A 57,671-nucleotide genomic window follows, 5' to 3' on the forward strand; every position below is an offset into this window, starting at 1 on the left:
TGTGGGAGCGGGCTTGCTCGCGAAGGCGGTGGGTCAGTCGGAACATTCTTGACTGATCCACCGCCTTCGCGAGCAAGCCCGCTCCCACATTTGGTTCACGGTTTTGTCAGCTAGCCTTTCACTGTTTTAGGTGCCTTGCCTTCCTTCATCTGTTGCAGCAGCGGCGCACACTGGTTCGGCTCATCGCCGCTCGGTGCCACCAGCGCCAGCAAACCCGCCGCCGGGCCGGCAATCACACCCAAGGCAACCATGCCCGCACCACGCAGCATCAGCGGCACCGCCTTCACGCCAGCATTCGGTTTGATAAACGGCCCGTTGACGTACAACGGCGAGCGCAGGGAAAACAGGCGGAAGCCTTTGGACTCCGGAGTAATGGTCAGGTCAAGCTGCTCGCTGGCCATGTTCGCGGTGCCATCGATGTAGATGATCGCGTTCTCGGTATCGAACACAAACAGGCGAGTCGTCGCCAGGCCCGACTTGATGCCGAAGTCTGCGGCCGCACAGTTGATCTTCACTTCCTTGTCGCCAAACAGGCGGCCGACCACGTAGTTGCCAACGTTGAGCCCGGCGATTTCCATCAGTCCGCGGCTGATGGCGCCGTCGTTGATCAACATCTTCAGATCGCCATTCGACGTGCCAAGCAATGCCGCGACGGAGTTGCCGCGCCCGGAAATGTCCGCGTCGCCGTTGAGCTCACCGAAGCTGGTTTTCATCGGCTCGAAGGTCGGGAACAGCTGCTTGAGCTTGAAGTTGCGCGCGGTGAGTCTGGCCTGGCCTTCCATCGGCGTGGTGCGCCCGTTGAGACGAATCTGCGCGTCGAGCTTGCCACCGGCCACACCGAAACGCAGGGGCTCCAGGCTCAACTGCCCGTCGTTCAGCACCAAGTGAGTGTAGAGATCGGTGAACGGCAATTCGGCACTGTGGACGATGCGTTTGCCGGTGAATTCAACGTCGGCATCCATGTCGCGCCAGCGCTCGGTGCGGAACTCTTCCACCGGCAGCACCTTGGTCGCCGGCTGCTTGCTTTCGCCGCCACGGGCTTTTTGCTTGGCGTTGGAGTCGGCACCGATCAGCGGCGCCAGGTCGGTCATCAACAGCTGGTTGGAGACCAGCGCCCCGGTGAGCTTGGGCCGCGGCTGGCTGGCGACGTAGCCGAGGTTGCCGTGGATGTCGCTGTTGCCGATCTTGCCGTTGAAGTTTTCATACTGGAACGACGCGCCACTGGCCTCATGCAGCTTGGCGATCAGGTGGCCGTCGGTGGAATAGGCCGGCGAATCCGGCAAGGTCACGCCGGTCAGCGGGTACAGGTTGCCCAGGCTGCTGCCGGAGAGTTTGAGGCGCAGGTCAAGGGCGCCGAGGTTCATCGGGTCGGTCAGGGTGCCGGCCAGCGCGATGCTGGTGTCGCCGATCCTGGCCTGGGCTTGCAGCGGGAACGGCTTGGCCGCGTCCTGCAAGGCCAGCAGGCCACCGATCTTGCCGGTGCCATCGAGCTTCTGGCCGTGGTATTGGCCCTTGACCTTGAGGCCGAACGCGTAATCCTGCGGCGCCGAGCCTTTTTCCAGGGCTTTCCTGGCGTCGGCATCGCCGACGATCTCGCCGAAGGGGATCGGCTTGCCGAGCAGGTCGATCACGACGTCGAGCTGGGTCTTGAGAGTCTGGTCGTCGAGGGTCACATGGCCTTTGTCGAAGCCGATGGCGCCGATGTCCACCACCCAGTTGGACGGTTCGGCATTCGGGTCCTTGGGGTCGAACTTGAAGGTCCAGTTGGCGCGGCCATCGGCCAGGCGCTGCAACTGCGCACTCGGTTCGGTGAGGTCGATACGCGGGATCACCACGCGCTGGGCCAGCAACGCCAGGGGCGAGATACGCAACTCCACGCGCTTGAGGGTGACCATCTGCGGGGCTTTCGACCAGTCGGGATTGCCCAGGGTCAGGTCTTCGGCAATCACATGGGGCCACGGAATCCAGGCGCGCCAGCCACCCTCATCGGGCTCGCGCTGCCACACCACTGCCAGGTTGCCATTGATGGCAAACGGTCGATGCAGCTCTTCGGAGACCTTGGCGTTGAGGGGCGGCTTGATCCGGTTCCAGTCAAAGAACACCAGGACCAACACCACAATGGCGATTAACAAAACGAAGCTGGCGCAGCTCCAGGCGAGAATTTTACGAGTGCGCGTCATTGCACAGGACTCCAGGTTACGACTGAGCGGGCGCTTTGCGGCGCGCGTTTTGACTACAGCTTATATGGCTACGACTGACAAACGGCGCGGGGGTTTAACCCCATTGATGAAATCCTCATAAAAACCGCCTTTCCTGACCAACCAGACAGTTTCAATCATCAACGACGCACCGTTGTTACCCACGTTCGTGTCGAAAATACCCACCTCGGTGCAAAAGCGCGGGCTTGAGACCTGCGAGATAGAGCCTTCGCAGGGAACAATCAATTCTGTTGATTATTACCATTGTGTTTATGAACTTTTATATCGACTTATCAAGAGTAGCATTAGCCCTGTACCCAATTTATCGCCCTCCCAAGGAGCAACCCATCATGAAACGCCAAATACTCGCAAGCTTTGCACTTTCCCTCCTGGCCACCAGCGCATTTGCCCTGCCAGCTGCTGAACAGGCAACCCCACAAGTGAAAGCCGACGCTTCCCACTTCAGCCAAACCCTGGCTCGCAGCGGCGCTTCGGACAAGAACAACACCGACTACAACGGCAGCATCACTGAAAACGGTTCGGAACAAGCCAACAAACGTGCTTACACCGAAGGCGTTGCTGAAGGTGGCCGTGATCGTCTGGAACAGAAAGGCCTGGTTGAAGGTGGCGCTGATCGCCTGATGGAACGCAACGCTGTTGCCGAAGGTGGTCGTGATCGCCTGGAACAGAAAGGCCTGGTTGAAGATGGTTCGAGCCGCGCCAACAAACGCGCTTATGCTGACGGCGTAGTGGAAGGCGGTGCTGACCGTCTGGCAGAACTGCATCAAGCACAGAGCTAAGCCCGTGCTGGCCCTGGAAAAAAGCCCGATCAGCCGATCGGGCTTTGACTTTGTGTGAACCGCAACGCCCTTCTCCCTTTTGAAGTTCGACGCTGGCAAAGCTGATTTGCTAGAGTGCGTCGCTGTCCTTGTCCACAAAGCCCGCCTGCCAATGCTGCCCCGCGCCGAACAGAAGCAACAGACCCGACTCGCCCTGATGGACGCAGCCCGCCATCTGATGGAGTGTGGCCGTGGGTTCGGCAGCCTCAGCCTGCGTGAAGTGGCCAAGACCGCCGGCATCGTGCCCACCGGTTTCTACCGTCACTTTGCCGATATGGATCAGTTGGGCCTGGTATTGGTCAGTGAAGTCGGCCAGACCTTTCGCGCGACGATTCGCTTGGTGCGCCACAACGAATTCGTGATGGGCGGCATCATTGATGCCTCCGTGCGGATTTTCCTTGATGTGGTCGCCGCCAACCGTTCGCAATTCCTGTTCCTGGCCCGCGAGCAATACGGTGGCAGCCTCGCCGTTCGCCAAGCCATTGGTGCCCTGCGTGAGGACATCGCCAGCGACCTCGCCGCCGACCTGACCCTGATGCCCAAGCTCCAGCACCTGGATGCCGACGGCCTGCACGTGATGGCCGACCTGATCGTCAAGAGCGTGTTCGCCACCCTGCCCGACATTATCGACCCGCCCGCCGAAGCGCTGCCTGCGCACCTCACGCCACAAGCCAAGATCACCCAGCAGCTGCGTTTCATCTTTATCGGTCTCAAGCATTGGCAAGGCCTGGGCAGCACCGAATAACTCAGCGCACGGTGTGAAAACGCTTGGCGGTGGTGTAGTTCCGGTTCCAATAGCTGTTGGCCAGTGAGTCGATGCGCACGCTTTTGCCCGTGCGTGGCGAGTGGATGAACTTGCCCTCTCCTATATAGAGACCAACGTGGCTGACCTGGCCGCGCCCATTGCCCCTGAAAAACACCGCATCACCCGGTTGCAACGCATTGCGCTTGACCGTGGCCGCGGTTGAGCGGTGCATCGCCGAGGTGGTGCGAGGCAGATGAATGTTGGCTTCGGTCTTGAACAGGTACACCAGGAAGCTGCTGCAATCGAAGCCCTGCTTCACCGAAGCGCCGCCCAATTTATAGGGCGTGCCCAACAGCTCGTGGGCGCGGTCGATCACGTTGTCGATAGTAGGTGGCGGCGCGAATGCCGGGGCACGCTGAAGATTGGCCGAAGCAGATGAAATGGCGAGCGACAAACTGACAATGAGTAAACAGAAAAATGACTTGTACATGGTGGAAACCGCTGAAGATTAAATACGGAGCGGAATCCTAATGAAACAGCGCGTAACGCAACGCACGGCAAATCCTGCAAGTGCGTAGGAAAAGTCCCAAGCAATCAAAACTCATAAAAGATGAAAGAAATTTCATGCACCAAGCAATGGAATTCAACGCCGAGCGCCCGGATCCGGTGCTATAAATCCAACCACGCACCAAAATGAAACATTTTGGAATAATTTCCTGCGCCATCAGGTGGCACAAGTCGCCTGCCTACAGGGAATTCCTACTCCCCGCGTGGTTGGCAAGACCCTTGCTCTAGCTTGCTTATCGCTCATAGCTGGAAGCTTTCTGATGCTGGTGATCCACCGCCGAATCGCCCCCCAACCCGTCTGGGCCGCAGAGTTGCTGCTGAATTTCGAAGCCCGCAGCAAAAGCCGCCTGCGCTGTTTCAGTGCCGACGGAGAAGACGTCGGCCTGTTTCTGGAGCGCGGCCAACCGCCGCTGCACGATGGCGAATTCCTACAGGCTGAAGACGGACGTGTCGTACGCGTGTGCGCCCGGCCTGAACAACTGCTGCACGTCACCTGCGGCAATGCCTTTGAACTGACCCGCGCCGCCTATCACCTGGGCAACCGCCACGTGGCGCTGCAAGTGGGTGACGGTTGGCTGCGCCTGCTCGATGACTACGTGCTCAAGGCCATGCTCGATCAGTTGGGCGCGACGACCGAGACCATCGAGGCCCCCTTCCAGCCGGAACACGGCGCCTATGGCGGCGGCCACCACCACTCCCGCCATGGCGACGAAGACTTCAACTACCCGCCCAAGCTGCACCAGTTCGGCGTACGCCTATGAACCCAGCCTGGGCGCTGTTGCGTCTGGCCAGTCCGCAGCTGCCGATTGGTGGCTACAGCTATTCCCAGGGCCTGGAAATGGCCGTGGAGCAAGCCCGCGTGACCGACCCGGCAAGTGCCGGGCGCTGGATCAGCGATCAACTGTTGCTCAACCTGGCGCGCTTCGAAGCGCCGCTGCTGCTCGCCCACTGCCAGGCCGCCGCCGAACAGGACTGGTCGCGCCTCGCGCAGTTGTGTGAGGAACACCGCGCCAGCCGTGAAACCCGCGAGCTTTATCAGGAAAGCCGGCAGATGGGCTATTCCCTGCACCAGCTATTGAACGGTTTACCGGAGCTGGATGACGCCGCCCGAGAGTTCCTGGCACAGCGTTCCGAACCGCACCTGGCGCTGGGCTGGGCCCTGGCCGCCCGCGCCTGGCAGATCAGCCCGGATGACGCCCTGGCCGCCTGGCTGTGGAGTTGGCTGGAAAACCAATTGGCGGTGCTGATGAAGACGCTGCCTCTGGGCCAACAAGCCGCCCAGCGCCTGACCAGCGAACTGCTGCCGCTGCTGCAACAAGCCCAGCAGGACGCCAGCCAGCTTGACCCCAATCACTACGGCAGCGCCGCGTTTGGCCTGTCCCTGGCGTGCATGGCCCATGAGCGCCAGTACAGCCGCCTGTTCCGTTCCTAGGGCACTTTATCTTGGAGAATCACATGAACACCCAACCCCTGCGCGTCGGCATCGGCGGCCCGGTCGGCTCCGGCAAGACCGCCCTGACCCTGGCCCTGTGCCTGGCCCTGCGTGATCGCTACAACCTGGCGGTGGTCACCAACGATATCTACACCCGCGAAGACGCCGACTTCCTGGTGCGCAACCAGGCCCTGGCGCCCGAGCGCATCATCGGTGTGGAAACCGGCGGCTGCCCCCACACCGCGATTCGCGAAGACGCCTCCATCAACCTCGAAGCAGTAGACCAACTCAACCGTCGCTTTCCCGGCCTGGACCTGATCCTGGTGGAATCCGGCGGCGACAACCTGTCGGCCACCTTCAGCCCGGAACTGTCGGACCTGACCATCTACGTGATCGATGTGTCGGCCGGCGACAAGCTGCCGCGCAAAGGCGGGCCGGGAATCTGCAAATCCGACCTGCTGGTGATCAACAAGATCGATCTGGCGCCGCTGGTAGGCGCATCCCTGGAGCTGATGAACAGCGATACCCAGCGCATGCGCGGCGGTAAACCTTTCGTCTTCAGCAATCAGAAAACCGGCGTCGGCCTGGAAGAAATCGTCGCCTTCATCGAACGCCAGGGCTTGCTGACCGCAGCCTGATCAACCCCCACAAGGAGCCTGTCCATGCGCCTCAATACACTTCTCGCTGCCGCAGCCTTGCTGCTCACTCCCGCCCTCGCCTTCGCCCACCCCGGCCATGGCGACAACGGCCTGGTGGCCGGTATCAGCCACCCGCTGGGCGGCATCGACCACTTGTTGGCAATGGTCGCCGTGGGCCTGTGGGCCGCTCAACAAAAAGGCTCGGCGCGCTGGGCGCTGCCGTGCACGTTTGTCGGCACCATGCTGATCGGCGGGATGCTGGGCTTTGAAGGGCTGGAACTGCCGGCGCTGGAAAGCGGGATTGCCGCGTCGGTGCTGGCGCTGGGCCTGGCGGTAGCGCTGGCGGTGCGGCCGCCGTTGTTCGTGGCGGTGGCGGCGACGGCGCTGTTTGCACTGTTCCATGGCGTGGCCCATGGTTTGGAGCTGCCGGACATGTCCAGCCCTTGGGCGTATGCCATAGGGTTTGTGGGTGCGACGGCGGTTTTGCATGCTGCCGGTTATGCCGTGGTGCGTTTCCTGCCGGCGGCGGCTGCGCCGTTGGTGCGGGTGGCGGGTGCGGCTTCGGCGGCGACTGGGGTTTGGTTGCTCGCTGCCTGATTTTCGGTGCTCCTGAGGGCCTCTTCGCGAGCAAGCCCGCTCCCACAGTCGACTGCATTCCAACAATGGAACTCGATCGAATGTGGGAGCGGGCTTGCTCGCGAAGGCGGCAGTAAAGACAACACCGATCCCAAGCCTGATACCATGTCGCGCAAACACCCCTGCCGTGACGACGCCAGCCGATGCCCATCGCTCCAAGCTCCGCCCTCAAGCCTCAATTGACCGCCGTGTTGACGCACTTCCACGACCTGATCGTGCCGCTCTGGCAAGGCCCGGGCTGGAATGCCGACCTGGCGCTGCCCTATGAGGCCCTGGACGCCGATCATCGGCCTTTGCCCCCGCAACGCTATCGCGCCATGGCCTGCGCACGGCAGTTGTACCTGTTTGCCAGCCTGATCGGTGAACCCGGCGCAGCCTTTGCCGAGGAGCGCGCCGCCGCGTTGTTCCGTTCCCTGCAACGGCACTTCCACGACGCCGAGCACGGCGGCTGGTTCTACAGCATCGACGCCCACGGCAAGCCGCTGGATAAACGCAAAGACCTCTACACCCACGCCTTCATCATCTTCGCCTGCGCCCACTATTGGGCCAAGGTGCGTGAATCGCTGGTGGAATCGGTACTCGACGCCGCCCTGGAAGTGGTCGCCGAACGCTTCGCCACCGGCGACGGCCTGTACGAAGCGGTGCTGGAACGTAACTGGTCATCCCTCAAGTCTGGCCCTCTGCAAAACCCGCTGATGCACCTTGCCGAAGGTTTCCTCGCCACGCTGGCCGTGCGGGAGGACGCCGTCACCCAAGACGCGTTGCTGGACCTGGCCAACGCCATGCAGAAGCGCTTCATCGACCGCCAACACGGGGTGATGATGGAAAAACCGCTGGGCGCTGTGGATAACTGGTTTGAACCGGGGCATCAGTTCGAATGGTTCTTCCTGCTGGAATCTTCGGACCTGTTGCGCGGCACACCGCTGCACACATCGCTGAACAAAGCGTTCACCTATGCCGAGCAAAAGGGTGTGGATAACCTGACCGGTGCGGTCAGCGGCATGCTCGCCCTGGACGGCAGCGTGCGCGACGGCACTCAGCGCATCTGGGCCCAGGCCGAATACCTGCGGGCGCTGACCTTGCGGCCCGACAGTGAAGCCGTGCTGCAACGCCAATTGCTGGCGCTGCAACAACGCTTCCTGCACGACAAAGGCTGGAATGAGTGCCTGGATGCCAAGGGGCGCGTGAGCCGGCGGGACATGCCGTCGACCACGCCTTACCACTTGGCGACGTGCTACCTGGGCCTTACGCAATCCATTTGCGGTCCCCGGTAAAACTGATCGTCAGCCAGCGGGCCGCGTCGGGCTTGCCCAACCCTGTGGATATTTCTTCGCGCAGCCCGTCCAGGGTGGCGACGTTATCCACCGGGTAATCCGCCGGCAGCACCACATGAATCTCGATAAACCGCGCCCGCCCGTGCTTCTGCACGTAGGACACGTAATCATCGAAACCATGCCTGGCCTGGGCCGCCTCCATCACTTCGCGCACTTTGCCGTCCAGTTGGTCCGGCACAATCCCCAACACGTCGCGTAGCGCCGGGCGCAGGATCTTGAAGGCCGGCGCCAGCATGCTCAACGCCAGCAGGATCAGGATCAACGGGTCCACATACACCGCCCACTGCCCATAGCCCTGGGACTTGAGCAACAGCGCCGCCAGGAAGCTCACCAGCAGCCCCACCGACAGCATCGCGTCCACCAGCCAGCTGATGTTGTCGAACTGGATCAGCGACGACTTGAGCGTGCGATTGCGGTAACGCACGTAGAAGAAATAGGCGAACTCGACGACGGTAAACACCGCCGCATAGATGATCACCAGACCCAACTCGATATCGCGCCCGCCATTGATAATGCCGAACACGCCGTTGAGAAACGCGTAGATGGCGATCAACAGCAGGAAACTGCCCTCGATCAGCAGCACCATGGGCTCCAGGTGCCAGTAGCCGAACTGGAAACGTTCGTTGCTTTTCTTGGCGATCAGCTTGGCCGTGATCAGCATCAGCACCTTGATGGCGGTGGCGATCAGCGAGAAAAAGCCGTCGAATAAAATCGATTGGGCGCCCGACACCACCCCTGTGACAATCCCGGCGATCGCCACGGCAAACATCAGGATGGTCGATTGTTTGAGCAGCGACTGCTCACCTCGGTTACTCACATATCCTCCTGTCAAAACCTTTGAACCGCACAGCGCGGCGGGGTTTTCAGGGGTGGAGTGTACCTTATGTCCTGTTTTGGCCGATTTGCCGCATTTTCCAGGTTGACAAAAACCCTGTGGCGAGGGAGCTTGCTCCCGCTGGGCGGCGAAGCCGCCCCAAAAAAGCCAGGGCCGCTTCGCAGCCCAGCGGGAGCAAGCTCCCTCGCCACAACAGCTCGACGAACTTAGGCCTTGGCGCCACGCTCAATCGCAAACCCGGCCCAGGTCTGGCTCACTGGCATCAGCTCCAGGCGGTTGATGTTCACGTGTGCCGGGGTGTTAAGCACCCAGAAGATCGTATCCGCAATGTCCTGCGGCTGGATCGGCTCGGCACCGGCATAAGTCGCGTCATAACGCGCCTGGTCACCGGCAAAGCGCACCAGCGAGAACTCACTCTCACACAGGCCCGGCTCGATGTTGGTCACGCGCACGCCGGTGCCCTGCAGGTCGCAACGCAGGTTCAGCGAGAACTGTTTGACGAAGGCCTTGGTGCCGCCATACACGTGGCTGCCCGGGTACGGGTAGCTGCCGGCAATGGAACCGAGGTTGATGATGCCGGCGCCACGGCCGTGGGCGATCAAGCGCGGCAACAGCAGGCTGGTGGTGGTCAGCAGGCCCTTGATGTTGGTGTCGACCATGGTTTCCCAATCGTCAAGGCTGCACTTCGGCGCAGGGTCGGTGCCCACCGCCAGGCCGGCGTTGTTGATCAGCCCGCGCAGCGTGGCAAAGGACGGCGGCAGGTTGGCGATCGCCTCTTCCATGGCCTTGCGGTCACGCACGTCCACCACCAGGCCGAGCACTTCGGTCTGCTTGGAAAGCTCGGCGCACAGGGCGTTCAAGCGCTCTGCGCGGCGGCCGGTGAGCACCAGTTTCCAGCCGGCTTCGGCAAAACGGCGGGCACAGGCTTCGCCAAAACCGGAGGTCGCGCCAGTAATAAACAGCGTATCGGACATGGTGTTCTCCTTGCGGGGCTACGAGGTAAAAAATCAGCCAGCAGAATGCCCGGCTGCCGGGCTGGCGGCAACTGTTACACGCTGTGGACACAGGTGAATGCCGCTCATGCTGTACGAAATTCAACCAATCGCCTGAAAGCCATACAGGCCGTGGCGTGCAGCCATGTGCGCGCACCTTATCCACAGCCCCGTCCACAGTCTTTGGGGGCAAGTACAAAAGCTGAAAGCCGCGCTACACAAGGCTTTCAGCGCGATTCAAAAAGTTTTTTGCTTGACCTTGCGCAGCCCGTATGTAGCCCGGTTCAAAACGGTGCAACTAGGACGATGGCTCCAGGCCAGTCATTCCGGCCTCTGCGGCACTCTTTCCAGAGTTTAGTCACAGACTTATCCACAGGCCGTAGTGACATATTCCGGTCATATACCTGTGTCTTTAAACAGGTTGACAAAACCCTCGGGTGGTCACGAAAAACTCACTGATCAATAAACAACCACCACGCTGCAAGCCGCGAAAACAAAGGCCTCCAGCCAGCTACTCCCACGTTACCCACAGCCGGTTCCACAGTGCTTGGGGACAAGTCAAAACTGTGACAAAACAGGGATTTGCGGCGGCTATATGTCGCGCTTTGGCAGGTGCCTGGATTTGTTGTCCACAATTTCAGGAAAGCCTGCAGGCGACGCAAAAAAATGTGGGAGCGGGCTTGTGTGGGAGCGGGCTTGCTCGCGAAAGCGGCGTATCAGTCAATGCACATGTGACTGACCCACCGTCTTCGCGAGCAAGCCCGCTCCCACACAAGCCCGCTCCCACATTGGACCTGCGAACGACTTAATGCCCGCCGAGGTAGGCGTTACGCACCTCCTCATTCACCAGCAGCTCCTTGCCGGTGCCGGTAAGGCGAATCTCGCCGTTGACCATCACGTACGCCCGGTCCGACAAGCGCAACGCATGGTTGGCGTTCTGCTCCACCAGGAAGATGGTCATGCCGGTAGACGCCAGCTCCCGCAGCGTGGAAAAGATCTGCTTCACCACGATCGGCGCCAGCCCCAGGCTCGGCTCGTCCAGCAGCAACAGCTTGGGCCGGCTCATCAGTGCGCGGGCGATGGCAAGCATCTGCTGTTCACCACCGGACATGGTCATCGCCCGCTGGTTGCGCCGCTCCTTGAGACGCGGGAACAGCTCGAACATGCGCTGCATGTCCTCGGTGGCGAACTTGTCGCCAATCGGGATGGTGCCCATCAGCAGGTTTTCCTCGACGGTCATGTCGGGGAACACCCGCCGCCCTTCCGGCGACTGCGCAATGCCATTGGAGGCGATGTAGTGGGACGATTTGTGGGTAATGTCGACGCCGCGGTAGATGATCTGCCCGGACTCGGCCCGTGGCTGGCCAAAGATCGACATCAGCAGCGTGGATTTACCCGCGCCGTTGGAGCCGATCAGGCTCACGGTTTCGCCTTCGTTGATGTGCAGCGAAACTTTCTTCAGGGCCTGGATCGGGCCGTAGAACACGTCCAGGTCTTTCAGTTCGAGGATTGGCTCACTCATACCAGCTCCTCTTCGTCAGCGCCCAGATAAGCCGCGATCACCTTCGGATCATTGCGGATCGCTTCCGGCCCGCCCTCGGCAATCACGTTGCCGTGGTCCAGCACCACGATGTGGTCGGAAATACTCATCACCATGCCCATGTCGTGTTCGATCAGCACCACCGTCAGGTCGTGCTCGTCCCGCAGCAGGCGAATCATCGCGCTGAGGGCTTCGGTTTCCTGGGGGTTGAGGCCGGCAGCCGGTTCGTCGAGGCAGATGATCTGCGGCCGGGTGCACATGGCACGAGCGATTTCCAGGCGGCGTTGCTGGCCGTAGGACAGCTCGCCGGCCAGGCGGTTGGCGCAGTCCACCAGGTCCACCACTTCCAGCCAGTAGAACGCATGGTCGAGGGCATCGCTTTCAGCCTTGCGGTAGCCCTTGGTATTGAGGATGCCCGCGAGCATGTTGCGGTTGACCCACATGTGCTGGGCCACCAGCAGGTTCTCCACCACCGACATTTCCTTGAACAGGCGAATGTTCTGGAAGGTGCGCGCCAAACCCGCCCGGTTCACCAGGTGAGTGCCGCCGAACATCTTGTAGAACACCCGGCTGACGAAGCTTTTCGGCGAGACAAAGTCGGTGGCCTTGAAGCGCTCGCCCAGCAGTTGGATCACGTTGGTCTGCTTGCCGCGCACATTGAGTTCGATCTTGCCGCCGGAGGCTTTGTAGAAACCGGTCAGGCAGTTGAACACGGTGGTCTTGCCGGCACCGTTGGGACCGATCAGGGCGAAGATCGAGTTGCGCTTGACCTTGAGACTTACGTCGCTCAAGGCCTTGATGCCACCAAAGTGCATCATCAGGTGTTCCACGGAAAGAACGACTTCCTTGCTCATGGCGCCACTCCTTTACGCGGGACAACACCGGTACGGCTGATACGAATCAGGCCTCGTGGTCGCCAGATCATCATCACCACCATCAACACGCCGAAGAGCAGCACGCGGTACTCGGAGAAGCTGCGCAGCAGCTCCGGCGCCACCGTCAGCACGAACGCGGCAATCACCACGCCGACGGTCGAGCCCATGCCGCCCAATACCACGATGGCGAGGATCAGCGCCGACTCGAAGAAGGTGAACGACGACGGGTTGACGAAGCCCTGGTAGCTGGCGAAAAACACCCCGGCCAGACCGGCAGTGGACGCGCCGATGGTGAACGCCGAGAGCTTCACCAGCACGTGGTTGAGGCCCATGGAACGGCAGGCGATTTCGTCTTCGCGCAAGGCTTCCCACGCGCGGCCCACCGGCATGCGGGTCAGGCGGTGCTTGATGTACAGCACCAGCAGCACTACCAGGAACAGCACGATGTAGATGAACAGGAATTTGATGTTGGGGTTGTAGTCGATGCCGAAGAACTCGTGGAACGGCACCCCGCCATCCTTCGCCTTGCGCACGAACTCCAGGCCGAAAAACGTTGGCGACGGCACCGGCATGCCGTTCGGGCCACCGGTAAACGACAGCCAGTTATTCAGCACCAGGCGGATGATTTCACCGAAGCCCAGGGTCACGATCGCCAGGTAATCGCCGTGCATTCGCAGCACCGGAAACCCGAGTATGCACCCCGCCAGCGCCGCACAAATCGCCGCCAGCGGCAGCACCGACCAGAAGCCCAGGCCGAGGTACTGGTAACCCAGCGCCAGGCCATAGGCGCCGATGGCGTAGAACGCCACGTAACCCAGGTCGAGCAGCCCGGCCAGGCCGACCACGATGTTCAGGCCAAGGCCCAGCAACACGTAGATCAACCCGAGGATCACCACGGTCAGCAGGTATTTGTTGGCAAAGAACGGGAACACGATAGCAATCACGATCAACGCCGGGATGATCCAGCGCAGGCGCGACTTGTAGTCCGGCTTGAGTACATGCACACCGGAGCCGGTGCTTTCAAACCCTTGCAGAATCCGCAGGCCCCTTGGGGTTTGCAGGAACAGGCTCATGGCGAACCGGCCGACCATCACGATGGCCACCAGGATGCCGACACGCGCCGGTTGCAGGTTGAAGCTGTAGCCGTCGAGGACCACGCCGACGATCGGACCGAACACGATCAGCGAAATCAGCCCGGCGAGTACCGCATCGACGACACTTTTCTTGATATCGATAGAGTAGGCAGCAGACATAGTTATACCTTCGCCACGAGTGGGCGACCGAGCAGGCCCTGGGGACGGAAAATCAGGATCACCACCAGCAGGGAGAAACTGAACACGTCTTTGTAGTCAGAGTTGATCAACCCCGAGAACAGCGACTCGGAAATACCCAGGATGATCCCGCCCAGCATGGCCCCAGGCAGGGAGCCGATGCCGCCGAGTACCGCTGCGGTAAATGCCTTGATGCCGATGATGAAGCCGGCATAGAAGTCGAACGTGCCGTAGTTCAGGGTGATCAGCACACCGGCCAGCGCGGCCATGGCGGCACCAATCACGAATACGTAGGAGATGACCCGGTCGGTGTTGATACCGAGGATCGACGCCATCTTGCGGTCTTGCTGGGTAGCGCGGCACATGCGGCCGAGCTTGGTGTACTTGATGATGTAGGTCAGCAGGCCCATGCCGACGAACGCGGCCACCAGGATGAACACCTTGGTGTAGGTCAATTGCACGAAGCCGGTGCCGATATCGACTCTCCAGGCGCCGGCCAGCAGCGTCGGGATGCCTTGTTGCTTGGCGCCCTGGGCGATCTGCGCGTAGTTCTGCAGGATCAGCGAAATACCGATGGCGCTGATCAGCGGTGCCAGTCGGGTGGAGTTGCGCAGCGGTTTGTAGGCGACACGCTCGATGACCCAGCCGTAGACGCCGGTGACGACGACGGTGAAGATCAGGGTGCCAAGGATGAGCAGCGGGAAGGATTCGATGCCGAAGTAAGCCAGCAGTGCCAGACTGATCGCCGCGAGGTAAGCGGAAATCATATAAACCTCGCCATGGGCGAAGTTGATCATGCCAATGATGCCATAGACCATTGTGTAGCCGATGGCGATCAAGCCATAGACCGACCCGAGGGTCAGCCCATTGACCAGTTGCTGCAGGAAAATACCATCCATAACGCAATCTCACGCAGTGAGAGCCTGCACACCTGTGGGTGTGCGGATCTTCTAGGAGGAAAAGACAGACACAAAAGGGGCTGGCAACCAAGTCCCCGTGTAGGAGCTGGCGTGTGTGGGCGCCGGGCTTGCCCGCGATAGCGACACCTCGGAATGTCAGTCAACCCGAGGTGACGCTATCGCAGGCAAGCCAGCCCCCACAAAAGCCCGGTTCCCACAGGGTCAAGTGGCGTCTAACCCATCGCGCTAACTATTACTTCTGCTTTTCCAGCTGGTGATACTTGCCGTCCTTGTCCCACTGGTAAACCACATAGTCGGAGATTTTCAGGTCGCCCTTGGCGTCCCAGTTCTTCTCGCCCATGACGGTTTTGACCGGGTGGGATTTCAGCCATTTGGCTGCGTCTTCGCCCTTGTCGGACTTGGCGCCATTGAAACCGGCGGCCAGGGCCTGGATCGAGGCGTAGGCGTACAGGGTGTAGCCTTCAGGCTCGGTGCCATTTTTGCGGAACTCTTCCACCACGGTCTTGCTGTCTGGCAGCAGGCGTGGGTCGGCGCCGAAGGTCATGTACACGCCATCCACGTACTGTGCACCACCGGCGGTGGCCACCAGTTCGTCGGTCACCACGCCGTCATCGGACATGAACTTGACGTCTTTCAGGCCGGCTTCACGAATCTGCCGAACCAGTGGGCCGGCTTCCGGGTGCAGGCCGCCGAAGTACACGACGTCAGCACCGGTGGAGCGGATCTTGGTAACCAAGGCGCTGAAATCTTTCTCGCCACGGGTCAGGCCTTCTTCCAGCACCGGCTTCACACCGCGCTTGGTCAACTGCGCCGCAGTGGCGTCGGCCAGGCCTTTGCCGTAGGTGTCCTTGTCGTTGATAACGGCAACTTTCTTGCCCTTGAGCACGTCGACGATGTAGTCGCCGGCCACGATGCCTTGCTGATCGTCACGACCACACATGCGGAACACGGCCGACAGGCCACGCTCGGTAACCTGCGGGTTGGTGGAGCCCGGGGTGATCATGATCACGCCCGCATCGGCATACACCTCGGAGGCTGGGATAGTGTTCGACGAGCAGAAGTGCCCGACCACGCCAATCACTTTGTCCTGGTCAACCAGGCGGTTGGCCACGGCCACGGCCTGCTTGGGTTCGCAGGCGTCATCGCCGGCCACCAGCTTGATCTGCTCGCCGTTGATGCCGCCGGCCTTGTTGATGACATCGGCTGCCGCCTGGGCACCTTTCATGTACTGCTCACCAAATGCCGCGTTGGCGCCGGTCATCGGCCCCGCTACGCCAATCTTCACATCAGCTTGAGCAAACGCAGAAACACCCAGCGCCGCAGCAACGGCGAGGGCTAGAAAACCTTTCTTGTAAAACGTCTGGGACATGAGTGGTGCTCCGAGGTTTTTGTTGAATTGGCACTGCAGCTTCACTTCAAAAACTTTCGGAGAAAGCCCAGAGCAAGCGTCGTGCCATTACGTTTTTATTATTCAAAAAGACACGGTGTCATTGTTATTGCAGGTTTTTGGGCGCCTTTTGATTGGACGTGCAACCGTCTATCTCAACCAGGTGCAACCATTGGACCTATAAAGTGCAACCCGACCAATCAAGCACTGCAACCCGGCCACTAAACGGCCACCCTTAAACATGTAACAGCGTGCGTAACGGAAGTGCACATTTACAGTGCGTTACTGCTACGACTCGCACCAATACAGATTAGTAGCCGGCTAAGAAAATGCAGGCTTCTGAGGGGTATTTCGTTGATCAGATCACGATCCGCAGGCATTGGCCCGCGTGATACAGCGAGAATCCCGCCTCGTACAAACAGCTGCGCAGGCCCACACCGGCCAACGGCTGCATCGGCGCAAAGGGGATCGGCAGTGCCTGTGGATCCTGGTGACACAGATAATCCGCGAAGGCTTTGCCCACGACACTGCCGGTCGTCACCCCGCGCCCGTTGTAACCGGTGACCGCCACCAACCCGGGCGCCGGCTCGAACAGGCGCATCAAGTGGTCCGGGGTGAACGCGATGCAGCCGGTCCAGGTGCACTCCCACTGCACCGGTTTGAGGTACGGGAAGTAGTGCTGTTGCACCCGATCGGCCCAGGCCTTGAGGAACCACGCGGGTTTCTGGTTGCCGTTGCCCAGGCTGCCGAGCAGCAGGCGGCCTTCGGCGTCGCGGCGGATGCTGCTGAGTACCTGGCGAGTGTCCCAGGAGCCTTGGCCGCCGGGCAGGATTTGTTGGGCGGCGTCGTCGGTCAGAGGGGCCGACGCCACCTGATAGTAATAACCGGGGAAAAAGTTGCGGCGCAGCTCGGTCCACTCGCCTTCGGTGTAGGCGTTCGAAGCGATCACCACCTGTTCGGCCTGCACCGAGCCTTGGGCAGTCTGCACTGACCAGTGCTGGCCCTGGCGTTCCAGTTGGGTGACTGGGGAGTGATCGAACAACTGTCCGCCGAGCCCGACGGCGGCATTGGCCAAACCACTGGTGTAGGCCATCGGGTTCAAGGTGCCGGCCCGCCGGTCGAGCAAGGCGGCGGCAATCTTTTTGGTACCGGTGGCTTGTTCGCATGCAGCGCCGGTCAACAGCTCCACAGGTGCACCGCGACGCTTCCACTGTTCTTCACGACTGCGCAAATCCGCCTCGCCACGGGCGTTGTGCGCCATGTGCAAGGTGCCCTCGCGACGCAGTTGGCAGTCGATGTTGTATTTGTCGATCAGGCTGAACACCAGGGACGGTGCCGCGCCGAGCATGCGGTTGAGCTGGCTGCCCACCGCGGTACCAAAACCGGCTTCTATCTCGTCCGGGGGAATCCACATCCCTGCATTGACCAGCCCTACGTTGCGTCCCGAACCACCGTGGCCGGTGCGATGGGCCTCGAGTACGGCGACACTTTTTCCTTGTTCCAGCAAGTGTATGGCTGCCGACAAACCGGTGATGCCGGCGCCGATCACGCACACATCCACTTTTACCTCGCCCTTGAGCGCGGCACGATCCGGCCGGCCAGGAGTGAGTTGTTCCCACAAACATGCTTCGCGTAATGCCATTGCCAGACTCCGATGAGACCTAACAAACCACTTTTCCGAATTGTAAATACGGTCAAATGTGGGAGCGGGCTTGCTCGCGAAAGCGGTGGATCAGATAAGCATTCGTTGACTGACACACCGCTTTCGCGAGCAAGCCCGCTCCCACATTGACCTCACTCCGACTTGAGGTATCAGTCGAAGGTAATGCCCTGGGCCAGCGGCAGTTCCAGCGAGTAGTTCACGGTGTTGGTCTGGCGACGCATGTACCCGCGCCATGCATCCGAGCCCGACTCACGCCCGCCACCGGTCTCTTTCTCACCGCCAAACGCGCCACCAATCTCCGCGCCGCTCGGGCCGATGTTGACGTTCGCGATCCCGCAGTCACTGCCCACCGCCGACATGAACTGCTCGGCCTCGCGCACGTCAGTGGTAAAGATGCACGAAGACAGGCCTTGTGGCACTGCATTGTTCAGGCGCAGCGCTTCAGCGAAATCGGTATAGCCGACCACATACAGAATCGGCGCGAACGTCTCGGTGCACACCACATCACTCTGCTCCGGCATTTCCACGATGGCCGGCGACACGTAGTAAGCGTTGGGGAACGTGTCTTCCAACTGGCGCTTGCCGCCAAACACCCGGCCGCCTTCGCTCAAGGCCTGCTCCAGGGCGTCCTGCATGTTTTCGAAGCTGTGCTTGTCGATCAGCGGGCCGATCAGGTTGCCTTCCAGCGGATGGCCGATGCGCACTTTGGAATACGCAGCCTTGAGGCGGGTGACGATTTCCTCTTTTACCGACTCATGGGCGATCAGCCGACGCAGGCTGGTGCAGCGCTGGCCGGCGGTACCGACGGCGCTGAACAGAATCGCGCGCACGGCCATGTCCAGGTCGGCGCTTGGGCCGAGGATCATCGCGTTGTTGCCGCCCAGTTCGAGAATGCTGCGGGCAAAACGTGCAGCGACTTTCGGCGCTACTTCGCGGCCCATGCGGGTGCTGCCGGTGGCGCTGATCAGCGCAACACGCGGGTCATCCACGAGTGCGGAGCCGGCATCGCGGCCACCGATGATCACCTGGCTGAGGTACGGCGGCGCATCGCTGAAGTTCTTCAGTACGCGCTCGAACAGTGCCTGGCAGGCCAGGGCGGTAAGCGGGGTTTTTTCCGACGGTTTCCAGATCACTGCGTTGCCGCACACCAGCGCCAGCGCGGTGTTCCACGCCCATACGGCGACCGGGAAGTTGAAGGCGCTGATCACGCCAACCACGCCCAGCGGGTGCCAGGTTTCACGCATGTGGTGGCCCGGACGCTCGGAGGCGATGGTCAAGCCGTACAACTGGCGCGACAGGCCGACGGCGAAGTCGCAGATGTCGATCATTTCCTGCACTTCACCCAAACCTTCCTGGGTGATCTTGCCGGCTTCCCACGACACCAGCTCGCCGAGGTCGGCCTTGTACTCGCGCAACACGTCGCCGAACTGGCGCACCAGCTCACCACGACGCGGGGCCGGCACCTTGCGCCAGGCCTCGAATGCATGCTCGGCGCGACTGACCTGCTGCTCCACCTCGGCGGCGCCTTCCCAGTGCACACTGGCAATCCGGCTGCCATCAATGGGCGAATGCACGGGTTGTTTACCCGACTGGTACAGCGCCGGGTTTACCCCCAGACGATCAAGCAATGCGGCAACCATGGGTCACTCCTTCAATCTACAAACAGAAATTTGCGCCGCCAGCGGTCGCGGCGATCCAGACCTTATTTGTAGCTGGCCCAAGACTTGCCAACAAACGACGATTAGGCGAGATATCATTCCGTTTATTCATGCTAAGAACAAAAAGAGGCGTGCCGTGCTGAATAAAAGACATTTGCCCTCGATCACCGCCCTGCAGTGCTTCGAAGCGGTCACCCGCCACCTGAGTTTTACCCGCGCCGCCGAAGAGCTGAACCTCACCCAGAGCGCTGTCAGCAAACAGGTCGCGCAGCTGGAAGAACTGTTGCAGCACCTGCTGTTTCGCCGGGTGCGCCGCCGCTTGCAGATGACCCCGGCGGGCGATCTGTACCTGGTGGAAGTGCGCAAGATCCTCACTCAGGTGGAGATGTCCACCCATTACCTGCGCTCCTACGGCGGCGAGACTGAAGTGCTGCGGGTGTCCACGCCCTACACCTTCGGCGCCCGCTGGCTGGTGCCGCGCCTCAAGGGCTGGCGACTGCGCCATCCGCAGATTCACCTGGACCTGTGCAACGAACAGGAGCCCGACGAGCTGCTGCAAGGCAAGGCCGACCTGGCCTTCTACTTTGGCCAGGGCTCACGGCCCGGCACCGAGAGCCTCAAGCTATTCAGCGAAGAACTGGTGCCCGTGTGCTCACCCGACAGCCTGCCCGCCCAAGCATTTACCGACCCCACGCAACTGAGCGAACTGGTGTTGCTGCAAAACGCCTCGCGCCCGCAAGGCTGGCATGACTGGTTCGCCGCCCAGGGTCATCACACCGAGCACAGCTACCATGGGCCGCGCTTCGAGACCTTTTATATGTGCATTCGCGCCGCACAGGTTGGCTGCGGTGTGGCGCTGCTGCCCAGGTTTCTGGTGGAAGAAGAGCTCGCCGAAGGCAAGCTGGTGATCCCCTGGCAGCATGCGATGCCGAGCCAGGATGCGTATTACCTGGCCTACCCCGAGCACTCGGCGGAAGTGCCCAAGGTGCGGGATTTTGTGAAGTGGATGATGGAGCAGGTTGAGTCTGATTGAGGCGCGTTGCCTGCAATACCGCCTTCGCGAGCAAGCCCGCTCCCACATTTGGAACGCGTTCCAAATGTGGGAGCGGGCTTGCTCGCGAAGGCGTCAGGGGCCACACAACAATGCCCAGCTGAAAAAACACTGGCAAAACAGCACAGGTCTATGCGCCACTAGCGCCATTCCTTAATTGTGCGTAAAGGTCGGCGCCCATCGCCGACCCGTCTGGAGATTCCCGTTATGAGCGAGAGTGTGTTTGCCGATCGCATCGTGCAGAACCTGCTCGACACCGACTTCTACAAGCTGACCATGATGCAGGCGGTGCTGCACAACTACCCGAACGTGGAAGTTGAATGGGAGTTTCGTTGCCGCAACAGTGAAGACCTGCGCCCGTACCTGGCGGAGATCCGCTACCAGATCGAGCGCCTCGCCGAGCTGAGCCTGAGCCCCGACCAACTGGGCTTCCTGGAACGCATCAGCTTCATGAAGCCGGATTTCCTGCGTTTCCTCGGGCTGTTTCGCTTCAACCTGCGCTACGTGCACACCGGTATCGAAAACGGTGAGCTGTTTATCCGCCTGCGCGGGCCATGGCTGCACGTGATCCTGTTTGAAGTGCCGATGCTGGCCATCGTCAGCGAAGTGCGTAACCGCTATCGCTACCAGAGCGTGATCCTCGAACAGGCCCGCGAGCAGCTGTATCGCAAGTTCGACTGGCTGACGGCCAACGCCAGCGTCGAAGAACTGTCCGAACTGCAGGTCGCGGATTTCGGCACGCGTCGACGCTTCTCCTACCGCGTGCAGGAAGAAGTGGTGAACGTGCTCAAGCACGACTTCCCCGGGCGTTTTGTCGGCACCAGCAACGTGCACCTGGCCCGCGAGCTGAACATGAAGCCGCTGGGCACCATGGCCCACGAATGGATCATGGCCCACCAGCAACTCGGCCCGCGCCTGATCGACAGCCAGATCGCCGCCCTCGACTGCTGGGTGCGCGAGTACCGTGGCCTGCTGGGCATCGCCCTGACCGATTGCATCACCACCGATGCGTTTCTCAGCGATTTCGACCTGTACTTCGCCAAGCTCTTCGACGGCCTGCGCCACGACTCCGGTGACCCGGTGCAATGGGCCGAAAAGGCGATCGCCCACTACCACAAGCTGGGGATCGAGCCGATGAGCAAGACCCTGGTGTTCTCCGACAGCCTGTCGCTGCCCAAGGCGCTGGAGATTTTCCGCGCGCTGCGTGGTCGGATCAATGTGAGCTTCGGCATCGGCACCAACCTGACCTGTGATATTCCAGGTGTGGAACCGATGAGCATCGTGCTTAAAATGACTGCCTGTAATGGCCAGCCCGTCGCGAAGATTTCCGATGAAGCGGGCAAGACCCACTGCACCGATCCGAACTTTGTCGCCTATTTGCGCCACGTTTTCAAAGTACCTGCCCTACCCAGCAAGGAGTGAATCATGCAAGCCGTACAGCGCGAGATTGCTGAACAGCTCAAGGTCCAACCACCGTTCAAGGACCAGGCCGCCCTTGAGGCGGAGGTCGCCCGGCGCGTTACCTTTATCCAGGATTGCCTGCTCAATTCAGGCCTCAAGACGTTGGTGCTGGGCATCAGCGGCGGCGTCGACTCCCTGACCGCCGGCCTGCTGGCCCAGCGTGCAATGCAAGAGTTGCGGGCTGCCAAGGGTGACGATGCGTACCGCTTTATCGCGGTGCGCCTGCCCTACGAAACCCAGTTCGACGAACACGACGCCCAGGCGTCCGTAGACTTTATCGAGCCCGACGAGCGCCACACAGTGAACATCGGCCCGGCGGTGAAATCCCTGGCCAATGAAGTGGCGGCGTTTGAAGGCAAGGCCGCAGTCTCCCGGGACTTCGTGCTGGGCAACACCAAGGCGCGCATGCGCATGGTGGCGCAGTACACCATCGCCGGCGCGGCCGGTGGTTTGGTGATCGGTACCGACCATGCGGCGGAAGCCGTGATGGGCTTTTTCACCAAGTTCGGTGATGGCGCCTGCGACCTGGCGCCGCTGAGCGGGCTGGTGAAGAACCAGGTGCGCGCGATTGCCCGGCACTTTGGTGCTCCGGAATCGCTGGTAGAGAAGATCCCGACGGCCGACCTGGAAGACCTGTCGCCGGGCAAGCCGGACGAAGCGTCCCATGGCGTGACCTATGCCGAGATCGACGCGTTCCTGCACGGCGAGCCGGTGCGCGAGGAAGCCTTCAAGATCATCTGCGACACCTATCGCAAGACCGAGCACAAGCGGGTAATGCCGTTTGCACCTTAAGCACTGTAGGAGCGAGCTTGCTCGCGAAGATCGTCAACGAAAACGCGCCCATCCTGGATGAGCGCGGTGCCCTTGAGGTTTTCGCGAGCAAGCTCGCTCCTACAAAGGTGATTACTTCAGGGTCACAGTGCCTTTCATCATCGAGATGTGGCCTGGGAACGAGCAGAAGAACGCGTAGTCAGTGCCTGCCGCCAGCTTCGACACATCGAAGGTCACCGAGTCTTTCTCGCCGGCACCGATGATCTTGGTGTGGGCGATGATGCGGGTGTCACCGTCTTTCAGGTAGTTCTTGTCGATGCCGGCAGCCATGCCGTCGCTGGCGATGCCAGGCATGTCGGCAGCGGAACTCAGCACCCAGTTATGGCCCATGACGTTTTTCGGCAAGCTGCCGGAGTGGGTCAACTCAACGGTGAACGTCTTGCAGCTCTTGTCGATTTCGATGGCCTTGGTGTTGAAGGACATCTGGTCAGTGGAGTCGACAGTGACCTTGCACTCTGCAGCAAGCAACTGGCCGCTAGCCAGAGTCAGCAGGGAAACAGCAACGAGTTTGGCAAACATGTGAATCTCCAGGGCAGGGTTTAAAAAACGCATATTGCGACAAGGGTGCCTGAGTCAGGCAGGACTTCATATGATCTGTATCAACAGATTGTATACAACTTTAGGCTATCAGACTCATCGACACAATCTACCGGCCAAAGTGCGAGTGCCGGCCTATGATCGGTCCATCACCCATCCGGAGTCCCAGCCATGCACCTCAATAGTCTGTTCCGCAGCCTGCTTGCCGCCTATGCCTGTGGTGCCAGCGGCACCTGCGAAACACCTCAACGCGAGGTTTAATCCTTTGAGAGACGCAAGCCAGCCTTTACTCTTTAGCCACAACTGAGTGGAGTCAGGTATGTCCTTGAAGTCTGTCTGTGTGTTTTGCGGTGCCAGCAGCGGCACCAACCCGGCCTACCGTGAAGCAGCCGTGGCCCTCGGGCGCGCGCTGGCCGAGCGCAAGCTGACCCTGGTGTACGGCGGCGGCGCCGTGGGCCTGATGGGTATCGTCGCCGATGCGGCGCTGGAAGCCGGCGGCGAGGTGATCGGGATTATTCCCGAAAGCCTGAAAAACCTCGAAATCGGCCACAAAGGCCTGACCCGCCTGGAGGTGGTCGACGGCATGCACGCCCGCAAGGCGCGCATGGCCGAACTGAGCGACGCCTTTATTGCGCTGCCGGGCGGCCTGGGCACCCTGGAAGAACTGTTCGAAGTCTGGACCTGGGGCCAGCTCGGCTACCACGGCAAACCGCTGGGTTTGCTCGAAGTGAACGGTTTTTACCGCAAGTTGACCGATTTTCTTGATCATATCGTCGGCGAAGGCTTCGTCCGTGCACCGCATCGTGCCATGCTGCAAATGAGCGAATCGCCGGCTGAGCTGCTTGACGTACTGGATGCCTGGCAACCGCTGGTCCTGCCCAAATGGGTGGACCAAAAACCCGATTAACCCTTGGGACGCGATTAAAGGCAGAATACGCGCCGCTCAACCTCACCTTCGACCCCAGAGGATCGCCCATGGCAAAACCTAATTACTCCTTCGCCAAACGTCAGAGAGACTTGGCCAAAGAGCAGAAGAAAGAGGAAAAGCTGCAGCGCAAGAAAATTGCAGCCGACGAAGAAGCCGGTGCACTGAACCCGGATGCTGAAGGTACAGTGGCTACAGACGAAACCGAAGCACCGAAAGACGCTGAATAGGTGATCGTTCCCACGCTCCGCGTGGGAATGCATCCTGGGGCGCTCCGCGTCCCGATTTGAGATATGTGCATTACTCCAGCGGCATCACCGTCACCCGCACTTCCGGGTCATGGCTCCCTCCCCCCAGAATCACCCCCCGCAACGGCGAAACATCGGAAAAGTCCCGGCCCCAGGCCAGGGTGATGTGTTCCAGTGCCGGCTGCACATTGTTGGTCGGGTCAAAATCCACCCAACCCGACACCGGGCAAAACACCGACACCCACGCGTGGGACGCATCCGCGCCGATCAACCGTGGTTGGCCGGGCGGTGGCTGGGTCAGCAGGTAACCACTGATATACCGCGCCGCCAGGCCCCGGGAACGCAGGCACGCGAGCATCAGGTGGGCGAAGTCCTGGCACACGCCGCGCCGGCGCTCCAGCACTTCCACCAACGGCGTGGCGACCTGGGTGGCTTCGGCATCGAAAGTAAATTCGCTGAAGATCTTCTGCATCAGCGCCTGCACACCCAACAGCAACGGACGACCGGCCGGGAAACAGTCTTCGGAGAACTCGACGAAGCTTTTCTTCAAATGCACATAGGGCGATTCGAACCGATAGCGGCACGCCTCGATCACTTCGGCCGACAGCGGCTGGCTGCTGTAGGTCAGGCCGTTGCGGGTCTGGTCCCAGGCCGGCGACAGGCTGAAATCCAGCAGCGGCCGCGCCAACACCTCCACTGTCAGCCCGGCGTTCACCAGCAGTTCATCATGGGGCCGCTCGAATGCCAGCCGAGTGATCGGGTTGCCGAACACATCCAGTTCATCCCGGCGCGAGGTCGGTTCTGGGCTGATCTCCAGTTGCTGCGAGCTGCAGCGCTGCCAGGCGCAAGGCCGCGGCCACAGGTGCGCCAGCTGCTGGGCCAGGGACACCGGGCTGTCGTAGTGGTAATGGGTATCGTGGAAAATCTGGTAGCGGGCACTCATCACACAGACACCGTTTGCTGGCTGACATCGTCCACATGGGCAAAATGGCGCAAGGCCAGGCGGTCGGAGACTTGCCCACTTTCATCGGCCACCGCTTGCAGCAGGTCGGCCAGGCCATCCAGCGCGGCACGCACACTGGACTCGCCGAACAGCGGGTTCTCCAGGCAGCCCAGGTCAAAGCGCGCCAGGCGCTCCACCAACGGCGCCAGCCCGGTTTCCCGGGGCACGCCGAAATCGTCATTCAAGCGGCGCAAGGTGCGGCTCACCAGTTTCAGCTGGAACAGCACTGCGTGGGGGTTTTGCTCATCCAGCAGCAACAGGTCCAGCACCGGAATCAGCTGCGGTACCGCGAGGTAGCGCGAACGATAGGTGATGCTGCTGTTGCCCAGCTCCAGCAACCACTCCAGCCCGGCCTGATCGAACACCGCCACGCCGCGCAGGAACGCCGCCAGGCTGCTGCTGAGAAACTGCAGGCGCTCGATGCGCCGGCCCATCATCAGGAAGCGCCAGCCTTCGTCGCGGGTCATGTCGTCAAGGGCAAAGCCCGACAGCGCGGCCAGGGACATCACCAGGCGGTTGAGGAAATCCAGCAGTTCGCCGAAGTCCGGCTCTTCGCTTTCCAGTTCCAGGGCTTCGCGCTGCAACTCCACCAGCGCCTGCCAGTTTTCCCGGGACAGCTTGCCGCGCACCTGGGACGCCGCCCACTGCAAGCGCTGCAAGTTGGCCCGCAGGCTCGACGGCCAGTCGTCACCGAGCAACGCCGCCTGAAGCCGCTCAGGCAACTCGCCCTCCTCCGGCAACAGTCGCAGGTTCTCACCCAGTTCAACCGCCGCCTGCAGCGCCAGCGGGTCGTCTCCGTCGACATAGCGGGCGAGGACGATCCGCAACCAGCGCGCACTGTCATCACAGCGCTCGCAATAACGGCCAAACCAGAACAGGTTTTCCACCACCCGCGACGGCAGGTACGGATCGCGCCGCACCAGGTCATGGGCGCCGATGGCTCGCTGGGCGCGCCATTGCTCGGTGCCATGGGCGCGTTCGCCGAGCACCCAGGTGTCCTTGCTCGCACCGCCGCGCTGCATCGACACCACTTCGGCATCGGCATCGGCGGCCACACGGGTCAGGCCACCGGGCAGTACCCGATAACCGTCGGCGCTGGCTACGGCGTACACACGCATGCCGATGGCGCGGTGCTGAAGGTGATCGTCAACGGTGTGCCAGACCGGCGCCTGGGACAACTGCGCAAGTTCCTGGGCGACATAGGCGTAAGGCCGCGCGCGCATGCGCTCAGCCAGGGCCTCGCGTTGTTCGTCGTTCAAGTCGCGGCCAAATACCGGGGTAAAGCTTTGCGACGGAAACGCCGGCTTGATCAGCAGCTCCGGCAGTTTCTCCAGGGCTTCGGCCAGCACCGGCGGCTCACCGCACCACCAGGTCGCGATGGACGGCAGGATCAGCTCTTCGCCAAACAGGAATTGATTGATCTTCGGCAGAAATCCCAACAGGCCAGGGGATTCCAGCACGCCACTGCCCAGGGCGTTGGCCACCAGCACATTGCCCTGGCGCACGGCATCCAGCAGGCCGGGCACGCCGAGGGCCGAGTCGGTGCGCAGTTCCAGCGGGTCGCAGAAATCGTCGTCCAGGCGGCGCATGATCGCGTGCACCCGGCGCAGGCCGCTGAGGGTCTTGAGGTACACCGTGGCGTCGCGCACGGTCAGGTCGCCGCCTTCCACCAGCGGGTAGCCAAGCTGGCGGGCGAGGTACAGATGCTCGAAATAGCTTTCGTTGAAACGGCCCGGGGTCAGCAGCACGATCAGCGGTGGCTGGTCGTCGCTCGGCGCCTGGCGGGCCAGGGTTTCCTGCAGGGTGCGGAAGAACCCGGTGAGGTGCTGCACCTGCAAGTCGCGGTACAGGTCCGGGAAGGCGCGGGACACGATGGTGCGGTTTTCCAAAGCATAACCGGCGCCGGACGGGGCCTGGGTCCGGTCGGCGGTGACCCACCAGCGGCCATCCGGCGTACGCGCCAGGTCCACGGCGTACAGGTGCAGGAACGCGCCGTCGGGCGGCTGGATCCCCTGGCACGGCCACAGGAAATTGTTATGGCCGAACACCAGTTCTGCCGGCAGCAAGCCTTCGGCGATCAAGCGTTGCGGGCCGTAGAGGTCGGCCAGTACTGCATTCAGCAGGCGCGCACGCTGGGCGATGCCGGCGGAGAGTTGCTTCCATTCATCGGCGGCCAGCACGTGGGGCAGCAGGTCCAGCTCCCAGGGGCGATCGGCGCCCTTGGGGTCGGCGTAGACGTTGTAGGTCACGCCGTTTTCCTGGATCTGCCGAGTCAGCAAGGCTTGGCGCTGGGCCAGTTGCGCCGGGGTGCTGCGTTGCAAGTGATCGAGCAGCCGCTGCCAATGGGCGCGAACCGCGCCGCTGTCGTCCAGCAGTTCGTGATAAGTGCCCGCGGTCAGCGGGTAACGGTCGAGCAAGTCGGGCATGGAACGCTCGGCAGAGGCAAGGGAAGTCGAATTAACTCACAAACCACGCGATCCAACTGTGGGAGCGGGCTTGTGTGGGAGCGGGCTTGCTCGCGAAAGCGGAGTGTCAGTCACTTAATGTGTTTCTGAGACACCGTATTCGCGAGCAAGCCCGCTCCCACATTTTGAATCGCGTTTAGTCATTCTTATTGGAGAAGCGCCGCAAATCCAGGGTCATCGGCAATTCATCATTGATCACCACACTCGGCACCGGCAATTTCCCGGGGCTGTGTCCCAAGCGGAAAAACCGCGCCATCCGCCGGCTTTCAGCTTCATTGGCATTCACCGGCAGGCTGTCGTAATTGCGCCCGCCCGGATGGGCGACATGGTACTGGCAACCGCCCAGCGAGCGCTGCATCCATGTGTCCAAAAGATCGAACACCAGTGGCGCATGCACCGGGATGGTCGGCTGCAAACAGTTGGCCGGTTGCCAGGCGCGATAACGCACGCCAGCCACAAACTCGCCGACGCGCCCGGTGGGTTGCAGCGGCACCGGGATGCCATTGCAGGTCAGCAGGTAACGCTGGGGCGGCAGGCCACTCAACTTGACCTGCAGGCGCTCCAGGGACGAATCCACGTAACGCACCGTACCGCCCACCGCACCCTCTTCGCCCAGCACATGCCAGGGCTCAAGGGCCTGGTGCAATTCCAGTTCGATGCCGCTGACGGCGTAGTCACCGACCTTGGGAAAACGGAACTCCAGGTGCGCGGCAAACCATTCGGCCCGCAGCGGATAACCGGCAGCGTTCAGCTCGACGATCACGTCGGCAAAATCCTGCTCGATAAAGTGCGGCAGCAGGAAGCGGTCATGCAGCTCTGTGCCCCAGCGCGCCAGCTTCGGCGGCGCATAGGGTTCACGCCAGAACCGCGCGACCAGTGCCCGCAGCAACAACTGTTGGGTCAGGCTCATGCGGGCGTGGGGCGGCATTTCAAAGGCACGCAATTCCAGCAGGCCCAGGCGGCCGGTGGCACCGTCCGGCGAGTAGAGCTTGTCGATGCAGAACTCGGCGCGGTGGGTATTGCCAGTGACGTCGATCAGCAGGTTGCGCAGCAGGCGGTCCACCAACCATGGCGGGCATTCTTCGCCCGCTTCGGGCATCTGCGCGAAGGCGATTTCCAGCTCATACAGCGCATCGTTGCGCGCTTCGTCGACCCGTGGTGCCTGGGAAGTCGGGCCGATGAACAGGCCGGAAAACAGGTAGGACAATGACGGATGGTTATGCCAATAGCTGATCAGGCTGCGCAGCAGATCGGGACGCCGCAGGAACGGCGAATCCTTGGGCGTAGCGCCACCGAGCACAAAGTGGTTACCGCCGCCGGTGCCGGTGTGGCGCCCGTCGATCATGAATTTTTCTGTGGTGAGGCGGGTTTGCCGGGCTTCTTCGTAGAGAAACTCGGTGCGTTCCACCAACTCGTCCCAGGTGGCGGACGGCTGCACGTTGACCTCGATCACACCCGGATCCGGCGTCACCCGGAAGTTGCTCAGGCGTGGGTCGCTCGGCGGCTCATAACCTTCCAGCAACACCGGGCAATGCAGTTCTTCGGCGGTGGCTTCGATGGCGGCCACCAGTTCCAGGTAATCCTCGACCCGTTCCAGCGGCGGCATGAACAGGTACAAGCGGCCGTCCCGTGCCTCGGCGCACAGGGCGGTGCGGGTCAGCCAGTCGGCAGACTCGTCGATCTTCGGGATACGGTCTTGGCTGGCAGCTGCCTCGCCATGGCTTTGCAGTTGCGAGGTGGTCGGCAGGTCTGCCAGGTCCTGATTGGGATCGGTGGGGTGCACGAACGGATAGTCCGCCGCCGTTACCCACGGTTGCGAGGCCAGTGGCAGGCGATAACCCAACGGTGAATCGCCCGGCACCAGGCGGCAATGGTTGTCCCGCAGGTACCAGCGCCCGCTCTGCCAGCGGTCATTGGCCGCCGTGCGCGCCAGCGGCAGCACCTGGCCGATGACTTTATCCAGGCCCTGGCTGAAGACCTTGCGCAGGCGCTCGCGCTCAAGCTTGTCCTCCAGGCGCGGATCTTCGGCGCTGACGTTTTGCGGCAAGGCGCCTTCGCGCCACAGGTAATAGAAATTGTCTTCGTAGGCCGGGAATACAAACTGCGCGGGCAGTTTCAGGCGCTCGGCAACGCTGGCCAGAAAACGCCCGGCCATCACGCCGTCGGCGCCATAGCTTTCCTGCTCATCGGCGATCAGCGCGCTGTTGTGCCAGATCGGCACGCCGTCGCGGCGCCAGTAGCAGTTGAGGGACCAGCGCGGCAGTTGCTCGCCGGGGTACCACTTGCCCTGGCCGAAATGCACCAGGCCCTTGGGTGCGTAGTGCTTGCGCATGCGCTGGAACAGCTCGGCGGACAGCCGGCGTTTGTCCGGGCCCAGGGCGGCGGTGTTCCATTCGGCGCCGTCGGGGTCGTCGATGGAAACGAAGGTGGGTTCGCCGCCCATGGTCAGGCGTACGTCGTCCTTGTGCAGGTCACCGTCGATCTGCCGGCCCAGGGCCTGGATCGCCAGCCACTGCTCTTCGGTGTAGGGCTTGGTAACCCTGGGGGCTTCCCAAATCCGCTCCACGGACATCTCGTGGGTAAATTCGCACTCGCAGGGTTCCACCAGGCCACTGATGGGCGCCGCGGAAGAAGGATCAGGACTACAGGCCAACGGGATATGACCTTCACCGGCGAACAAACCGGAGGTGGCATCGAGGCCGATCCAGCCGGCGCCGGGCAAATACACTTCGCACCAGGCGTGCAGGTCGGTGAAATCCACCTCGGTGCCGGACGGGCCATCGAGGGCTTTGACGTCGGCGGTCAGCTGGATCAGGTAGCCCGACACAAATCGCGCCGCCAAACCGAGATTACGCAGCAGTTGCACCAGCAACCACGCCGAATCCCGGCAGGAACCGGAGGCGTTTTCCAGGGTGAATTCCGGAGTTTGTACCCCCGGCTCCATGCGGATCAGGTAGCCGATATCGGCGGCCAGGCGCTGATTCAGGCCCACCAGGAAATCCACCGCCGGCAACGGCGTGCGGTCGATACCCGCCAGATACGCGGCGAATCTCGGGGTCAGCGGCAATGTTTCGAGGTACGGCGCCAGCTCGCGCTGCTCATCGGCGGCGTAGCTGAACGGGATTTTTTCGGCGTAGGGTTCCAGGAAGAAATCGAACGGATTGAATACCGCCATCTCCGCCACCAGGTCGACTTCGATGCGCAGCTCGTCAGTTTTTTCCGGGAACACCAGACGCGCCAGGTAATTGCCCTGGGGATCTTGCTGCCAATTGATGAAGTGCTGTTCCGGCAGCACCTTCAGCGCGTAGGAAAGAATCCGCGTGCGGCTATGGGCCGCCGGACGCAGACGAACAATCTGTGGGCCGAGTTCGACCGCGCGGTCGTAGCGGTAATGCGTAACGTGGTGCAACGCGACATGAATCGACACGGCGGCCTCCTGCGAGCCAGGGCATGGAAACAAAGCGCGCAAGACTTATGCCAGAGCAGTGGTCATTGCGCTTTATCGTGGGACCCGGTGCAGTACAGCACCAAAACGGCGCGATGGCTGCCGTCGTGGTGCGAGGGTTGCACATATTTGTGGCGGGAGTGTGAGGGTGGGTGGTGAATCTACCCAGTCAACGGGCTTTGTGCCTGGCGATCACGGCTTCACGCAGGTGGCGAACTTCGACCAGTTTCTGGCGCATTTCGCGGTGGCGCTTGCTGTTAAGCACCAGCAGCGCCAGCAACGGCAACAGCACGCTCATGCCATAAATAAATGGATGCGGTCGGTACTCGATCGTGGGCAGCACACACACAAGACAAAGCCCCAGCAACACCACCAGCGGCCACACCCATTGCGGGCGTCCGCGGGCGATCATGAAGTTGCAGTGCACGATGACCAACGTCAGAGCGATTCCGCCGAGAAAGGAGTACTTGGCGTTATCCGCCAGGGGAAGGTCCCGGAAATAGCTGTCAAAAAACAAAGGCACCGCGAAGACCAGGGAAAATACCGCCGCCAATATCGCCCCCATGAAAACCGGAAAGTACCGGGATAGAAAGGCACGAATGCTCGGTGCTTGGTTCATTGCTCAATCTCCTCGTATAGACCTACGGCAATGGTTCGGACATTCCCGGAGAGCGCACTGCCCGTGAAGCCAATCGAGGCGCCCAACGCATCCTGTATTTGCGTGACCGTTGCGTGCTTGACCTGTGTGGGCGTGAAGCGCTTGGGCAGCTCACCTGACAACTGACGCAACTTGAGCATCTTCGAGCTCAAGCGAGGGTCGTTAATGCTCAGCAACTCCTTGGTCAGTTTGGCGCGCTCTTGTCGATTCAAGCCTTTCAGTACCTCCCGAACACTTTTGCCGGTGGTCGCCCTATTCAGCCGGACCAGCTTGAGGGTGGTGAGTGACGATGCACCGACTCCGACCAACGATGCGGCGTCCAACGCGATCATCGTGTATTGATACCATTCCTCGCCGTCGAGCTCGTCGTTGCGCGACGGATTTCTTATTTCGTTGACGGTCCGGTAGCCACCGGCAAAACACTGAACGGTACTGGCTGCCGCAGCGGTGTAGCCGAGGGCTGCGACCACCGTACTGGCACCCGCCGAAAACGGTATCGCGACAGAGCCGCTGAGCACCACTACCCAGCCGATGACTGCACCGGCACACGACAGCGTGGTGTTGATCGCTTCACCCACCAGCCGCGATTCACGGGGATTGTCTTGCACCTGCTGGGCGAACTGCGCCGGCGCTATGTACCGCTGCGCTTCCCGCAGGATCACGCGTTTGGGCGCAATGCTGCAGATGGGTTGGAATTCGCGCAGGGTGACGACGTTGAAGTCAGCATCGATATACACCACACCCGCCCCCACAATGCCGGGGTCGGCGTCGATGGCGGCAAACAGGCGTGGCAGGTTGATCTGGCTTTCGATGCGCTGGCGGGCCATGAACTGGGAGCGGTTGGAGTCCATGCCGATGCCAAGCAGGGGGCTGCTCATGGGGGTGTTCTTCCTTGAAATGGGTGGTGTCTGAACTGGCGCTTTCGCGAGCAAGCCCGCTCCCACATTCGACCGCATTCTCATGCTGAAACCCGGTCACATGTGGGAGCTGGCTTGCCTGCGATGGCGCTCGAATGGGCGCCACCTTAACAAACAGGCTACCCACCCGCTAGAAAGCAAAACGCCAGCACGAGGCTGGCGTTTTGCGTTTCAGGCGGCGATCAACGCGGCACCACCGGCTTGCGGGCTGGCTTCTTGCCTTTGCCCTTGGCGGCGTCGGTGCGCTCCTTGGCGGCCTGCTTGTTGCGCGCCATGGCTGCGGCCTTGGCTTGCTCGCGCTTGTCCCAAGGGTTGCTGCCATCACTGCCTCGCGGCGGCAGGCCGGTGTGCTGGGTGAGGATCCTGGTGGTGGTTTCCTTCGCAACCTTGTGGCTGCCAGCCGGCGTCGAGTTTTTGCGACGGGCGCTCTGGTAGCTGTCGGTGGACGGTTGGTGCAACGGGATCAGTTGCTCCTTGCCCGGCCCGATCAGGTCTGCACGGCCCATGCGGGTCAAGGCTTCACGCAGCATCGGCCAGCCTTTCGGGTCGTGGTAGCGCAGGAAGGCCTTGTGCAGACGGCGCTGTTCTTCGCTCTTGACGATGGTCACCGCGTCGCTCTTGTAGGTAACCTTGCGCAGCGGGTTCTTGCCCGAGTGGTACATCGCCGTGGCGGTGGCCATTGGCGACGGGTAGAACGCCTGCACCTGGTCGGCGCGGAAGCCGTTGCCCTTGAGCCACAGGGCCAGGTTCATCATGTCTTCATCGGTGGTGCCCGGGTGGGCGGCGATGAAGTAAGGAATCAGGTACTGCTCCTTGCCCGCTTCCTTGGTGTACTTCTCGAACATGCGCTTGAACTTGTCATAGCTGCCGATGCCCGGTTTCATCATCTGGTTGAGCGGACCTTCCTCGGTGTGTTCCGGGGCGATCTTCAGGTAACCACCGACGTGGTGGGTCACCAGCTCCTTCACGTACTCCGGCGACTCGACCGCGAGGTCGTAGCGCAGGCCGGAAGCGATCAGGATCTTCTTCACACCCGGCAACGCACGGGCGCTGCGGTACAGCTGGATCAACGACGAGTGGTCGGTGTTCAGGTTCGGGCAGATGCCCGGGAACACGCAGGATGGCTTGCGGCACGCGGATTCGATTTCCGGGCTCTTGCAGGCAATGCGGTACATGTTCGCGGTCGGGCCGCCGAGGTCGGAAATGACGCCGGTGAAGCCTGGCACCTTGTCGCGGATCTCTTCGATTTCGCGAATGATCGACTCTTCGGAACGGTTCTGGATGATTCGGCCTTCGTGCTCGGTGATCGAGCAGAAGGTGCAGCCGCCGAAGCAGCCACGCATGATGTTCACCGAGAAGCGGATCATGTCGTAGGCCGGGATCTTTTCCTTGCCGTACGCCGGGTGTGGAACACGGGCGTAAGGCATGCCGAACACGTAGTCCATTTCTTCGGTAGTCATGGGAATGGGCGGCGGGTTGAACCACACATCCACTTCGCCGTGCTTCTGTACCAGCGCGCGGGCGTTGCCCGGGTTGGTTTCCAGGTGGAGCACGCGGTTGGCGTGGGCATACAGCACCGAGTCGCCACGGACTTTTTCCACGGACGGCAGACGGATCACGGTCTTGTCACGGGTCATGCGTGGGCTGGCCAGGATCTGTACCACCTTGGCCTCTTCCGGGTCTTCCACCGGGCCCTTTTCCTGCTCGATGGCGCAGGCCTGGGTGTCCTGGGTGTTCACGTACGGGTTGATGATCTTGTCGATCTTGCCCGGACGGTCGATACGGGTGGAGTCCACCTCGTACCAGCCTTCGGGCGTGTCACGGCGAATGAACGCAGTGCCGCGCACGTCGGTGATGTCTTCGATCTTGTGGCCCCACGACAGGCGCTGGGCGACTTCGACGATGGCCCGCTCGGCGTTGCCGTACAGCAGGATATCGGCGCAGGCGTCGATCAGGATCGAGTTGCGTACACGGTCCTGCCAGTAGTCGTAGTGGGCGATGCGGCGCAGGGAGGCTTCGATGCCGCCGAGCACGATCGGCACGTGCTTGTAGGCTTCCTTGCAGCGCTGGCTGTAGACCAGGCTCGCGCGGTCCGGACGTTTGCCGGCCATGCCGCCTGGGGTGTAGGCGTCATCGGAGCGGATTTTCTTGTCGGCGGTGTAGCGGTTGATCATCGAGTCCATGTTGCCGGCCGCGACGCCGAAGAACAGGTTCGGCTCGCCGAGCTTCATGAAGTCGTCTTTGGACTGCCAGTTGGGCTGGGCAATGATCCCGACGCGAAAGCCCTGGGACTCCAGCAGCCGGCCGATGATTGCCATGCCGAACGACGGATGGTCCACGTACGCGTCACCGGTGACGATGATGATGTCGCATGAATCCCAGCCAAGCTGATCCATCTCCTCCCTGCTCATCGGCAGGAATGGCGCAGGACCGAAACATTCGGCCCAGTACTTGGGATAGTCAAATAACGGCTTGGCTGTTTGCATGACGGTGACCGGTGTTGAGATGAAAAATCGCGGGCGCGGAATATAGCACAAATTTTGACCAATTCCGACCTTTGCAGTCGGAATTGGCGGGACGGCCTTTTACTCGTCTTCGAAGTTGTAGCTGCCCGGCGCCAGGTTTTCGAAGCGGGTGTATTTGCCGATAAAGGCCAGGCGCGTGGTGCCGATTGGCCCGTTACGCTGTTTACCGATGATGATTTCGGCGATGCCTTTATGCTCGGTCTCCGGGTGATACACCTCGTCCCGGTATACGAACATGATCACGTCAGCATCCTGCTCGATCGCTCCGGATTCCCGCAAGTCGGAGTTGATCGGGCGTTTGTTCGGACGCTGCTCAAGAGATCGGTTGAGCTGCGACAGGGCAACCACCGGGCAGTTGAATTCCTTGGCCAGGGCTTTCAACGAGCGGGAAATCTCGGAAATCTCGTTGGTCCGGCTGTCACCGCTGGAACCCGGGATCTGCATCAACTGCAGGTAGTCGATCATGATCAGGGCGATGTCGCCGTGCTCACGCACCAGGCGTCGGGTACGCGCGCGCATTTCCGACGGGCTGATGCCCGCGGTGTCATCGATAAACAGCTTGCGATCGTTGAGCAGGTTGACCGCCGAGGTCAGCCGCGGCCAGTCGTCGTCTTCCAGGCGGCCGGCACGCACCTTGGTCTGGTCGATGCGGCCCAGGGACGACAACATACGCATGATCAGCGATTCGCCTGGCATCTCCAGGGAGTAAACCAGTACGGCCTTGTCGCTGCGCAACACGGCGTTTTCCACCAGGTTCATGGCGAAGGTGGTTTTACCCATGGACGGACGGCCGGCGACGATGATCAAGTCGGCTGGCTGCAGGCCGCTGGTCATGCCGTCGAGGTCGGTGTAGCCGGTGGACAGGCCGGTGATGGCGTTGTCGGTGTTGAACAAGGTGTCGATACGGTCGATGGCCTTGGTCAGCAAGTCGTTGACGCTGACCGGGCCGCCGGTTTTCGGCCGGGCCTCGGCGATCTGGAAGATCTGCCGTTCGGCTTCGTCGAGAATCTCTTCGGCAGTGCGGCCTTCCGGGTTGAACGCGCTGTCGGCGATCTCGGTGGCGATGCCGATCAACTGGCGCAACGTGGCCCGCGCACGGACGATCTGCGCATACGCCTTGATGTTGGCGACCGATGGCGTGTTTTTCGCCAACTCGCCCAGGTAACCCAGGCCGCCCACTTGGGACGTCTGGCCTTCCTTGTCCAACTGCTCGGCCAGGGTCACCACGTCGATCGGTGAGTTCTGGTCGGCCAGCTTGGCAATGGCGCGGAAGATCAGGCGGTGGTCATGACGGTAGAAATCGCCGTCCGAGACTTGATCCAGCACGCGTTCCCAGGCGTTGTTGTCCAGCATCAAGCCACCGAGCACGGCCTGTTCGGCCTCGATGGAATGCGGCGGCACCTTCAGGGCAGCGGTTTGCAGGTCATATTGCTCAGGAGCGGAGATATCGTTCATGGCCACTTGGAATAGTTGGAGAATCAGGAGCTATAGAAAAACAAAAGGCACGACCTGTGAACAGGATCGTGCCCGATGTTAACTGCCTGGCACGCGAGGTGCCAGTCAGTTAGGTGTTGCTTAAGCTGCTACCACAACAACGCGTACGGTTGCTTCGACTTCAGCGTGCAGGTGCACGGCTACATCGAATTCGCCAACGTTGCGGATGGTGCCGTTCGGCAGACGAACTTCGCTCTTCTGCACTTCAACGCCGGAGGCGGTCAGTGCATCAGCGATGTCGTGGGTGCCGATCGAACCGAACAGCTTGCCTTCGTCACCGGCGGTGGCAGTGATAGTCACTTCCAGCTCAGCCAGTTGGGCAGCGCGAGTTTCGGCCGAAGCTTTTTTGTCTGCTGCTGCTTTTTCCAGCTCAGCACGACGCTCTTCAAACGCAGCCAGGTTGGCAGCGGTTGCAGCGGTGGCTTTGCCGTATGGCAGCAGGTAGTTACGACCGTAGCCGGCCTTAACGTTCACTTTGTCGCCCAGGTTGCCCAGGTTGGCGACTTTTTCCAGAAGGATCAGTTGCATGTGAAAATCCTCTAACTTTTAACCTTCACCGTTCGCGTTATCGGCGTCTTTCGGCGCCAGACGACCGCGAAAATCAATCAGGCCGTCGACAATGGCCAAGACCACGAGTAACGGATAGATCAGCTGCATGAACAGCAACAGCGTCACGTACAACCCCACCAGCCAGAATCTGCCCAGTCGCTTTTGCGCCACCAGCCCATGAATCAGGGACAGGCCGGCGAATACCAGCGGTACGCTGCACAACGGCACCAACAGCGCCAGGCCAAAAGTCGGCCCGACCACCATGAACGCCAGCAGCAACATCGCCGGTCCAGCGGGGATTCTGATACTGCGAAACTCGCGACCAAAACCACCCGGGTTATACAACAACGCCTGCCAGTAACGCCCAAGAATCAGGCTCAGCAAGCTGACAATCTGCAACAGTGCCGCTATCAGGCCGGTAAGCATCGGTGCAACCACTGACGCAAAGCGCGCTCGCTCCTCTACCGATAACTGCTGGTAGAGATCCCCGAGGGCCAGCGGCAGGATCTTGATGATCTCCTGCGCCAGCGCCTCGATTTGCGGGCGGAAAGCCGCGCCAAGCGCCAGTGAATACACCAACCCCAATGCCACGCTGACCAGCAGCGTACGGACCCAGGACTCACTTGCGCGCAAAACCAACGCAAGGGTCGATGAACCGAGCAGTACCAGAAGTACCCGTGGATCATCGAATTTCAACCACCAGACCAAGGCCGGCAGTATCCCCAGGGCAAGAACGCCAAGGGCGTCCTTCAAACCGCGCCGCAGAAGCACAAGGCAACCCGCGGCAGCACCCAACCAATACAACAACGGCAATGCTGCACATCCAGCCACTACCAGAGTGGCCTGCACACGACCGCGCATGATGAACTCAGCTAAGGCGCGCATGCATTCAATCCCTTACTACTTGTCGACTGCCCGGTCTCAGCGGCCGTGGCTGTCGGTGTAGGCCAGCAGGGCCAGGAAGCGGGCGCGCTTGATAGCGGTGGCCAGCTGACGCTGATAACGAGCTTTGGTACCGGTGATGCGGCTTGGAACAATTTTGCCGGTCTCGGATACGTAGGCTTTCAGAGTGTTGAGATCTTTGTAATCGATCTCCTTCACGTCTTCAGCGGTGAAGCGGCAGAATTTACGACGACGGAAGAAACGTGCCATTTGATAGGCTCCTTAAAAGGTCCGTGGATTACTCGTCAGCGTTATCGCTGTTGTCGCTGTCATCACTATCAGCGCTTTCAGCGCCTTCGTGCTCAGGACGGTCGCGACGCTCACGGCGCTCACTGCGGTTTTCTTCAGCCTTGAGCATCTCGGATTGGCCGGTAACGGCTTCTTCGCGACGGATGACCAGGTTACGGATCACTGCATCGTTGTAGCGGAAGTTGTCTTCCAGCTCGGCCAGGGCCTTGCCAGTGCACTCAACGTTCAGCATCACGTAGTGAGCCTTGTGAACATTGTTGATTGCGTAGGCCAGTTGACGACGGCCCCAATCTTCCAGACGGTGGATTTTGCCGCCGTCTTCTTCGATCAGCTTGGTGTAACGCTCTACCATGCCGCCGACTTGCTCGCTTTGATCCGGGTGGACCAAAAAGATGATTTCGTAATGACGCATGAATGCTCCTTACGGGTTGTAGCCTGCCGCTCAAAAACGGTCAGACAAGGAGTGAATGACACTTATGGATCTTGCCGAAGGGAGGCACATGCGTGCCTGCCATGAAGGCAAGGGGCGCAATTGTAGAGAAGGGGGAGAAAGGGTGCAAGGTGATTGGTGATTATTTGAACAGCCCCCATACACCACAAAAACAAATGTGGGAGGGGGCTTGCCCCCGAAAGCGATGTGCCAGTCACCAAATGCACTGACTGATACACCGTATTCGGGAGCAAGCCCCCTCCCACATTTTGACCTGCGCCAGACTTGGTTATTTCTTGGCTTTAGCCTTGGCGCCGCGCTGGCGCTGGGCTTCGAACAGGCAGACGCCCGTTGCGACTGAAACGTTGAGGCTGCTGACGCTACCGGCCATCGGCAGGTGCACCAGGTAATCGCAATGCTCGCGGGTCAGGCGACGCATGCCTTTGCCTTCAGCACCCATGATCAGGATGGTCGGGCCGGTGAGGTCCTGGTCATAAATGCTGACCTCAGCCTCCCCCGCCGTACCCACGACCCACAGGCCGCGCTGCTGGAGTTTCTCCAGGGTGCGCGCCAGGTTGGTCACGGCCACCAACGGAATCACTTCCGCAGCACCGCAGGCGACTTTACGCACGACAGGCGTCAAGGTTGCCGACTTGTCTTTAGGCACGATCACCGCCAACGCACCGGCGGCATCCGCCGAACGCAGGCAGGCGCCGAGGTTGTGCGGATCGGTCACGCCGTCGAGCACCAGCAACAGCGGTGCGCCTTCGGTGCGGTCGAGCAGCTCGTCGAGCATCGCTTCGCCCCAGACCTGGCTTGGACTGACGTCGGCTACCACGCCCTGGTGAACGCCTTCGACCCAGACGTCCATCTCGCGCCGCTCGGCCTGGCCGATGGCAACTTTGTTCTGATTGGCCAGTTCGACCAGCGCTTGAACACGCGGCTCACTGCGGCCTTCTGCCAACCACACCTGCTTGACGCGTTTCGGGTGGTGACGCAGCAATGCTTCTACGGCGTGTACGCCGTAGATTTTTTCCAGACTCATGACTTGGCCTTAGGTTTGCGCGACCCGCCGCTTTTCGCGGGGGCCGAACCCGCTTTTGGCGGGCCTTTACGGTGTTTACTCGGCTTGCTCGACGGCTTTTCCGCCTCGCGGGACTTTCCCCCAGACGCCGCTTTACCACCGCTTTTGGCTTCGTTGAGCAACTGCTGCTTCAACTCGCGGCTCTTGCGCAGCTCGGCGTTTTTCGCCGCGGCATCGCTAGGGCGGTAGGCTTCGGGGGCCTTGTCCTTGGCAGACGAACGACGCGCAGGCTTGGCTGGCGCAGGCTCGGCGACCGCCGCTTTCGCAGGAGCGCCTTTGCCTTTGCTGGCCGGGGCTGCAGTTTCGCTGCCACGTTTTTTACGGCCAGTCGGTTCAGCCGGCTTGTCAGGCATACCGAAATCGATCTTGCGCTCGTCGAGGTCGACGCGCATGACCTGCACTTCCACGGTATCGCCCAGACGGAAGCTGCGACCGGTGCGCTCACCCGCCAGGCGGTGATGCACAGGGTCGAAGTGGTAGTAGTCACCCGGCAAGGCGGTGACGTGCACCAGGCCCTCGACGTAGATGTCGGTCAGCTCGACGAACAAACCAAAACCGGTCACGGCAGTGATCACACCCGGGAACGACTCGCCCACGCGGTCTTTCATGAACTCGCACTTGAGCCAGTTCACTACGTCGCGGGTGGCTTCGTCGGCACGGCGCTCGCTCATGGAGCACTGCTCGCCCAACTGTTCCAGGGCCGCTTCGTCGTACGGATAGATCCGTGCCTTCGGAATGGTCATGGCACCAGCACGCTTGACGTGCGGGGTGTTCTGCTTGGAATGGATCACGCTGCGGATCGCCCGGTGCGTGAGCAAGTCCGGGTAACGACGAATCGGCGAGGTGAAGTGGGTGTACGCTTCGTAATTCAGGCCAAAGTGGCCCTGGTTATCGGCGCTGTACACCGCCTGGCTCAGGGAGCGCAGCATAACGGTCTGGATCACGTGGTAATCCGGACGGTCCTTGATGCTCGCGAGCAGAGCCTGGTAGTCCTTCGGCGTCGGGCCGTCCTTGCCTTTGTGCAGGGACAGGCCGAGCTCACCGAGGAACGCGCGCAGCTTCTCCAGACGCTCCGGCGGCGGGCCGTCGTGCACCCGGTACAACGCAGGAATCTCGTGCTTTTTGAGGAATTCTGCGGTGGCCACGTTGGCCGCCAGCATGCACTCCTCGATCAGCTTGTGAGCATCGTTGCGCGTGGTCGGGGTGATCGCGGCGATCTTGCGCTCGGAACCGAAGACAATCCGGGTTTCCTGAGTTTCAAAGTCGATCGCGCCACGCACGTGACGAGCGCCCAACAGCACCTTGTACAGCGCGTAGAGCTGCTTGAGATGCGGCACGACATGCCCGTACTCACCGCGCAGGGCCTTGGCCTCGCTGGTTTTCGGCTGTTCCAGGATGGTGCTGACCTTGTTGTAGGTCAGGCGCGCCTGGGAGTGAATCACCGCTTCGTAGAACTGGTAGTCGGTCATTTCGCCGGTTTTCGAGATGGTCATCTCGCACACCATGGCCAAACGGTCGACTTTCGGGTTCAGGGAGCACAGGCCGTTGGACAGCTGCTCAGGCAGCATCGGGATGACGCGCTCGGGGAAGTACACCGAGTTGCCGCGCACCTGGGCTTCGTTGTCCAGGGCCGAACCGATCTTCACGTAGCTGGACACGTCGGCAATCGCGACGAACAACTTCCAGCCGCCGGAGAACAGGCGCAGTTTGCCAGGCCTGGCTTCGCAGTAGACCGCATCGTCGAAGTCGCGGGCATCTTCGCCGTCAATGGTGACGAACGGCAGATGACGCAGGTCGATGCGCTTCTCTTTGTCTTTTTCTTCGACTTCCGGCTTGAGCTTGGCGGCTTCTTTGAGCACAGCCTCAGGCCAGACGTGAGGGATATCGTAGGTGCGCAGCGCAACATCGATCTCCATGCCCGGCGCCATGTAGTTGCCGACCACTTCAACGATATCGCCCTGTGGCTGGAAGCGCGCAGTTGGCCAGTGGGTGATTTTCACCTCGACGAACTGGCCCACTTTGGCGGCGCCATTGCGCCCCGGGGTGATCAGCACTTCCTGCTGGACCTTGGGGTTATCCGGCACCACGAAGCCGATGCCGCCTTCTTCGAAGTAACGGCCGACGATGGACTCGTGGGCACGGGACACCACTTCGACGATCACGCCTTCACGGCGACCGCGACGGTCGAGGCCGGAAACGCGGGCCAGGGCACGGTCGCCATCAAACACCAGGCGCATTTGCGCCGGGCTCATGAACAGGTCGTCGCTGCCATCGTCCGGGATCAGGAAGCCGAAACCGTCACGGTGGCCGGCGATGCGGCCGAGGATCAGGTCGAGCTTGTCCACCGGCGCGTAGGTGCCGCGGCGGGTGTAGATCAACTGGGCATCGCGCTCCATGGCGCGCAGGCGGCGACGCAGGGCTTCGAGTTGGTCTTCGGTGGTCAGACCGAATTCTTCAACCAGCTGCTCGCGGCTAGCAGGCGAACCCCGATCGGCGAGGTGCGCCAGGATCAGTTCGCGGCTAGGAATGGGGTTTTCATATTTTTCCGCTTCACGAGCGGCCTCGGGATCGAGGGACTGCCAATCGGCCATTAGAGAGTTTTCACCTTGTCTATATGCGGGTTAGTTTGGCATACGCGTATTGAAACGGGAAATTTCAGGTGTCAACAAGCCCGTAAAAGCACTTTGTAGCCCTTGGAATGCACCTTGCGCGACCGTCGGCGAAATATTCCAGACTTTTTTCATGGCAGGGCTTTACAGCTCAAAATAGCCTCCGTATAGTGCGCGCCATCGACGACGGCAACGTTGTTGATGCTGCCCAGGTGGTGAAATTGGTAGACACGCCAGCTTCAGGTGCTGGTGATCGCAAGGTCGTGGAAGTTCGAGTCTTCTCCTGGGCACCAAATTCAGATCAAACCCGCGAAAGCGGGTTTTTTCGTTTCCGGGGTTTGAAAACCTGACCGGTGATTTCCCCTCTCGTCCGCACTTGAGAAGTTTTATCGTTTATCCTTGTAAGGATTTGTTGCACTCAAGTGAGGAAAACCCCGGATGATGATCCGCGATACCCGTCTCAAGACATCCCTTCTGCGTGGCCTGACCATCACTCTGCTCGGCCTGACCCTGCTCTCGCCCGCTGCCTATTCTGCCGACAAGGTTGCACTGACCTTGTACAACGGCCAACACAAGGAGGTCGGCGATGAACTTGCCAAGGCCTTCGAAGCCAAGACCGGCATCCACGTCAATGTGCGCAAGGGCAGCAGCAACCAGCTGGCCAGCCAGGTCGTCGAAGAAGGTGACCGCTCCCCTGCCGACGTGATCTACACCGAAGAATCGCCGCCGCTGAATAAACTCGGCGAGCAAGGCCTGCTGGCAACCATCGACGCCAGCACCCTCGACGTCCTGCCGAAGGAATACGTGGCCGCCAACGGCGCCTGGATGGGCGTGACCGCACGCACCCGCGTCGTGGCCTTCAACCCGAAGCTGATCGCCGAAAAAGACCTGCCCAAGTCGGTACTGGATTTCGCCGGGCCCGAGTGGCAAGGCAAGGTCGGTTTCGTGCCCACCAGCGGCGCGTTCCAGGAACAAGCCGTAGCGATCATCAAGCTGCACGGTCGCGAAGCGGCTGAAGAGTGGCTGACCGGCCTGCGCGCTTTCGGCAAGGTCTACAGCAACAACATGGTTGCGCTCAAGGCCGTGGAAAATGGCGAAGTCGCCACTGTCTTGGTGAACAACTACTACTGGTTCGCCCTGAAGAAAGAAAAAACCAACCTGGATTCGCAGCTGCACTACTTCACCAACGGCGATGCCGGTGGCCTGATCACCGTGTCTGCCGCGGCTGCACTGAAATCCAGCAAGCATCCAAAGGAAGCCCAGCAACTGCTGGCATTCATGGCCAGCGAAGAAGGCCAGCGGGTGATCACCAACACTTCCGCCGAATACCCGCTGCGCAAGGGCATGGAATCCAACCGCGGCCTCAAGCCTTTCAGCGAGCTGCAACCGCCGAAAGTCACCCCTGCCGACCTGGGCAACGCCGAAGAAGCCCTGGAACTGGAACGTGACGTTGGCTTGAACTGATGAACCCATCGCTCCCCGCCCTCGCCTTGCGCGGGGGTTTTACGCCGAGACGCAAACGCCCTTCGATCTGGTTGCTGCTACCAGTCCTGCTGCTGGTAGGCCTGAGCCTGTTGCCGCTGGCGTATGTCGGCCTCAAGGCCTGGCAGGCAGGATGGGCCGAAGCGGTGCATTTGCTGTGGCGGCCCTATGTATTCGGGTTGCTGCGCAACACCCTGGCGCTGATGGTCGGCGTCACCGTGGCCTGCGGCGTGATCGGCTTGTCCCTGGCCTGGCTGCTGGAACGCAGCAACCTGCCGGGGCGGCGGATCTGGGGAGTGATCCTGTGCCTGCCGTTCGCGGTGCCGGCGTTTGTCAGCAGCTTTACCTGGGTTTCGTTAAGCGCCAACTTTGAAGGGTTGGGCGGAGCGATCCTGGTGATGACCCTGTCCAAATACCCACTGGTGTTTCTGCCGGTGGCGGCAACCCTGCGCAATCTTGATCCATCCCTGGAAGAATCGGCCCGCACCCTCGGACTGAATCGCTGGGGCGTATTCTTTCGCATCACCTTGCCGCTGCTGTGGCCGTCACTGCTGGCCGGGGCACTGTTGATTGCCCTGCATATGCTGGTGGAGTTCGGCGCGCTGTCGATCATCGGCTTGCAGACGTTTACCACCGCGATCTACCAGCAATTCGAGCTGGAGTTCAGCAACGCCAATGCGGCGATGCTTTCGGCGGTGCTGCTGGTGATGTGCCTGACGCTGCTCTGGCTGGAGCTGCGGGTGCGCGGCAAGGGCCGGCACGTGCGTACCGGCCAGGGCGCGGCGCGGCATGCCGAACAGGTTCGACTCGGCAAATGGGCGGCGCTGGGGCAGCTGTATTGCCTGCTCCTGGCGATCATCGGCAGCGGCATTCCACTGGGCATGCTCGGTTATTGGCTGGCAGTGGGCAGTTCGGCGGCATTTCCGATAGCCGAGATCAGCGAGGCGCTGCTTTCTTCGTTGGCGCTGTCCCTGGGTGGCGCCGCGCTTTGCCTGTTGTTTGCCGTGCCGGTGGGCTTGCTGGTGGTGCGCTACAAGGGCCAGCTCGCACTGTGGGCCGAGCGCCTGCCGTACCTGCTGCACGCCCTGCCCGGCCTGGTGATTGCGCTGACACTGGTGTATTTCGCCCTGCATTACGTGCCGGCGCTATATCAAACGTCGGCATTGCTGCTGATCGCTTATGCGCTGCTGTTTTTGCCTCTGGCCCAGGCGCCGATACGCACGGCGCTGAACAAGGCAGCACCACAGCTGGAAGAGGCGGCGAGAACGCTGGGCGCGTCGTCGTTCAGTGCGTTTTGCCGGGTGACGCTGCCGATTATTTTCCCGGCATTGGGGGCGGCGTTTGCGCTGGTATTCCTGGATGCGATGAAGGAATTGACGGCGACGTTGCTGCTTAGTCCTACCGGGCTGAACACCTTGGCAACTGCCGTGTGGGCGCACACCTCGAATGTGGAATTCGCGGCAGCGGCGCCCTATGCGGCATTGTTGATTTTGGTGTCGGGGCTGCCGGTGTATCTGCTTACGACGCGGATGTATCTGAGCCGCTGAAATAGCTTTCGCGAGCAAGCCCGCTCCCACATTTGCTCGCATTCCAGAAGTGGAACTCGGTCGAATGTGGGAGCGGGCTTGCTCGCGAAAGGGCCGCACCAGGCGATATCAAGCCCGGAACTGCCCCAGACTTGCCTTCAACTGCGCCGCCAACCCATCCAGCACCTTGCCACTGGCGGTGGTCTCTACCACCGCCTGAGCGGCCCGCTCTGCCTGGGCATGGATGATCTCCACCCGCCCACGCACCGCATGCGCACCCTGCGCCTGATGCTCAGCCGCCCGCGTCGCCAGGCCAATCGCTGTATGCACCTGCTCCACCGAGGCCTGTACCGACTGCTGCAGGCGTACGCTGTCGCGTAATACCAGCAAACCTTCGCTGGCCTGGCGCCCGGCCTTGCCGATGGTTTCCACGGCCTCACGGGCGCCTTGCTGCAAGGCCACGATGTGGGCCTGGATGTCGCCGGTAGAACTCTGGGTTTTACTGGCCAGGGCGCGAACCTCGTCCGCCACCACCGCAAAGCCGCGCCCGGTCTCACCGGCTCGCGCCGCCTCAATAGCCGCGTTGAGCGCCAGCAGGTTGGTTTGCTCGGCAATCCCGTGGATCACCGTTAACACCACCTCGATCTGCTCGCTCTGCTGCGCCAGCCGCTCGATCACCTTGGAACCGGCCTGCACCTGCCCCGCCAACGCCTCGATCAAGCTGCCGACTTCGGCTGAAGTGCGGGAATTTTCATCAGTCGCCTGGCGAATATCCACCACCTGCTGCAAAGCCGCCTGCATCGCATGGCTTTCCGCCTGGGCCTCATCCGCCATTTGCGACAGCGCCCGCAGGCTTTCGGCAACCTCATCACGCTGCAAGCCGGCGGCCGCATCGGCACCCGCATTGCGCAGGGTCATCGCGCCGATTTCCACGCCGGTACGCTGGGCCACATCACCGGCTTCACGCACGATCGGCTGCAATTTATCCACAAAGCGATTGACCGCCGAGGCCATGTCGCCGATTTCGTCCCGGCTGTTGATCTGCACGCGCTTGGTCAGGTCGCCCTCGCCTGCCGCCAAATCGTCCATCGCTGCAATCAGCAGCTTCAGGCGATTGACCACCCGACGGCCGAGCACTACAGCAATCAACAGCAATACACCAAAACCTACAACTGCCAGGCCCATGCCGATGCGCCAGCGCAAGGTGCCCGCCGCCTCTTGCACGGCGCTGGTGGTATTGGCGGTCATCTGGGTGGCGGTGGCTTGCGCCGACTGCAAACGCGCGCCCATGGCCGCCGCGCTGTCAGCCGCGGCACCCTTGAGGCTGTCGCCCACCAACTGGTCACCGCTGGCAATCAGTGCAGCAAAACGCTTGTCCAGCGCGGCCAGGTCAGCCTCGACCGAGGCAGTCGAAACCCCCATGCGGACCTTGCCGATCTCTACGCCATTGGGGCTGATGGACGCTTCGACGTAGAACACCGAGGGATCATTCTTCGCCGCATCCAGCACTTTATCCAGGGCACGTTCGCCCTTGCCCTTTTCCAGCAGCGCCTGGTTGATCGGGTTTTCACGATTGAGGTAACGGGTCAGGTGCTCGCCAGCCGCGTCGTCATACACCACAAACAACACGTTGGGATTGCGCTGGGCTCTGCGGGCAAACTCAGACAGCGTCGGCACGTCGCTGTCCCACATGGCGCGCGGCGCCACCGAAGCGAGCAGTTGCGCCATGTCATTGGCAGAGTCCTGCAGGTCTTTTTCCAGGGTCGCACGCAGTTGCTTCTGCTCTTCCTGCAGGCGCGTGGAAAGCCCCGCCGTCAGACGCTGGCGCGTGCTGGAAGACAGACTGTCCAGGCTGGATGTCACTTCCTTGCCGGCTTGCGCCAACTCGCCGGACAGTTTCTGGCTGTCGACGCCCAGGCGATTGCCCAAATCAGCTTCCAATGCAGTGACGGTGCTTCGCGTCAGGGCGACGGCCACCAGTACTTGCACCAAAAGAGCGATACCTAGGGTAACGAACACCGGCCGCAACAGCCGGCTTTGTAACAATGAGAGAACGGCAGACACTGGGAATCCCTCCACCACGGGTGCCATTAATTTGATAGCACCGCGAAAGAAAGAACCATAGCAAGGGTCGTGCCGTTTACCAGGCGGAAACGACAAAGGGCTCCCGAAGGAGCCCTTTGCTTTTTACATCAACAGCTTATTAAGCGAACGGGTGACGCAGAACGATGGTCTCGTTGCGGTCCGGGCCCGTCGAAATAATGTCGATCGGCGCACCGATCAGCTCTTCGACGCGCTTGATGTAAGCGCGGGCGTTGGCTGGCAGTTCTTCCAGGGTCTTGGCGCCCACGGTCGATTCGGTCCAGCCTGGCACTTCTTCGTACACAGGCTGCAGGCCTACGTAGCTGTCCGCGTCAGTCGGGGCAACGTCCTTGCCTTCCGCATCCTTGTAGCCGATGCAGATGTTGATGGTTTCCAGGCCGTCGAGTACGTCCAGCTTGGTCAGGCAGATGCCCGAGATGCTGTTCACATCGATAGCGCGACGCAGGATAACGGCGTCGAACCAGCCACAACGGCGGGCACGGCCGGTCGTCGCGCCGAACTCGTGGCCTTGTTTGGCCAGGTGCGCGCCGACGTCGTCGAACAGTTCAGTCGGGAATGGACCCGAACCTACACGCGTGGTGTATGCCTTGGTGATGCCGAGGATGTAGTCCAGGAACATCGGGCCAACGCCCGAACCCGTCGCAACGCCGCCAGCGGTGGTGTTGGAACTGGTGACGTAAGGGTAGGTGCCGTGGTCGATGTCCAGCAACGAGCCCTGGGCGCCTTCGAACATGATGTCTTTGCCGGCGCGACGCAGGTCGTGCAGCTCGGCAGTCACGTCCAGCATCAGCGGCTTGAGCAGCTCGGCGTATTCCTTGCACTCGGCCAGGGTCTTTTCAAACTCGATGGCCGGCTCTTTGTAGTAACCCACCAGCATGAAGTTGTGGTAATCCACCAGTTCACGCAGCTTGTCTTCAAAGCGCGGCATGTTGAGCAGGTCGCCCACACGCAGGCCACGACGTGCAACCTTGTCTTCGTAGGCCGGGCCGATGCCGCGACCGGTCGTGCCGATCTTCAGCTCGCCACGGGCCTTTTCACGGGCCTGGTCCAGCGCAACGTGGAAGGACAGGATCAGCGGGCAGGAAGGGCTGATACGCAGGCGCTCGCGCACTGGCACGCCTTTCTCTTCCAGCTTGGTGATCTCGCGCAACAGGGCGTCAGGTGCAACCACCACGCCGTTGCCGATCAGGCACTGCACGCCTTCGCGCAGTACACCCGACGGGATCAGGTGCAAGACGGTTTTTTCGCCATCGATGACCAGGGTGTGGCCAGCGTTGTGGCCACCTTGGTAGCGCACTACGGCGGCAGCATGTTCGGTCAGCAGATCAACGATCTTGCCTTTGCCCTCATCACCCCATTGGGTGCCCAGGACTACGACATTCTTACCCATAACACTTGTCCTCATTCGCGCAAACTTGGTGCCGGCAGTGGCCGGCAGGAAAACTCAAGAAGCCAGTGGCGAAACTTGCCAAAGCCCGTTCTGCTGAATCAATTGCCGGTCGCAGTCCGCTTCACGGGCGGCGGCCAATGGCTGCCCAGGCAAGGCCTGGACCACACGCTGACCCTCACTGCGCAACTGGCAAACCTGCTGCCAGAGTGCTGCGTCCGTACTGTCGGGCATCCAGATACCGCCAGACGGCAGTTCGACCTCAGCACGCCCCAGGGTCACCAGGGTTTTCAAATCGGTGGAAAAACCGGTCGCCGGACGAGCGCGACCGAAGTCGGCGCCGATATCGTCGTAACGACCGCCCTGGGCGATGGCCTGGCCAACACCCGGGACAAACACCGCAAACACCACACCGGTGTGGTAGTGGTAGCCGCGCAACTCACCCAAATCAAAATACAGCGGCAACTGCGGGAAGCGCGCAGACAACTGCTCGGCAATCGCCAGCACATCGTCCAGGGCCGCCAATACATCAGCCGGCGCATTCGCCAGGCGATCACGGGCGGCGGTCAGTACTTCACGGCCGCCACACAGATCCACCAGCGCACGCAGCATGCCGGCCAGGTCGGCAGGCACGCCCGCCGTCAGGGCAATCACTTCATCGATGGCCTTGCGCTGCAAGGCATCGAACAACTGTTGTTCCACTTCACCCGACAAGCCGGCCGCACGGGCCAGGCCGCGGTAGATACCGACATGCCCAAGGTCCATGTGCACATCCGGCACATCGGCCAGCTGCAACATGGCCAGCATCAGGCTGATGACTTCCACGTCGCTGCTCGGGCTCGCATCACCGTACAACTCGGCGCCCAACTGGATCGGGCTGCGGGACGACGACAACGCACGCGGTTGCGCATGCAGCACGCTGCCGGCGTAGCACAGGCGGCTTGGCCCTTCGCGACGCAGGGTGTGCGCATCAATGCGCGCTACTTGCGGCGTGATGTCGGCACGAAAGCCCATTTGCCGGCCCGATTGCGGGTCGATGACCTTGAAGGTGCGCAGATCCAGGTCCTGGCCCGCGCCGGTCAGCAGGGATTCCAGGTACTCGATATGCGGAGTCACGACAAACTCGTAACCCCAGCTCTGGAACAGATCCAACACCTGGCGGCGCGCGATTTCAATGCGCGCAGCTTCTGGTGGCAGTACTTCTTCGATGCCATCTGGCAGCAGCCAGCGGTCTACCGTTGCCATTACGCCATTCCCCTATGATCCGGGCGGCCAGCCCTCGGGCGAGCCTTGAGTGAAGCAGAAAATACCCGGCCCCTGCATAAACCACGCGCAAGAGCGACGGGACGAACGACCAACAATCGGCCTCGTCGGGCACTTTCCTCGAAAAACCTGTGGCGCCTGCGGAGCAAAACCACAATCAAACATGCAGACGCAAAAAAGCCGGGAATTTCCCGGCTGCCGCATCATACACCCGTTTTCTGAAAGGATCACCCCGCCCGGCATTTTAGCCGCCCGACGGAGCGATTCTCAGACTACATGCGGGTTACTTGGACTTTTCCAGGTAGCGGAAGAAATCGCTACTTGGGTCCAGCACCATGACGTCGGTTTTGTTCGCAAAGCTTTCACGGTAGGCGCGCAGGCTACGGTAGAACGCGTAGAACTCCTGGTCCTGACCATAGGCCTTGGCGTAGATCGAAGCGGCTTGAGCATCACCATCACCACGGGCCTCTTCAGACTCGCGATAGGCTTCAGCCAACAGTACGCGACGCTGACGGTCGGCATCCGCGCGGATCCCTTCTGCCAGTTCGTTACCCTTGGCGCGGTGCTCACGAGCCTCGCGCTCACGCTCGGTGCTCATACGTTCGAACACGCTGCGGTTCACTTCCTTCGGAAGGTCGATGGCCTTGACCCGAACATCGATCACCTCGATGCCCAGCTCTTTTTCCGCCATCGCATTCAACGAACGCGTGATGTCCGCCATCAGCGCGTCACGTTCACCGGATACCACCTCGTGCAGGGTGCGCTTACCAAACTGGTCACGCAGGCCCGATTCCAGACGGCGCGACAAACGCTCGTCGGCAATCTGCTTGAGGCCGGAGGTCGCGGTGTAGAAGCGCTCGGCATCCTTGACGCGCCACTTGGCGTAGGCGTCAACCATCACAGCTTTCTTTTCCAGGGTCAGGAAGCGTTGTGTCGGTGCATCCAGGGTCATCAGGCGGCCGTCGAACTTGCGCACCTGGTTGACGTAGGGGACTTTCACATGCAGGCCCGGCTGGACATCCGCCTGGACCACGCGACCGAATTGCAGCAACACCGCGCGCTCGGTCTGAGACACGATATAGAAGCAGTTCCAGGCAGCGATGACCACGACGACGCCCACAATCAGGGCGGTCAGCGATTTATTGCTCATCAACGACTCTCCCTGGTACGTGTTTGCTGTTGCAGCAGGTCAGCGGCCGCACGGGCGCTCGCTTCGTTGGCAGCAGCATTGGAACCGGTAGCCGGTGCGCTGGTGCTGCTACGACCACCTTCGATCATCTTGTCCAGCGGCAGGTACAGCAGATTGTTCTGCCCGCCCTTGCTGCCGGTCACGAGAACCTTGCTGGTGTTGCTGAAGACTTCCTGCATGGTGTCCAGGTACAGACGCTCACGGGTGACTTCCGGTGCCTTGCGGTACTCGGCCACCAGCTTGGTGAAACGATCTGCCTCACCCTTGGCGCGGGAGACCACTTCGTCGCGGTAACCGTTGGCATCCTCAAGGATGCGCTGGGCCTGGCCACGGGCTTCCGGCACCACGCCGTTGGCGTAGGTTTCAGCCTGGTTGCGCGAACGCTGCTCGTCTTCACGGGCACGGATCACGTCATCGAAGGCTTCCTGCACTTCACGCGGTGCCGCTGCGCTCTGTACGTTGACCTGGGTCACGGTGATACCGGTGCGGTACGTGTCGAGGAACCGTTGCAGGCGCTCCTTGATTTCGCTGGCCATCAATTCACGGCCTTCAGTCAGCACCTGGTCCATTGCGGTGGAACCCACCACGTGGCGCAGGGCGCTTTCGGTCGCATGTTGCAGGCTGATCTCCGGCTGGTCGACGTTCAGCACGAAGTCCTGCAGGTTGCTGATCTTGTACTGCACGGTCAGCGGCACTTCGACGATGTTCTCGTCTTCGGTCAGCATCTGGCCCTGCTTGGTGTAGGCACGCTCACGCGTGACGTTTTCCATGTACTTCTTGTCGAAAGGCGGGAAGTAGATGTTCAGGCCAGGGCCGACAGTCTCGTAGTACTTGCCGAAGCGCAGCACCACGGCTTGCTCCTGCTCGTCCACCACATAGACGGCGCTGTACAGCCAGACGGCCGCCAGCACGACGAGGCCGATGCCGAGCAGGCCGTAACCACCGCCCTTGCTCGTACGACCGCCTTCGTCACCACCACGTTTTTTTCCACCACCGAACAACCCATTCAGGCTTTCCTGCAGCTTTCGGAAGGCCTCGTCGAGATCTGGTGGCCCCTTGCGGTCGCCATTATTGCGGCGTTTACCACCCCAAGGATCCTGATTATTCGAGTTGCCACCCGGCTCATTCCAAGCCATAGCGCTCTCCATCTGATAAAGCAAAGACGCACCCACGGCGCGCCGACCAATGCTACAGAATGCCTGTCACAGCGGCACAACCGCTTTCTCAGGCTTTTATTGCAAAGTGTGTTGTTCGATGAACTCTGTCGGCACAACGCCTTCACGGCTGACCAGCCGATTCAGCTCCGAGCGCGGCAATCGAACGGCCAGCAAGCTGACACCTTCTTCGTCGTGTTCTTCTTTCTGTACCGCGCCCAGCTCGAAAAACTGTGCACGCAGTCGAGCAAAACGCTGCGGCAAGCGCAAGGTGCCGACGAACAAATCGCTGCCCAACAGCTCGGCAATGGCTTGTTCAAGCAATTCCAGGCCACTGCCATCACGCGCCGACAGCCAGACCCGCTGGGGCTTGCCGTTTTCGTCGCGCTGGATTTGTGGCTCAACGCCTTCAAGCAAATCGAGTTTGTTATAGACCTCGAGGATCGGCAAGTCCTGGGCACCAATCTCGCCCAGCACCACCATGACCTGTTCAATCTGCAACATGCGATCCGGTTCGGCCGCATCGATCACGTGCAACAGCAGGTCAGAATTGCTCGACTCTTCGAGCGTAGACCGAAATGCCTCGACCAGCTTGTGGGGCAAGTGACGAATGAAACCCACGGTATCGGCCAGGACAATCGGCCCCAGGTCGTCCAGTTCCAGACGGCGCAAGGTCGGGTCGAGGGTCGCGAACAGTTGGTCGGCCGCGTACACGTCCGATTTCGTCACGTTGTTGAAGAGTGTGGATTTGCCGGCGTTGGTATAGCCCACCAGGGAAACGGTCGGGATATCCGCACGCATACGGCCACGTCGCGATTGTTCGCGCTGGCTGCGCACCTTCTCCAGGCGGCCCTTGATCTGTCGCAGGCGGACCCGCAGCAGACGCCGGTCGGTTTCCAGCTGGGTTTCACCCGGGCCGCGCATGCCGATGCCGCCACCCTGGCGCTCAAGGTGAGTCCAGCCACGAACCAGCCGGGTGCTCATGTGGTCAAGCTGGGCCAGTTCTACCTGGAGCTTGCCTTCATGGGTACGGGCGCGTTGAGCGAAAATATCGAGAATCAGACCCGTGCGGTCGATCACGCGACACTCGAAAACTCGTTCGAGGTTACGTTCCTGACTGGGCGTGAGGATGTGATTGAAAATCACCAGATCGGCCTTTTCGGCGTGGACCAGGTCGCGCAGTTCCTCGACCTTGCCGCTGCCGATCAGGAATTTGGCGGTTGGCCGATGACGCGGCACGTTAAAAAACGCGACGGTCTCGGCGCCGGCCGAATTTGCCAACTCCTGAAACTCCTGCGGATCTTCGCGCGCCTCAGGGTCCTGTCCATCCAAGTGAACGAGGATTACTCGCTCACCACCACCGTGGCGCTCAAAGAACAAAGGAGACTCCTATCAGGCGTTACCTGGTGCAGGCTCGGCGTCACCCTGTTCTTCGGTTGCGCTAGGCAGACGAATTGGACGAACCGGCACTACGGTCGAGATAGCGTGCTTGTAAACCATTTGGCTTACGGTGTTTTTCAGCAGGATCACGAACTGGTCGAACGACTCGATCGTACCTTGCAGCTTGATACCGTTGACCAGATAGATGGAAACCCCAACTTTCTCTTTACGTAAAGTATTCAAGTAAGGGTCTTGTAGCGAATGCCCTTTTGACATGTGCCGCACTCCTTTAAGGATCAATAATAAAAATCGGAAAATAGATAGCTCATGGCCGTCACACCCCCAAGGATAGACGGCAATTGCAAGGACTCAGCTCAATATGGAGACCGTTCCCAAGTATTTCAAGGCGCGTGACAGATTGTCGCTGTCCAGGCTGTCCAGCCAGTGCAAATCGCTCCAACTGCGCAACCAGGTGAACTGACGCTTCGCCAATTGGCGCGTGGCAATGATGCCGCGCTCCTGCATTTCGGCTGACGTCAGCTTGCCATCCAGATGATCCCAGACTTGGCGGTAGCCTACAGCACGTATCGAAGGCAGCCCTGGATGCAGGTCACCTCTTGAACGCAGTGCTACGACCTCCTCCACAAACCCCTGTTCCAACATAATTGTGAATCTTTGTGCAATTCGTTCATGCAGCACCTGGCGATCCGTCGGAGCGATGGCCAGATTCGCCACAGTATAGGGCAATTGTGAGTGTCCCGAGGCGCCTGCTTCAGCACTTTGCGCAGTTTGTTTCAGCCTGTGTTCAGTCATGGTCTGGCCACTGACCCGCCAGACTTCCAACGCTCGCGTCAGGCGCTGGGGGTCATTGGGATGAATTCGCGCGGCGGAAACCGGATCCACAATGGCCAACTGATCGTGCAAGGCCTGCCAGCCAAGGCGCGCAGCCTCTTCTTCAAGTTCGGCGCGCACCTGTGGATCAGCTGGCGGCATATCAGCCAGACCTTCCTGCAAGGCCTTGTAGTAGAGCATCGTGCCGCCGACCAGCAGCGGAATCTTGCCCCGCGCGGTGATATCGGCCATGGCGGCCAGCGCATCGATGCGAAAATCCGCCGCCGAATAGCTCTCGCTGGGATCAATAATGTCGATCAACCGGTGCGGATACTGGGCCAGCAGCTCTTTTGAAGGTTTGGCAGTGCCGATGTCCATGTCCCGGTAAACCAGTGCAGAGTCGACACTGATCAACTCGCACGGCAAGACCTTGGTCAGCTCGATGGCCAGGTCGGTCTTGCCGGCGGCCGTCGGGCCCATCAGGAAGATGGCGGGGGGCAAGGCACTCATCAACGGCCGCGCAAGAACAGTTTGTCCAGGTCGTCCAGGCCCATCTGGGTCCAGGTCGGGCGGCCATGGTTGCACTGGCCGCTGCGCTCGGTGTTTTCCATGTCCCGCAGCAGGCCGTTCATTTCCGGCAAGGCCAGCCGGCGGTTGGCCCGGATGGCGCCGTGACAGGCCATGGTGCCGAGCAGTTCATTGATGTGGGCCTGGATCCGGTCACTGGTGCCGTATTCCATCAGGTCTGCCAGTACGTCGGCCACCAGCCGGTTGGCCTCTGCCTGCTTGAGCAAAGCCGGAATCTGGCGGATAGCCAGGGTTTCCGGCCCCAGGCGTTGCAGCTCAAAGCCCAGCTTCTGGAACACGCTGACGTGCTCTTCGGCGCAATCCGCTTCCCGCTGGCTGACCGCCAGGGATTCCGGCACCAGCAGCGGCTGGCCGCTCAGGCCTTCGCTGGCCATGGCGATCTTCAGGCGCTCGTACATGATCCGCTCGTGGGCGGCGTGCATGTCCACCAGCACCAGGCCATGGGCGTTTTCCGCAAGAATATAGATACCCTTGAGCTGTGCCAGCGCGTAACCCAACGGCGGCACGTCGCCCTGGCCTTCCGGCAACGCGGCAGCACCTGGCTCGGCGCCGGGCAGCGGCGCGAAAAACTCGCGATAGGCCGCCTGGGCCTCGGCCACCGGCACCGCCGATTGCGGACGCGGGGTGTACTGGTATTGATAACCGGCGCCGGCGCCTGAGCCTGGTGCGGTATAGCTCGGCTGGGCTTGCGGCGATTGCAGCAGGTTGGCCGCCAGGCTCATTTCGCCCTGGGGCCCGAACTCGCCGGCTTCCGGCCCTGAAGGACGGACAACAGCCGTGACAATCGGCGCCGCCAGGTGATCATCCGGCCGCACATCGCCCAAGGCGCGGTGCAGGGTGCCGTAAAGAAAGTCGTGGACCATGCGACCGTCACGGAAGCGCACTTCGTGCTTGGTCGGGTGCACGTTGACGTCGACCACCGACGGGTCGACCTCGAAAAACAGCACAAACGTCGGATGCCGCCCGTTGAACAGCACGTCGCGATACGCCTGGCGCACCGCGTGGGCCACCAGCTTGTCGCGCACCGCCCGGCCATTCACGAAGAAATACTGCATGTCCGCCTGGCTACGGGAGAAAGTCGGCAAACCCACCCAACCCCACAGCCGCAGGCCATTGCGCTCGATCTCGATCGGCAGCGCCTGCTCCAGGAACCCCGCGCCGCAGATGGCCGAGACACGCCGCGCACGGGCCGCATCATCATGGGCCTCGTGCAGGCTGAGGATGGTCTTGCCGTTGTGGCGCAGGTGGAAAGCCACATCAAACCGCGCCAGGGCCAGGCGCTTGATGACTTCCTGCAGGTGATCGAATTCGGTTTTTTCGGCCTTGAGGAATTTACGCCGGGCCGGGGTATTGAAGAACAGGTCGCGTACTTCCACCGAGGTGCCCACCGGATGTGCCGCCGGCTGGACCCGGGGCGCCATGTCGCGGCCTTCGGTTTCAACCTGCCAGGCCTGGTCGGCGTCGCGGGTGCGGGAAGTCAGGGTCAGGCGAGCCACGGAGCTGATGGAGGCCAGGGCCTCACCACGAAACCCGAGACTCATCACCCGCTCCAGATCTTCCAGGTCACGAATCTTGCTGGTGGCGTGACGGGCCAGGGCCAGCGGCAGGTCATCGGAGGAAATCCCGCTGCCGTCGTCGCGCACTCGCAGCAGCTTGACGCCGCCTTGCTCAACATCGACATCAATGCGCCTGGCGCCGGAGTCGATACTGTTTTCCAGCAACTCCTTGATCACCGACGCTGGCCGCTCGACCACCTCACCCGCCGCGATCTGGTTGGCGAGACGCGGGCTTAGCAGCTCGATGCGCGAGGTATTG

Annotated in this window: 48 protein-coding genes and 1 tRNA gene (1 of these 49 running past the window's edge); 15 read left to right on the forward strand and 34 right to left on the reverse strand. The window is 61.2% G+C overall.

Annotated elements, in window-relative coordinates:
• Positions 1-110: 110 nt before the first annotated feature.
• The gene (locus AC3WKX_RS05030; protein ID WP_003217419.1) at positions 111-2,180 is read right to left on the reverse strand and encodes an AsmA family protein; all 2,070 of its coding nucleotides are present in this window, start codon (positions 2,178-2,180) and stop codon (positions 111-113) included.
• 368 nt (positions 2,181-2,548) lie between these two features.
• On the opposite strand from AC3WKX_RS05030, the gene AC3WKX_RS05035 reads away from it, so the two are divergent.
• Positions 2,549-2,998 carry a hypothetical protein gene (locus AC3WKX_RS05035; RefSeq protein WP_003217421.1) on the forward strand — a complete coding sequence of 150 codons (450 nt, stop codon included), beginning with the start codon at positions 2,549-2,551 and terminating at the stop codon, positions 2,996-2,998.
• Between the two features lie 151 nt (positions 2,999-3,149).
• Positions 3,150-3,782: a TetR family transcriptional regulator gene (locus tag AC3WKX_RS05040; protein ID WP_003217423.1), complete on the forward strand. Its 633-nt coding sequence runs from the start codon at positions 3,150-3,152 to the stop codon at positions 3,780-3,782.
• A 1-nt stretch (position 3,783) separates the two neighbouring features.
• Here AC3WKX_RS05040 and AC3WKX_RS05045 read toward each other — a convergent pair whose 3' ends face one another.
• Positions 3,784-4,272, reverse strand: coding sequence for a C40 family peptidase (locus AC3WKX_RS05045; RefSeq protein ID WP_003217425.1), 489 nt, complete (start codon positions 4,270-4,272; stop codon positions 3,784-3,786).
• 337 nt (positions 4,273-4,609) lie between these two features.
• Between AC3WKX_RS05045 and ureE the strand changes: the two genes are divergently transcribed.
• The 5 genes from ureE (at position 4,610) to AC3WKX_RS05070 (ending at position 8,329) form a co-directional block, all read left to right on the forward strand.
• Complete coding sequence (gene ureE, locus AC3WKX_RS05050) at positions 4,610-5,110, forward strand: urease accessory protein UreE (protein WP_008439076.1); 501 nt, start codon at positions 4,610-4,612, stop codon at positions 5,108-5,110.
• Positions 5,107-5,781 carry an urease accessory protein UreF gene (locus tag AC3WKX_RS05055; protein ID WP_102604261.1) on the forward strand — a complete coding sequence of 225 codons (675 nt, stop codon included), beginning with the start codon at positions 5,107-5,109 and terminating at the stop codon, positions 5,779-5,781. Before ureE ends, AC3WKX_RS05055 begins: the two co-directional genes overlap by 4 nt.
• A gap of 23 nt (positions 5,782-5,804) precedes the next feature.
• Positions 5,805-6,419: an urease accessory protein UreG gene (ureG, locus tag AC3WKX_RS05060; protein ID WP_003217431.1), complete on the forward strand. Its 615-nt coding sequence runs from the start codon at positions 5,805-5,807 to the stop codon at positions 6,417-6,419.
• A gap of 24 nt (positions 6,420-6,443) precedes the next feature.
• Positions 6,444-7,016: a HupE/UreJ family protein gene (locus tag AC3WKX_RS05065; protein ID WP_087692463.1), complete on the forward strand. Its 573-nt coding sequence runs from the start codon at positions 6,444-6,446 to the stop codon at positions 7,014-7,016.
• Between the two features lie 182 nt (positions 7,017-7,198).
• The gene (locus AC3WKX_RS05070) at positions 7,199-8,329 is read left to right on the forward strand and encodes an AGE family epimerase/isomerase (protein WP_102604262.1); all 1,131 of its coding nucleotides are present in this window, start codon (positions 7,199-7,201) and stop codon (positions 8,327-8,329) included.
• On the opposite strand, the gene AC3WKX_RS05075 is transcribed toward AC3WKX_RS05070, so the two are convergent.
• From AC3WKX_RS05075 to amaB, 9 genes are all read right to left on the reverse strand, one after another.
• Positions 8,301-9,206: a cation diffusion facilitator family transporter gene (locus AC3WKX_RS05075; RefSeq protein ID WP_102367988.1), complete on the reverse strand. Its 906-nt coding sequence runs from the start codon at positions 9,204-9,206 to the stop codon at positions 8,301-8,303. The two genes, AC3WKX_RS05070 and AC3WKX_RS05075, sit on opposite strands and share 29 nt — an antisense overlap.
• Before the next feature lie 224 nt (positions 9,207-9,430).
• Positions 9,431-10,198, reverse strand: coding sequence for an SDR family oxidoreductase (locus tag AC3WKX_RS05080; RefSeq protein WP_008439080.1), 768 nt, complete (start codon positions 10,196-10,198; stop codon positions 9,431-9,433).
• Between the two features lie 823 nt (positions 10,199-11,021).
• Entirely contained in the window at positions 11,022-11,738 is a 717-nt protein-coding gene (locus tag AC3WKX_RS05085; protein ID WP_003217439.1) for an ABC transporter ATP-binding protein, read from the reverse strand.
• Positions 11,735-12,610 carry an ABC transporter ATP-binding protein gene (locus AC3WKX_RS05090; RefSeq protein WP_003217442.1) on the reverse strand — a complete coding sequence of 292 codons (876 nt, stop codon included), beginning with the start codon at positions 12,608-12,610 and terminating at the stop codon, positions 11,735-11,737. The genes AC3WKX_RS05085 and AC3WKX_RS05090 overlap by 4 nt, the downstream gene beginning before the upstream one ends.
• A complete protein-coding gene (gene livM / locus AC3WKX_RS05095; RefSeq protein ID WP_003217445.1) occupies positions 12,607-13,884 on the reverse strand; it encodes a high-affinity branched-chain amino acid ABC transporter permease LivM in 1,278 nt (425 codons plus the stop codon). The genes AC3WKX_RS05090 and livM overlap by 4 nt, the downstream gene beginning before the upstream one ends.
• Before the next feature lie 2 nt (positions 13,885-13,886).
• Positions 13,887-14,801 (reverse strand): ABC transporter permease subunit, encoded by a 915-nt coding sequence (locus AC3WKX_RS05100; RefSeq protein ID WP_003217447.1) that lies wholly within the window; start codon positions 14,799-14,801, stop codon positions 13,887-13,889.
• Positions 14,802-15,054: 253 nt separating this feature from the next.
• Complete coding sequence (locus tag AC3WKX_RS05105; protein WP_003217449.1) at positions 15,055-16,191, reverse strand: branched-chain amino acid ABC transporter substrate-binding protein; 1,137 nt, start codon at positions 16,189-16,191, stop codon at positions 15,055-15,057.
• Positions 16,192-16,567: 376 nt separating this feature from the next.
• Complete coding sequence (gene amaA, locus AC3WKX_RS05110; RefSeq protein WP_087692468.1) at positions 16,568-17,851, reverse strand: L-pipecolate oxidase; 1,284 nt, start codon at positions 17,849-17,851, stop codon at positions 16,568-16,570.
• Positions 17,852-18,021: 170 nt separating this feature from the next.
• Positions 18,022-19,512 (reverse strand): L-piperidine-6-carboxylate dehydrogenase, encoded by a 1,491-nt coding sequence (gene amaB / locus AC3WKX_RS05115; RefSeq protein ID WP_008439082.1) that lies wholly within the window; start codon positions 19,510-19,512, stop codon positions 18,022-18,024.
• Between the two features lie 154 nt (positions 19,513-19,666).
• Between amaB and AC3WKX_RS05120 the strand changes: the two genes are divergently transcribed.
• The 3 genes from AC3WKX_RS05120 (at position 19,667) to nadE (ending at position 22,834) form a co-directional block, all read left to right on the forward strand.
• On the forward strand, positions 19,667-20,563 hold the full coding sequence (locus tag AC3WKX_RS05120) for a LysR family transcriptional regulator (RefSeq protein ID WP_003217454.1): 897 nt from the start codon (positions 19,667-19,669) through the stop codon (positions 20,561-20,563).
• Positions 20,564-20,788: 225 nt separating this feature from the next.
• Positions 20,789-22,003: a nicotinate phosphoribosyltransferase gene (gene pncB, locus AC3WKX_RS05125; RefSeq protein ID WP_003217456.1), complete on the forward strand. Its 1,215-nt coding sequence runs from the start codon at positions 20,789-20,791 to the stop codon at positions 22,001-22,003.
• Between the two features lie 3 nt (positions 22,004-22,006).
• Positions 22,007-22,834 carry an NAD(+) synthase gene (gene nadE, locus AC3WKX_RS05130; protein ID WP_003217462.1) on the forward strand — a complete coding sequence of 276 codons (828 nt, stop codon included), beginning with the start codon at positions 22,007-22,009 and terminating at the stop codon, positions 22,832-22,834.
• 111 nt (positions 22,835-22,945) lie between these two features.
• Here nadE and azu read toward each other — a convergent pair whose 3' ends face one another.
• On the reverse strand, positions 22,946-23,392 hold the full coding sequence (gene azu, locus AC3WKX_RS05135; RefSeq protein ID WP_008439083.1) for an azurin: 447 nt from the start codon (positions 23,390-23,392) through the stop codon (positions 22,946-22,948).
• Between the two features lie 337 nt (positions 23,393-23,729).
• Between azu and AC3WKX_RS05140 the strand changes: the two genes are divergently transcribed.
• Positions 23,730-24,317: a cytokinin riboside 5'-monophosphate phosphoribohydrolase gene (locus tag AC3WKX_RS05140; RefSeq protein ID WP_003217468.1), complete on the forward strand. Its 588-nt coding sequence runs from the start codon at positions 23,730-23,732 to the stop codon at positions 24,315-24,317.
• A gap of 68 nt (positions 24,318-24,385) precedes the next feature.
• Entirely contained in the window at positions 24,386-24,565 is a 180-nt protein-coding gene (locus AC3WKX_RS05145) for a hypothetical protein (protein ID WP_003217470.1), read from the forward strand.
• 70 nt (positions 24,566-24,635) lie between these two features.
• Here AC3WKX_RS05145 and AC3WKX_RS05150 read toward each other — a convergent pair whose 3' ends face one another.
• The 13 genes from AC3WKX_RS05150 to rnr form a co-directional block, all read right to left on the reverse strand.
• Positions 24,636-25,526 (reverse strand): transglutaminase family protein, encoded by an 891-nt coding sequence (locus AC3WKX_RS05150; protein WP_003217471.1) that lies wholly within the window; start codon positions 25,524-25,526, stop codon positions 24,636-24,638.
• Positions 25,526-28,012 carry a circularly permuted type 2 ATP-grasp protein gene (locus AC3WKX_RS05155; RefSeq protein WP_102604264.1) on the reverse strand — a complete coding sequence of 829 codons (2,487 nt, stop codon included), beginning with the start codon at positions 28,010-28,012 and terminating at the stop codon, positions 25,526-25,528. The genes AC3WKX_RS05150 and AC3WKX_RS05155 overlap by 1 nt, the downstream gene beginning before the upstream one ends.
• A gap of 175 nt (positions 28,013-28,187) precedes the next feature.
• A complete protein-coding gene (locus AC3WKX_RS05160; RefSeq protein WP_102604265.1) occupies positions 28,188-31,478 on the reverse strand; it encodes a transglutaminase family protein in 3,291 nt (1,096 codons plus the stop codon).
• A 187-nt stretch (positions 31,479-31,665) separates the two neighbouring features.
• Positions 31,666-32,115, reverse strand: coding sequence for a hypothetical protein (locus AC3WKX_RS05165; protein ID WP_102604266.1), 450 nt, complete (start codon positions 32,113-32,115; stop codon positions 31,666-31,668).
• On the reverse strand, positions 32,112-33,032 hold the full coding sequence (gene ssp4 / locus AC3WKX_RS05170) for an Ssp4 family T6SS effector (RefSeq protein WP_102604267.1): 921 nt from the start codon (positions 33,030-33,032) through the stop codon (positions 32,112-32,114). Before ssp4 ends, AC3WKX_RS05165 begins: the two co-directional genes overlap by 4 nt.
• Before the next feature lie 221 nt (positions 33,033-33,253).
• Positions 33,254-35,557, reverse strand: a complete 2,304-nt coding sequence (locus AC3WKX_RS05175) for a YgiQ family radical SAM protein (protein ID WP_008439091.1) — start codon at positions 35,555-35,557, stop codon at positions 33,254-33,256.
• A 99-nt stretch (positions 35,558-35,656) separates the two neighbouring features.
• Complete coding sequence (dnaB, locus tag AC3WKX_RS05180; protein WP_003217484.1) at positions 35,657-37,051, reverse strand: replicative DNA helicase; 1,395 nt, start codon at positions 37,049-37,051, stop codon at positions 35,657-35,659.
• A 120-nt stretch (positions 37,052-37,171) separates the two neighbouring features.
• Positions 37,172-37,618, reverse strand: coding sequence for a 50S ribosomal protein L9 (rplI, locus tag AC3WKX_RS05185; protein ID WP_003171376.1), 447 nt, complete (start codon positions 37,616-37,618; stop codon positions 37,172-37,174).
• Between the two features lie 18 nt (positions 37,619-37,636).
• Complete coding sequence (locus AC3WKX_RS05190; RefSeq protein WP_003217488.1) at positions 37,637-38,524, reverse strand: YybS family protein; 888 nt, start codon at positions 38,522-38,524, stop codon at positions 37,637-37,639.
• A gap of 36 nt (positions 38,525-38,560) precedes the next feature.
• Complete coding sequence (rpsR, locus tag AC3WKX_RS05195; RefSeq protein ID WP_002551829.1) at positions 38,561-38,791, reverse strand: 30S ribosomal protein S18; 231 nt, start codon at positions 38,789-38,791, stop codon at positions 38,561-38,563.
• Between the two features lie 28 nt (positions 38,792-38,819).
• Entirely contained in the window at positions 38,820-39,242 is a 423-nt protein-coding gene (gene rpsF / locus AC3WKX_RS05200; RefSeq protein ID WP_003217491.1) for a 30S ribosomal protein S6, read from the reverse strand.
• Between the two features lie 307 nt (positions 39,243-39,549).
• A complete protein-coding gene (gene rlmB / locus AC3WKX_RS05205; RefSeq protein WP_003217493.1) occupies positions 39,550-40,305 on the reverse strand; it encodes a 23S rRNA (guanosine(2251)-2'-O)-methyltransferase RlmB in 756 nt (251 codons plus the stop codon).
• Complete coding sequence (rnr, locus tag AC3WKX_RS05210) at positions 40,302-42,935, reverse strand: ribonuclease R (protein ID WP_102604268.1); 2,634 nt, start codon at positions 42,933-42,935, stop codon at positions 40,302-40,304. The genes rlmB and rnr overlap by 4 nt, the downstream gene beginning before the upstream one ends.
• Before the next feature lie 224 nt (positions 42,936-43,159).
• Between rnr and AC3WKX_RS05215 the strand changes: the two genes are divergently transcribed.
• From AC3WKX_RS05215 to AC3WKX_RS05225, 3 genes are all read left to right on the forward strand, one after another.
• Positions 43,160-43,246 (forward strand) — tRNA-Leu (locus AC3WKX_RS05215).
• Between the two features lie 145 nt (positions 43,247-43,391).
• A complete protein-coding gene (locus AC3WKX_RS05220; RefSeq protein ID WP_008439094.1) occupies positions 43,392-44,417 on the forward strand; it encodes an extracellular solute-binding protein in 1,026 nt (341 codons plus the stop codon).
• Positions 44,417-45,982 (forward strand): ABC transporter permease, encoded by a 1,566-nt coding sequence (locus AC3WKX_RS05225; protein WP_008439096.1) that lies wholly within the window; start codon positions 44,417-44,419, stop codon positions 45,980-45,982. The genes AC3WKX_RS05220 and AC3WKX_RS05225 overlap by 1 nt, the downstream gene beginning before the upstream one ends.
• Before the next feature lie 108 nt (positions 45,983-46,090).
• Here the strand turns inward: AC3WKX_RS05225 and AC3WKX_RS05230 are convergent, their stop codons facing one another.
• From AC3WKX_RS05230 to mutL, 9 genes are all read right to left on the reverse strand, one after another.
• Positions 46,091-48,025 carry a methyl-accepting chemotaxis protein gene (locus AC3WKX_RS05230; RefSeq protein WP_102604269.1) on the reverse strand — a complete coding sequence of 645 codons (1,935 nt, stop codon included), beginning with the start codon at positions 48,023-48,025 and terminating at the stop codon, positions 46,091-46,093.
• A gap of 139 nt (positions 48,026-48,164) precedes the next feature.
• Positions 48,165-49,454, reverse strand: coding sequence for an adenylosuccinate synthase (locus AC3WKX_RS05235; RefSeq protein ID WP_003217505.1), 1,290 nt, complete (start codon positions 49,452-49,454; stop codon positions 48,165-48,167).
• A 54-nt stretch (positions 49,455-49,508) separates the two neighbouring features.
• The gene (locus AC3WKX_RS05240) at positions 49,509-50,696 is read right to left on the reverse strand and encodes an ATP phosphoribosyltransferase regulatory subunit (protein ID WP_003217507.1); all 1,188 of its coding nucleotides are present in this window, start codon (positions 50,694-50,696) and stop codon (positions 49,509-49,511) included.
• Positions 50,697-50,997: 301 nt separating this feature from the next.
• Positions 50,998-51,864, reverse strand: coding sequence for a protease modulator HflC (gene hflC / locus AC3WKX_RS05245; protein ID WP_003217510.1), 867 nt, complete (start codon positions 51,862-51,864; stop codon positions 50,998-51,000).
• A complete protein-coding gene (hflK, locus tag AC3WKX_RS05250; RefSeq protein WP_102604270.1) occupies positions 51,864-53,039 on the reverse strand; it encodes an FtsH protease activity modulator HflK in 1,176 nt (391 codons plus the stop codon). The genes hflC and hflK overlap by 1 nt, the downstream gene beginning before the upstream one ends.
• 96 nt (positions 53,040-53,135) lie before the next feature.
• Positions 53,136-54,437, reverse strand: a complete 1,302-nt coding sequence (hflX, locus tag AC3WKX_RS05255; RefSeq protein WP_003217514.1) for a ribosome rescue GTPase HflX — start codon at positions 54,435-54,437, stop codon at positions 53,136-53,138.
• A gap of 12 nt (positions 54,438-54,449) precedes the next feature.
• Positions 54,450-54,713 carry an RNA chaperone Hfq gene (gene hfq, locus AC3WKX_RS05260; RefSeq protein WP_003217515.1) on the reverse strand — a complete coding sequence of 88 codons (264 nt, stop codon included), beginning with the start codon at positions 54,711-54,713 and terminating at the stop codon, positions 54,450-54,452.
• A 93-nt stretch (positions 54,714-54,806) separates the two neighbouring features.
• A complete protein-coding gene (gene miaA, locus AC3WKX_RS05265) occupies positions 54,807-55,778 on the reverse strand; it encodes a tRNA (adenosine(37)-N6)-dimethylallyltransferase MiaA (protein WP_003217518.1) in 972 nt (323 codons plus the stop codon).
• A protein-coding gene (gene mutL, locus AC3WKX_RS05270; RefSeq protein WP_173883027.1) for a DNA mismatch repair endonuclease MutL crosses the window boundary here: on the reverse strand, positions 55,778-57,671 show its 3' portion. It continues 5 nt past the right edge of the window; 1,894 of the gene's 1,899 nt are visible here — the last part of the coding sequence; the start codon falls outside the window, past its right edge; the stop codon is at positions 55,778-55,780. The genes miaA and mutL overlap by 1 nt, the downstream gene beginning before the upstream one ends.

It is taken from the genome of Pseudomonas sp. GP01-A4 (assembly GCF_058780865.1).

Excerpts from the sequence above, each read along its gene's own strand:
- AC3WKX_RS05030 (WP_003217419.1), bottom strand. The coding sequence starts at position 2,180 with ATGACGCGCACTCGTAAAATTCTCGCCTGGAGCTGCGCCAGCTTCGTT.
- AC3WKX_RS05035 (WP_003217421.1), top strand. The coding sequence starts at position 2,549 with ATGAAACGCCAAATACTCGCAAGCTTTGCACTTTCCCTCCTGGCCACC.
- AC3WKX_RS05040 (WP_003217423.1), top strand. The coding sequence starts at position 3,150 with ATGCTGCCCCGCGCCGAACAGAAGCAACAGACCCGACTCGCCCTGATG.
- AC3WKX_RS05045 (WP_003217425.1), bottom strand. The coding sequence starts at position 4,272 with ATGTACAAGTCATTTTTCTGTTTACTCATTGTCAGTTTGTCGCTCGCC.
- ureE (WP_008439076.1), top strand. The coding sequence starts at position 4,610 with ATGCTGGTGATCCACCGCCGAATCGCCCCCCAACCCGTCTGGGCCGCA.
- AC3WKX_RS05055 (WP_102604261.1), top strand. The coding sequence starts at position 5,107 with ATGAACCCAGCCTGGGCGCTGTTGCGTCTGGCCAGTCCGCAGCTGCCG.
- ureG (WP_003217431.1), top strand. The coding sequence starts at position 5,805 with ATGAACACCCAACCCCTGCGCGTCGGCATCGGCGGCCCGGTCGGCTCC.
- AC3WKX_RS05065 (WP_087692463.1), top strand. The coding sequence starts at position 6,444 with ATGCGCCTCAATACACTTCTCGCTGCCGCAGCCTTGCTGCTCACTCCC.
- AC3WKX_RS05070 (WP_102604262.1), top strand. The coding sequence starts at position 7,199 with ATGCCCATCGCTCCAAGCTCCGCCCTCAAGCCTCAATTGACCGCCGTG.
- AC3WKX_RS05080 (WP_008439080.1), bottom strand. The coding sequence starts at position 10,198 with ATGTCCGATACGCTGTTTATTACTGGCGCGACCTCCGGTTTTGGCGAA.
- AC3WKX_RS05085 (WP_003217439.1), bottom strand. The coding sequence starts at position 11,738 with ATGAGTGAGCCAATCCTCGAACTGAAAGACCTGGACGTGTTCTACGGC.
- AC3WKX_RS05090 (WP_003217442.1), bottom strand. The coding sequence starts at position 12,610 with ATGAGCAAGGAAGTCGTTCTTTCCGTGGAACACCTGATGATGCACTTT.
- livM (WP_003217445.1), bottom strand. The coding sequence starts at position 13,884 with ATGTCTGCTGCCTACTCTATCGATATCAAGAAAAGTGTCGTCGATGCG.
- AC3WKX_RS05100 (WP_003217447.1), bottom strand. The coding sequence starts at position 14,801 with ATGGATGGTATTTTCCTGCAGCAACTGGTCAATGGGCTGACCCTCGGG.
- AC3WKX_RS05105 (WP_003217449.1), bottom strand. The coding sequence starts at position 16,191 with ATGTCCCAGACGTTTTACAAGAAAGGTTTTCTAGCCCTCGCCGTTGCT.
- amaA (WP_087692468.1), bottom strand. The coding sequence starts at position 17,851 with ATGGCATTACGCGAAGCATGTTTGTGGGAACAACTCACTCCTGGCCGG.
- amaB (WP_008439082.1), bottom strand. The coding sequence starts at position 19,512 with ATGGTTGCCGCATTGCTTGATCGTCTGGGGGTAAACCCGGCGCTGTAC.
- pncB (WP_003217456.1), top strand. The coding sequence starts at position 20,789 with ATGAGCGAGAGTGTGTTTGCCGATCGCATCGTGCAGAACCTGCTCGAC.
- nadE (WP_003217462.1), top strand. The coding sequence starts at position 22,007 with ATGCAAGCCGTACAGCGCGAGATTGCTGAACAGCTCAAGGTCCAACCA.
- azu (WP_008439083.1), bottom strand. The coding sequence starts at position 23,392 with ATGTTTGCCAAACTCGTTGCTGTTTCCCTGCTGACTCTGGCTAGCGGC.
- AC3WKX_RS05140 (WP_003217468.1), top strand. The coding sequence starts at position 23,730 with ATGTCCTTGAAGTCTGTCTGTGTGTTTTGCGGTGCCAGCAGCGGCACC.
- AC3WKX_RS05145 (WP_003217470.1), top strand. The coding sequence starts at position 24,386 with ATGGCAAAACCTAATTACTCCTTCGCCAAACGTCAGAGAGACTTGGCC.
- AC3WKX_RS05150 (WP_003217471.1), bottom strand. The coding sequence starts at position 25,526 with ATGAGTGCCCGCTACCAGATTTTCCACGATACCCATTACCACTACGAC.
- AC3WKX_RS05155 (WP_102604264.1), bottom strand. The coding sequence starts at position 28,012 with ATGCCCGACTTGCTCGACCGTTACCCGCTGACCGCGGGCACTTATCAC.
- AC3WKX_RS05165 (WP_102604266.1), bottom strand. The coding sequence starts at position 32,115 with ATGAACCAAGCACCGAGCATTCGTGCCTTTCTATCCCGGTACTTTCCG.
- ssp4 (WP_102604267.1), bottom strand. The coding sequence starts at position 33,032 with ATGAGCAGCCCCCTGCTTGGCATCGGCATGGACTCCAACCGCTCCCAG.
- AC3WKX_RS05175 (WP_008439091.1), bottom strand. The coding sequence starts at position 35,557 with ATGCAAACAGCCAAGCCGTTATTTGACTATCCCAAGTACTGGGCCGAA.
- dnaB (WP_003217484.1), bottom strand. The coding sequence starts at position 37,051 with ATGAACGATATCTCCGCTCCTGAGCAATATGACCTGCAAACCGCTGCC.
- rplI (WP_003171376.1), bottom strand. The coding sequence starts at position 37,618 with ATGCAACTGATCCTTCTGGAAAAAGTCGCCAACCTGGGCAACCTGGGC.
- AC3WKX_RS05190 (WP_003217488.1), bottom strand. The coding sequence starts at position 38,524 with ATGCGCGCCTTAGCTGAGTTCATCATGCGCGGTCGTGTGCAGGCCACT.
- rpsR (WP_002551829.1), bottom strand. The coding sequence starts at position 38,791 with ATGGCACGTTTCTTCCGTCGTCGTAAATTCTGCCGCTTCACCGCTGAA.
- rpsF (WP_003217491.1), bottom strand. The coding sequence starts at position 39,242 with ATGCGTCATTACGAAATCATCTTTTTGGTCCACCCGGATCAAAGCGAG.
- rlmB (WP_003217493.1), bottom strand. The coding sequence starts at position 40,305 with ATGAGTCTGGAAAAAATCTACGGCGTACACGCCGTAGAAGCATTGCTG.
- rnr (WP_102604268.1), bottom strand. The coding sequence starts at position 42,935 with ATGGCCGATTGGCAGTCCCTCGATCCCGAGGCCGCTCGTGAAGCGGAA.
- AC3WKX_RS05220 (WP_008439094.1), top strand. The coding sequence starts at position 43,392 with ATGATGATCCGCGATACCCGTCTCAAGACATCCCTTCTGCGTGGCCTG.
- AC3WKX_RS05225 (WP_008439096.1), top strand. The coding sequence starts at position 44,417 with ATGAACCCATCGCTCCCCGCCCTCGCCTTGCGCGGGGGTTTTACGCCG.
- AC3WKX_RS05235 (WP_003217505.1), bottom strand. The coding sequence starts at position 49,454 with ATGGGTAAGAATGTCGTAGTCCTGGGCACCCAATGGGGTGATGAGGGC.
- AC3WKX_RS05240 (WP_003217507.1), bottom strand. The coding sequence starts at position 50,696 with ATGGCAACGGTAGACCGCTGGCTGCTGCCAGATGGCATCGAAGAAGTA.
- hflC (WP_003217510.1), bottom strand. The coding sequence starts at position 51,864 with ATGAGCAATAAATCGCTGACCGCCCTGATTGTGGGCGTCGTCGTGGTC.
- hflK (WP_102604270.1), bottom strand. The coding sequence starts at position 53,039 with ATGGCTTGGAATGAGCCGGGTGGCAACTCGAATAATCAGGATCCTTGG.
- hfq (WP_003217515.1), bottom strand. The coding sequence starts at position 54,713 with ATGTCAAAAGGGCATTCGCTACAAGACCCTTACTTGAATACTTTACGT.
- miaA (WP_003217518.1), bottom strand. The coding sequence starts at position 55,778 with ATGAGTGCCTTGCCCCCCGCCATCTTCCTGATGGGCCCGACGGCCGCC.